The sequence below is a fragment of the Methyloversatilis sp. XJ19-49 genome (genome assembly GCF_024580145.1).
In the GTDB taxonomy this organism is placed as follows: domain Bacteria; phylum Pseudomonadota; class Gammaproteobacteria; order Burkholderiales; family Rhodocyclaceae; genus Methyloversatilis.
In genome coordinates, this window is record NZ_JANINI010000003.1 from 115344 (window position 1) to 171332 (window position 55989).

The 55989-nt window shown below is 66.4% G+C and carries 57 protein-coding genes (2 of these 57 running past the window's edge); 23 read left to right on the top strand and 34 right to left on the bottom strand.

The annotated features are described in order from the left end of the window. Positions 1–502, bottom strand: partial view of a quinolinate synthase NadA gene (nadA, locus tag NMQ16_RS04985; RefSeq protein ID WP_257079401.1) — the start only. 602 nt of this gene lie to the left of the window's left edge; only the first 502 of its 1104 coding nucleotides appear in the window; the start codon lies at positions 500–502; its stop codon lies beyond the left edge, outside the window. Between the two features lie 10 nt (positions 503–512). Continuing rightward, positions 513–962 (bottom strand): rhodanese-like domain-containing protein, encoded by a 450-nt coding sequence (locus tag NMQ16_RS04990; protein WP_257079402.1) that lies wholly within the window; start codon positions 960–962, stop codon positions 513–515. Positions 963–1288: 326 nt separating this feature from the next. Between NMQ16_RS04990 and glnA the strand changes: the two genes are divergently transcribed. The 10 genes from glnA (at position 1289) to NMQ16_RS05040 (ending at position 9945) form a co-directional block, all read left to right on the top strand. Further along, a complete protein-coding gene (glnA, locus tag NMQ16_RS04995; protein WP_257079403.1) occupies positions 1289–2701 on the top strand; it encodes a type I glutamate--ammonia ligase in 1413 nt (470 codons plus the stop codon). A 157-nt stretch (positions 2702–2858) separates the two neighbouring features. Further along, positions 2859–3338 (top strand): DUF4124 domain-containing protein, encoded by a 480-nt coding sequence (locus NMQ16_RS05000; protein ID WP_257079404.1) that lies wholly within the window; start codon positions 2859–2861, stop codon positions 3336–3338. A gap of 72 nt (positions 3339–3410) precedes the next feature. Further along, positions 3411–4514: a nitrogen regulation protein NR(II) gene (gene glnL / locus NMQ16_RS05005; protein ID WP_257079405.1), complete on the top strand. Its 1104-nt coding sequence runs from the start codon at positions 3411–3413 to the stop codon at positions 4512–4514. Beyond that, positions 4511–5926 carry a nitrogen regulation protein NR(I) gene (ntrC, locus tag NMQ16_RS05010; protein WP_257079406.1) on the top strand — a complete coding sequence of 472 codons (1416 nt, stop codon included), beginning with the start codon at positions 4511–4513 and terminating at the stop codon, positions 5924–5926. Before glnL ends, ntrC begins: the two co-directional genes overlap by 4 nt. A 56-nt stretch (positions 5927–5982) precedes the next feature. Next, a complete protein-coding gene (locus NMQ16_RS05015; RefSeq protein WP_257079407.1) occupies positions 5983–6786 on the top strand; it encodes a biotin--[acetyl-CoA-carboxylase] ligase in 804 nt (267 codons plus the stop codon). 1 nt (position 6787) lies between these two features. Then, positions 6788–7570 carry a type III pantothenate kinase gene (locus NMQ16_RS05020; protein ID WP_257079408.1) on the top strand — a complete coding sequence of 261 codons (783 nt, stop codon included), beginning with the start codon at positions 6788–6790 and terminating at the stop codon, positions 7568–7570. A gap of 57 nt (positions 7571–7627) precedes the next feature. Then, complete coding sequence (locus NMQ16_RS05025; RefSeq protein ID WP_257079409.1) at positions 7628–8314, top strand: SPOR domain-containing protein; 687 nt, start codon at positions 7628–7630, stop codon at positions 8312–8314. Beyond that, complete coding sequence (gene coaE / locus NMQ16_RS05030; protein WP_257079410.1) at positions 8311–8934, top strand: dephospho-CoA kinase; 624 nt, start codon at positions 8311–8313, stop codon at positions 8932–8934. The genes NMQ16_RS05025 and coaE overlap by 4 nt, the downstream gene beginning before the upstream one ends. A 61-nt stretch (positions 8935–8995) precedes the next feature. Further along, the gene (zapD, locus tag NMQ16_RS05035) at positions 8996–9751 is read left to right on the top strand and encodes a cell division protein ZapD (protein ID WP_257079411.1); all 756 of its coding nucleotides are present in this window, start codon (positions 8996–8998) and stop codon (positions 9749–9751) included. Positions 9752–9774: 23 nt separating this feature from the next. Continuing rightward, positions 9775–9945 (top strand): DNA gyrase inhibitor YacG, encoded by a 171-nt coding sequence (locus NMQ16_RS05040; RefSeq protein ID WP_069040461.1) that lies wholly within the window; start codon positions 9775–9777, stop codon positions 9943–9945. Between the two features lie 347 nt (positions 9946–10292). On the opposite strand, the gene NMQ16_RS05045 is transcribed toward NMQ16_RS05040, so the two are convergent. Beyond that, entirely contained in the window at positions 10293–10835 is a 543-nt protein-coding gene (locus tag NMQ16_RS05045; protein ID WP_257079412.1) for an energy transducer TonB, read from the bottom strand. Between the two features lie 74 nt (positions 10836–10909). Between NMQ16_RS05045 and NMQ16_RS05050 the strand changes: the two genes are divergently transcribed. Further along, the gene (locus NMQ16_RS05050; protein ID WP_257079413.1) at positions 10910–11986 is read left to right on the top strand and encodes an ankyrin repeat domain-containing protein; all 1077 of its coding nucleotides are present in this window, start codon (positions 10910–10912) and stop codon (positions 11984–11986) included. Here the strand turns inward: NMQ16_RS05050 and NMQ16_RS05055 are convergent. The 3 genes from NMQ16_RS05055 to pqqA form a co-directional block, all read right to left on the bottom strand. Beyond that, on the bottom strand, positions 11952–13715 hold the full coding sequence (locus NMQ16_RS05055; RefSeq protein WP_257079414.1) for a sulfate permease: 1764 nt from the start codon (positions 13713–13715) through the stop codon (positions 11952–11954). The genes NMQ16_RS05050 and NMQ16_RS05055 overlap by 35 nt on opposite strands. Then, entirely contained in the window at positions 13712–14581 is an 870-nt protein-coding gene (locus tag NMQ16_RS05060; RefSeq protein ID WP_257079415.1) for an MBL fold metallo-hydrolase, read from the bottom strand. The genes NMQ16_RS05055 and NMQ16_RS05060 overlap by 4 nt, the downstream gene beginning before the upstream one ends. A gap of 144 nt (positions 14582–14725) precedes the next feature. After that, positions 14726–14800 carry a pyrroloquinoline quinone precursor peptide PqqA gene (gene pqqA / locus NMQ16_RS19210; RefSeq protein ID WP_083224124.1) on the bottom strand — a complete coding sequence of 25 codons (75 nt, stop codon included), beginning with the start codon at positions 14798–14800 and terminating at the stop codon, positions 14726–14728. A gap of 211 nt (positions 14801–15011) precedes the next feature. Between pqqA and NMQ16_RS05070 the strand changes: the two genes are divergently transcribed. After that, complete coding sequence (locus tag NMQ16_RS05070) at positions 15012–16547, top strand: malonyl-CoA synthase (RefSeq protein ID WP_257079417.1); 1536 nt, start codon at positions 15012–15014, stop codon at positions 16545–16547. Next, a complete protein-coding gene (locus NMQ16_RS05075; protein ID WP_257079418.1) occupies positions 16544–16765 on the top strand; it encodes a cysteine-rich CWC family protein in 222 nt (73 codons plus the stop codon). Before NMQ16_RS05070 ends, NMQ16_RS05075 begins: the two co-directional genes overlap by 4 nt. A gap of 9 nt (positions 16766–16774) precedes the next feature. On the opposite strand, the gene lptA is transcribed toward NMQ16_RS05075, so the two are convergent. From lptA to NMQ16_RS05095, 4 genes are read right to left on the bottom strand one after another with little or no spacing between them, the layout of a single operon-like run. Next, positions 16775–17356, bottom strand: coding sequence for a lipopolysaccharide transport periplasmic protein LptA (lptA, locus tag NMQ16_RS05080; protein WP_257079420.1), 582 nt, complete (start codon positions 17354–17356; stop codon positions 16775–16777). Next, positions 17353–17928: an LPS export ABC transporter periplasmic protein LptC gene (gene lptC, locus NMQ16_RS05085; protein WP_257079422.1), complete on the bottom strand. Its 576-nt coding sequence runs from the start codon at positions 17926–17928 to the stop codon at positions 17353–17355. Before lptC ends, lptA begins: the two co-directional genes overlap by 4 nt. Continuing rightward, positions 17925–18455, bottom strand: a complete 531-nt coding sequence (locus NMQ16_RS05090; protein WP_257079423.1) for an HAD family hydrolase — start codon at positions 18453–18455, stop codon at positions 17925–17927. Before NMQ16_RS05090 ends, lptC begins: the two co-directional genes overlap by 4 nt. A gap of 2 nt (positions 18456–18457) precedes the next feature. After that, positions 18458–19447, bottom strand: coding sequence for an SIS domain-containing protein (locus tag NMQ16_RS05095; RefSeq protein WP_257079424.1), 990 nt, complete (start codon positions 19445–19447; stop codon positions 18458–18460). 152 nt (positions 19448–19599) lie between these two features. Here NMQ16_RS05095 and NMQ16_RS05100 point away from each other — a divergent pair, with 152 nt between their 5' ends. After that, the gene (locus tag NMQ16_RS05100) at positions 19600–21570 is read left to right on the top strand and encodes a monovalent cation:proton antiporter family protein (protein WP_257079629.1); all 1971 of its coding nucleotides are present in this window, start codon (positions 19600–19602) and stop codon (positions 21568–21570) included. 24 nt (positions 21571–21594) lie between these two features. Here NMQ16_RS05100 and NMQ16_RS05105 read toward each other — a convergent pair whose 3' ends face one another. After that, on the bottom strand, positions 21595–22287 hold the full coding sequence (locus NMQ16_RS05105; RefSeq protein WP_257079425.1) for a prepilin-type N-terminal cleavage/methylation domain-containing protein: 693 nt from the start codon (positions 22285–22287) through the stop codon (positions 21595–21597). 245 nt (positions 22288–22532) lie between these two features. On the opposite strand from NMQ16_RS05105, the gene NMQ16_RS05110 reads away from it, so the two are divergent. Beyond that, positions 22533–24269, top strand: a complete 1737-nt coding sequence (locus NMQ16_RS05110) for a sensor histidine kinase (RefSeq protein WP_257079427.1) — start codon at positions 22533–22535, stop codon at positions 24267–24269. A gap of 244 nt (positions 24270–24513) precedes the next feature. Here NMQ16_RS05110 and NMQ16_RS19215 read toward each other — a convergent pair whose 3' ends face one another. The 13 genes from NMQ16_RS19215 to NMQ16_RS19335 form a co-directional block, all read right to left on the bottom strand. Then, a complete protein-coding gene (locus tag NMQ16_RS19215) occupies positions 24514–25494 on the bottom strand; it encodes a DUF1499 domain-containing protein (protein WP_306441689.1) in 981 nt (326 codons plus the stop codon). Between the two features lie 54 nt (positions 25495–25548). Next, on the bottom strand, positions 25549–25959 hold the full coding sequence (locus NMQ16_RS05125; protein WP_257079428.1) for a DsrE family protein: 411 nt from the start codon (positions 25957–25959) through the stop codon (positions 25549–25551). A 171-nt stretch (positions 25960–26130) separates the two neighbouring features. Then, positions 26131–26727, bottom strand: a complete 597-nt coding sequence (gene bchJ / locus NMQ16_RS05130; protein WP_257079430.1) for a bacteriochlorophyll 4-vinyl reductase — start codon at positions 26725–26727, stop codon at positions 26131–26133. A gap of 13 nt (positions 26728–26740) precedes the next feature. Further along, entirely contained in the window at positions 26741–28447 is a 1707-nt protein-coding gene (bchE, locus tag NMQ16_RS05135) for a magnesium-protoporphyrin IX monomethyl ester anaerobic oxidative cyclase (protein WP_257079432.1), read from the bottom strand. Positions 28448–28639: 192 nt separating this feature from the next. Continuing rightward, complete coding sequence (locus NMQ16_RS05140) at positions 28640–29074, bottom strand: DUF3592 domain-containing protein (protein WP_257079434.1); 435 nt, start codon at positions 29072–29074, stop codon at positions 28640–28642. A gap of 210 nt (positions 29075–29284) precedes the next feature. After that, positions 29285–29782, bottom strand: a complete 498-nt coding sequence (locus tag NMQ16_RS05145; RefSeq protein ID WP_257079436.1) for a hypothetical protein — start codon at positions 29780–29782, stop codon at positions 29285–29287. Positions 29783–29932: 150 nt separating this feature from the next. Continuing rightward, positions 29933–30097 (bottom strand): hypothetical protein, encoded by a 165-nt coding sequence (locus tag NMQ16_RS05150; protein WP_257079438.1) that lies wholly within the window; start codon positions 30095–30097, stop codon positions 29933–29935. A 116-nt stretch (positions 30098–30213) separates the two neighbouring features. After that, entirely contained in the window at positions 30214–30450 is a 237-nt protein-coding gene (locus tag NMQ16_RS05155; RefSeq protein WP_257079440.1) for a hypothetical protein, read from the bottom strand. 767 nt (positions 30451–31217) lie between these two features. Beyond that, complete coding sequence (locus tag NMQ16_RS05160; protein WP_257079442.1) at positions 31218–31535, bottom strand: addiction module antidote protein; 318 nt, start codon at positions 31533–31535, stop codon at positions 31218–31220. After that, positions 31532–31753, bottom strand: coding sequence for a type II toxin-antitoxin system RelE/ParE family toxin (locus NMQ16_RS05165; RefSeq protein ID WP_257079444.1), 222 nt, complete (start codon positions 31751–31753; stop codon positions 31532–31534). The genes NMQ16_RS05160 and NMQ16_RS05165 overlap by 4 nt, the downstream gene beginning before the upstream one ends. Before the next feature lie 247 nt (positions 31754–32000). Beyond that, the gene (locus NMQ16_RS05170; RefSeq protein WP_257079446.1) at positions 32001–35318 is read right to left on the bottom strand and encodes a DEAD/DEAH box helicase; all 3318 of its coding nucleotides are present in this window, start codon (positions 35316–35318) and stop codon (positions 32001–32003) included. 81 nt (positions 35319–35399) lie between these two features. Next, the gene (locus NMQ16_RS05175) at positions 35400–36152 is read right to left on the bottom strand and encodes a DUF3379 domain-containing protein (RefSeq protein WP_257079448.1); all 753 of its coding nucleotides are present in this window, start codon (positions 36150–36152) and stop codon (positions 35400–35402) included. Beyond that, entirely contained in the window at positions 36149–36667 is a 519-nt protein-coding gene (locus NMQ16_RS19335; protein WP_257079450.1) for a sigma-70 family RNA polymerase sigma factor, read from the bottom strand. The genes NMQ16_RS05175 and NMQ16_RS19335 overlap by 4 nt, the downstream gene beginning before the upstream one ends. A 438-nt stretch (positions 36668–37105) precedes the next feature. Between NMQ16_RS19335 and crcB the strand changes: the two genes are divergently transcribed. From crcB to NMQ16_RS05195, 3 genes are all read left to right on the top strand, one after another. Further along, positions 37106–37483, top strand: coding sequence for a fluoride efflux transporter CrcB (crcB, locus tag NMQ16_RS05185; protein ID WP_257079452.1), 378 nt, complete (start codon positions 37106–37108; stop codon positions 37481–37483). Positions 37484–37977: 494 nt separating this feature from the next. Next, positions 37978–42087 (top strand): ATP-dependent RNA helicase HrpA, encoded by a 4110-nt coding sequence (hrpA, locus tag NMQ16_RS05190; protein WP_373566758.1) that lies wholly within the window; start codon positions 37978–37980, stop codon positions 42085–42087. Positions 42088–42493: 406 nt separating this feature from the next. Continuing rightward, positions 42494–42931, top strand: coding sequence for a nuclear transport factor 2 family protein (locus tag NMQ16_RS05195; protein WP_257079454.1), 438 nt, complete (start codon positions 42494–42496; stop codon positions 42929–42931). Between the two features lie 25 nt (positions 42932–42956). On the opposite strand, the gene NMQ16_RS05200 is transcribed toward NMQ16_RS05195, so the two are convergent. The 4 genes from NMQ16_RS05200 to NMQ16_RS05215 all read right to left on the bottom strand — a co-directional run bounded on the left by NMQ16_RS05200 (position 42957) and on the right by NMQ16_RS05215 (position 45007). Further along, a complete protein-coding gene (locus tag NMQ16_RS05200; protein WP_257079455.1) occupies positions 42957–43607 on the bottom strand; it encodes a BON domain-containing protein in 651 nt (216 codons plus the stop codon). Next, a complete protein-coding gene (locus NMQ16_RS05205) occupies positions 43607–44197 on the bottom strand; it encodes a phosphoheptose isomerase (protein ID WP_069038126.1) in 591 nt (196 codons plus the stop codon). The genes NMQ16_RS05200 and NMQ16_RS05205 overlap by 1 nt, the downstream gene beginning before the upstream one ends. An 86-nt stretch (positions 44198–44283) precedes the next feature. After that, a complete protein-coding gene (locus NMQ16_RS05210) occupies positions 44284–44661 on the bottom strand; it encodes an HIRAN domain-containing protein (protein WP_257079456.1) in 378 nt (125 codons plus the stop codon). Next, the gene (locus tag NMQ16_RS05215) at positions 44645–45007 is read right to left on the bottom strand and encodes a YraN family protein (protein WP_257079457.1); all 363 of its coding nucleotides are present in this window, start codon (positions 45005–45007) and stop codon (positions 44645–44647) included. The genes NMQ16_RS05210 and NMQ16_RS05215 overlap by 17 nt, the downstream gene beginning before the upstream one ends. Before the next feature lie 119 nt (positions 45008–45126). Here NMQ16_RS05215 and rsmI point away from each other — a divergent pair, with 119 nt between their 5' ends. The 4 genes from rsmI (at position 45127) to NMQ16_RS05235 (ending at position 48523) form a co-directional block, all read left to right on the top strand. Then, positions 45127–45972 carry a 16S rRNA (cytidine(1402)-2'-O)-methyltransferase gene (gene rsmI / locus NMQ16_RS05220; RefSeq protein WP_257079631.1) on the top strand — a complete coding sequence of 282 codons (846 nt, stop codon included), beginning with the start codon at positions 45127–45129 and terminating at the stop codon, positions 45970–45972. 258 nt (positions 45973–46230) lie between these two features. Continuing rightward, entirely contained in the window at positions 46231–47289 is a 1059-nt protein-coding gene (pyrC, locus tag NMQ16_RS05225) for a dihydroorotase (protein WP_257079458.1), read from the top strand. Positions 47290–47297: 8 nt separating this feature from the next. Next, positions 47298–47723: a hypothetical protein gene (locus NMQ16_RS05230; protein ID WP_257079459.1), complete on the top strand. Its 426-nt coding sequence runs from the start codon at positions 47298–47300 to the stop codon at positions 47721–47723. A 41-nt stretch (positions 47724–47764) separates the two neighbouring features. After that, entirely contained in the window at positions 47765–48523 is a 759-nt protein-coding gene (locus NMQ16_RS05235) for a DUF3025 domain-containing protein (protein WP_257079460.1), read from the top strand. 48 nt (positions 48524–48571) lie between these two features. On the opposite strand, the gene secA is transcribed toward NMQ16_RS05235, so the two are convergent. Next, positions 48572–51310: a preprotein translocase subunit SecA gene (gene secA / locus NMQ16_RS05240; protein WP_257079461.1), complete on the bottom strand. Its 2739-nt coding sequence runs from the start codon at positions 51308–51310 to the stop codon at positions 48572–48574. 129 nt (positions 51311–51439) lie between these two features. Beyond that, on the bottom strand, positions 51440–52408 hold the full coding sequence (locus NMQ16_RS05245) for a M23 family metallopeptidase (protein WP_257079462.1): 969 nt from the start codon (positions 52406–52408) through the stop codon (positions 51440–51442). A gap of 22 nt (positions 52409–52430) precedes the next feature. Between NMQ16_RS05245 and NMQ16_RS05250 the strand changes: the two genes are divergently transcribed. After that, positions 52431–52859, top strand: coding sequence for a DUF721 domain-containing protein (locus tag NMQ16_RS05250; protein WP_257079463.1), 429 nt, complete (start codon positions 52431–52433; stop codon positions 52857–52859). 15 nt (positions 52860–52874) lie between these two features. Here the strand turns inward: NMQ16_RS05250 and NMQ16_RS05255 are convergent, their stop codons facing one another. The 4 genes from NMQ16_RS05255 to ftsA all read right to left on the bottom strand — a co-directional run. Continuing rightward, positions 52875–53057, bottom strand: a complete 183-nt coding sequence (locus NMQ16_RS05255) for a hypothetical protein (protein ID WP_257079464.1) — start codon at positions 53055–53057, stop codon at positions 52875–52877. Between the two features lie 9 nt (positions 53058–53066). After that, positions 53067–54011: a UDP-3-O-acyl-N-acetylglucosamine deacetylase gene (gene lpxC / locus NMQ16_RS05260; protein WP_257079465.1), complete on the bottom strand. Its 945-nt coding sequence runs from the start codon at positions 54009–54011 to the stop codon at positions 53067–53069. Positions 54012–54126: 115 nt separating this feature from the next. Then, a complete protein-coding gene (gene ftsZ / locus NMQ16_RS05265; RefSeq protein WP_257079466.1) occupies positions 54127–55287 on the bottom strand; it encodes a cell division protein FtsZ in 1161 nt (386 codons plus the stop codon). 158 nt (positions 55288–55445) lie between these two features. Then, positions 55446–55989, bottom strand: partial view of a cell division protein FtsA gene (gene ftsA / locus NMQ16_RS05270; RefSeq protein WP_257079467.1) — the end only. The gene runs 686 nt beyond the window's last position; only the last 544 of its 1230 coding nucleotides appear in the window; the start codon falls outside the window, past its right edge; it ends in the stop codon at positions 55446–55448.

Below are 55989 nucleotides of genomic sequence, written 5' to 3' on the forward strand. Positions count from 1 at the left end.
GCGACCATTCGAGAATGCTGGCGGCGTTCGACGAGGTGCATACGATGCCGCCGTGCTCGCCGCAGAAGGCCTTCAGGTCGGCAGCCGAGTTGATGTATGTGACCGGCGTGATCAGCGCATCCGGGTCGCCGGTCATGTCGCGCAGTTCGCGCCAGCAGCGTTCCACCTTGGCCAGGCTGGCCATGTCGGCCATCGAACAGCCGGCCGCCAGGTCGGGCAGGATGGCGATCTGTTCCGGGCGCGACATGATGTCGGCCACTTCGGCCATGAAGTGTACGCCGCAGAACACGATGAATTCCGCATCGGTCTGACTGGCCAGCCGCGCCAGCTTCAACGAATCGCCGGTCAAGTCGGCGTGGCGATAGACATCGGCACGCTGATAGTGGTGACCGAGGATGACCGCGCGCGGGCCGAGCTTTTCGCGCGCAGCAAGGATGCGCGACTGCGCCTGATCGTCGGCCAGCGCGTTGAATCGGTCAAAGGTGATGTTGGCAACTTGCATCGTGTGTCCTTCAGGTCTGGCTCCACGGCAGGCCGGCCTTGCGCCAGCCACCCACGGTGTTGCGATGGCCGTTGGCGTCCATGTCTCCCTCGAATCCTTCGAGGATGTTGTAGGCGTTGCTGTAGCCCGCTTCCGCTGCGGCCGCAGCGGCGCCGGGCGAGCGTCCGCCGCTGCGGCACAGGAACATCACCAGCGCTTCGGGATCGACCTGGTGCTTGAGCTGGGTGATGAAATCCGGGTTGCGCTGGCCGGATGACTGGTTCCATTCGATCTGCACCGAATCCGGCACCTCGCCGACCCACTGCCACTCGGCCGCCGTGCGCACATCGACAATGCGCGCACCCGGCGCGAGCCTGAGCAATTCATGGGCTTCGGCCGGCGTCACGGCACCGGCGTAAGGCAGTTGGAGCTGTTGCGCACGTTCCCGTGCGAGACCGAGTATCTGTCCGAGTGTAGCCATGGCTGATGTTCAGGCGAATAAGAGTGGTCGAAGTATATCGTCCGCTGCAGCCGACACCCGAATGCACCAAAATAGTGCTTTCAAAAAACGGTGTGCAACAAGTCGGTGCGTTTTTCGGGCCTGCGGCCCGCGCCGCCGACGTCAATGCGGCCTGTGGCACAATCCCGGGGCGAAATCCGGTGCGTGGCACGCGATCTGCTTTATTCAGCGCTGCGACAGCCGCCGCAACTAAACTGTTGAGACGCGCCTCAGACTCGCCCAAAAAACAGGAATTACCCCGTTCAAGCCGACCGAGCAACATCCATACATCCATCGTAGGAGAAATCATGACGACCGCGAAGCAGGTACTCGACATCATCAAGGAGAAGGAGGTCAAGTTCGTTGATTTCCGTTTCACCGACACCCGTGGCAAGGAACAGCACGTGGGTGTGCCGGTCAGCGCCTTCGACGCCGACAAGTTCACCGAAGGCCACGCTTTTGATGGTTCGTCGATTGCCGGCTGGAAGGGTATCCAGGCTTCGGACATGCTGCTGATGCCGGATCCGGAAACCGCCTTCATCGACCCGTTCTTCGACGAAACCACGCTGGTCATCAGCTGTGACGTCGTCGAGCCGTCGGATGGCAAGGGCTACGACCGCGATCCGCGCTCGATCGCCAAGCGCGCCGAAGCCTTCCTGAAGTCGTCCGGCCTGGGCGATACCGCCTACTTCGGCCCGGAACCCGAATTCTTCATCTTCGACAGCGTCGAGTGGACCGTCGACATGTCGGGCTGCCGCGTGCAGATCTTCTCGGAAGAGGCTGCATGGTCGTCGGGCGAGAAGTTCGAAAGCGGCAACACCGGTCACCGTCCGAGCGTCAAGGGCGGCTATTTTCCGGTCCCGCCGGTTGATTCGCACAATGACATCCGTGCCGCCATGGTGCTGGCACTGGAAGCCGTCGGCATCCCGGTCGAAGTGCATCACCACGAAGTCGCGACCGCCGGCCAGAACGAAATCGGCACCAAGTTCAACACGCTGGTGCGCCGCGCCGACTGGACGCAGACGCTGAAGTACATCGTGCACAACGTCGCCCACAGCTACGGCAAGACGGCGACCTTCATGCCCAAGCCCATCGTCGGCGACAACGGTTCAGGCATGCACGTGCACCAGTCGATCTGGAAGGACGGCAAGAACCTGTTCGCCGGCAACGGCTACGCCGGCCTGTCGGAATTCGCGCTGTACTACATCGGCGGCATCATCAAGCATGCCAAGGCGCTGAATGCGATCACCAACCCGGGTACGAATTCGTACAAGCGTCTGGTGCCGCATTACGAAGCACCGGTCAAGCTGGCCTACTCGGCCCGCAACCGCTCGGCCTCGATCCGCATTCCGCACGTCGCGTCGGACAAGGCCCGCCGCATTGAAACGCGCTTCCCGGATCCGCTGGCCAATCCGTACCTGTGCTTCGCCGCGCTGATGATGGCGGGCCTGGATGGCGTGCAGAACAAGATCCACCCGGGCGAGCCGGCCGACAAGAATCTGTACGATCTGCCGCCGGAAGAGGACAAGCTGATCCCGACCGTGTGCGCCAGCCTCGACGAAGCCCTTGATGCGCTCGCCGCAGACCACGCCTTCCTGACCAAGGGCGGCGTGTTCTCGGAAGACTTCATCGCGGCCTACATCGAGCTGAAGATGACCGAAGTGAATCGCATCCGCATGACGACCCATCCGGTCGAATTCGAGATGTACTACAGCCTCTGATCGCCATCGATCAGCACATGCCGGCGTGGCGTCAGCCCGCGCGGCATGTGAAGCGTTGAAGAAAAGGACGGCAATTAGCCGTCCTTTTTCATTGTCACTGCGCAAGTGTGCGCCCTACACTCGCGCTGCTTCGACCCGAAACGCCCAGGTGATCCACATGCTACAAGGTCTGAACCGTATTCTGATTGCCGCGGCGAGCCTGCTTGTCGCAGCGCCCGCCACGTCAGAAATCTACAAGTGCGTCGACGCTGAGGGCCACACCACCTATACGAACGAGAAGTCGCGCGCCAGCGGATGCAAGGTGCTCGCCAGCGACGTGCCGGTCAGTTCGGTGCCCGGTCCGGCTGCAGCCACGCCCAAGCCGGCGGCCAATCCAGGTGGTTTCCCGAGCGTCAGCAACGACCAGCAGAAGGCGCGCGATTCCGAGCGCAGGCGCATCCTCGAAGCCGAACTTGCGACCGAAACCGGCAGTCTTGAAGAAGCGCGCAAGGCGCTGACCGAAGGCGAAGCGGTCCGTCTGGGAAACGAGCGCAACTATCAAAAGTATCTCGACCGGATACAGGGGCTCAAGGACAATGTCGCTCTGCATGAACGCAATGTCGATGCGCTGCGCAAGGAGCTGTCCAAGCTGCCCTGAGCGCAGGGCTCGCAACGGCCTGCCGACGGACCGGCGGGCAATTCTGGCGCGCTTCTTGCGTGGATCGCGGTCATGACTGCATCCAAGCCTGGCAGGTCTTCCCGCCACCCCTCCCGCGAATGGTCCGAACGTTTCAGCGGGCTGGAACTGCTCGCGAGCGCGGTGGCGCTGCTCGATGCCGAGCGGCACATCGTCTTCCTGAACCCGGCAGCGGAAAACCTGTTCGCAGCCAGCCTGGCCAAACTGCACGGCAAGCACTGCGACCGGCTGATCGGCCCGATGCACGGCCTGGATACCGCGCTCGACAACGCGCTTGCCAACAACTGGAGCTATACCGGTCACAACCTGTCGGTGGATAGACAGATCGGCGGATCGCTTCAGCTCGACTGCACGGTGTCGCCGGTGCATACGGAAAATGCCCGCATCCTGCTCGAGTTCCGCCCGATCGACCAGCAACTGCGCATCGCGCGCGAAGAACAGGTGCTGCAGCAGCAACAGGCCAACCGCGAGCTGATCCGCAATCTCGCGCACGAAATCAAGAATCCGCTCGGCGGCATCCGTGGTGCCGCACAACTGCTGGAACGCGAGCTCGACCGGCCCGAACTGCGTGAATATACGCAGGTCATCATCAACGAATCGGACCGGCTGCAGGACCTGATGAACCGTCTGCTGCATTCGCATCGCGCGATGCAGGTGACCACGGTCAGCATCCACGAAGTACTGGAACGCGTGCGCCTGCTGATCGCGTCGGAGTTTCCCGAGGTTGCGGTCGAGCGTGACTACGACACCAGCCTGCCCGATCTGACGGCCGATCGCGAACAGCTGATCCAGGTCGTGCTGAACATTGCGCGCAACGCCGCGCAGGCGATGAAGGGCCACGGCAGCATCCGGCTGCGCACCCGTGCCCACCGGCAGGCGACGCTGGTGAAGCGTCGGCACAAGCTGGCACTCGAATTGCAAGTGATCGACAACGGCCCGGGCATCCCGGAAGACCTGGTCGATCGCATCTTCTATCCGCTCGTGTCCGGCCGCGACGACGGCACCGGACTCGGGCTCACGCTGGCGCAGAGCTTCGTGCATCAGCACCACGGCACCATCGAGGTGCAGAGCCGGCCGGGCTACACCGTTTTCACAATACTGCTGCCGTTCAAGCAAGGCACTTCGGAGAAACCATGAATCCGGTCTGGATAGTCGATGATGACCGCTCGATACGCTGGGTGCTCGAAAAGGCGCTGGCGCGCGAGTCGATCCCGTATTCCGCCTTTTCCACCGCCCAGGAAGCGCTCGATGCGCTCGATTCCGGCGGCCAGCCGCAGGTGCTCGTGTCCGACATCCGCATGCCGGGCGAATCCGGCCTGTCGCTGCTGGAAAAGGTCAAGGCGCGCCACCCCAGCCTGCCGGTCATCATCATGACCGCCTATTCGGATCTGGACAGCGCGGTCGCCGCCTTCCAGGGCGGCGCGTTCGAATACCTGCCGAAACCGTTCGACGTCGATCACGCGATCGAACTGGTGCGCAGGGCCATCGAAGAGAGCATGCACCAGGCCAGTGCGCCGGCCGAAGCCGACATGGCACCGGAAATTCTCGGCAAGGCGGCGTCGATGCAGGACGTGTTCCGCGCCATCGGCCGCCTGGCGCAGAGCCACGCCACGGTGCTGATCAACGGCGAATCGGGCACCGGCAAGGAACTGGTGGCGCGCGCGCTGCACCGCCACAGCCCGCGCCGCGACGCGCCCTTCATCGCGATCAACACCGCCGCCATCCCGCGTGACCTGCTCGAATCCGAACTGTTCGGCCACGAGCGCGGTGCCTTCACCGGCGCCACCGCGATGCGCCGCGGCCGCTTCGAACAGGCCGATGGCGGCACCTTGTTCCTCGACGAAATCGGCGACATGCCGTCCGAGCTGCAGACGCGCCTGCTGCGCGTGCTGTCGGACGGCCACTTCTACCGCGTAGGCGGCCATTCGCCGATCAAATCGAACGTACGCGTGATTGCCGCCACCCACCAGAATCTGGAAGACCGGGTGAAGCAGGGCCTGTTCCGCGAAGACCTGTTCCACCGGCTCAACGTGATCCGGCTGCGCATCCCGCCGCTGCGCGAGCGGCGCGAGGACATCGTGCTGCTGGCCCAGCACTTCATGACGAAGAGCGCGCAGGAGCTGGGCGTCGATGCCAAGCGCCTGTCCGAGCCGGCGACCCGCTATCTGCAGGGGCTGGAATTTCCGGGCAATGTGCGCCAGCTGGAAAACCTCTGCCACTGGCTGACCGTGATGGCACCCGGGCAGGTGGTCGATGTCAAGGATCTGCCGGCCGAACTGCGCAGCCAGCCGGCGCGCGAAGCGGCGGGTGACTGGGGCGCGGCGCTGGCGTCCGAGGTCGATCGCCTGATCGCGCTCAAGCAGCCGGCGCTGTTCGATCATCTGGTGCAGGAATTCGAACGCACGCTGATCCGGCGTGCGCTGGCCAGCACCGGCGGCCGGCGCATCGAATCCGCACAGCTGCTGGGCATCGGCCGCAACACGATCACGCGCAAGATCCAGGAACTGAACATCGAAGGCGGACGCGAAGTCGAGACGGACCTCGAGTAGTCCGCGTGACACGATGGCGGGTGGCTGCATGCAGCCACCCGGCTACAATCCGCCGCATGACTGTCCTCGCCGAAACCGCCGTTGCGGACACCGCACTTGCCGACGCGCTGCGCCGGCGCGCCGGCGCCGTTCCCGAAAACTGGACAGTCGAGGTGTACGTTGCCTGTACCAGCACCAACAGCGTGCTGCTCGACCAGACCGGACGCGACACGCGCCTGCTCTTCGCGCTCGAACAGACCGCCGGCCGCGGGCGGCGCGGTCGCGCATGGACCGCCCGCCCGGGCGACAGCCTCACCTTTTCGCTGCGCCACACCTTTGCGCTGCGCGCCGACGCGCTGTCCGGACTGAGTCTGGCGGTCGGCGTCGCACTGGCCGATGCGCTGAGCGCGCGCGGCATCACCGACATCGCGCTCAAGTGGCCGAACGACCTGATGCGGGCCGACCGGAAACTGGGTGGCGTGCTGATAGAACTGTCATCGCCGCCGACCGGCGAAACGACCGCCGTCATCGGCGTCGGACTCAATCTCGCGCTGCCGCCGGCAGGCGACTACGCCCATGCACCGGCGGCGCTCTCCCCTGATGCCCCCGGCCGTGAAGTGTGGCTGGACGTCGGTGCAGCGCTGGCCGACGCGCTGGCGCGCATGCTGCCGCAGTTCGCGGCGCACGGTTTCGCCCCTTTCGCCGATCGCTGGAACCACTACAACCTGCACGCCGGCCGCGCGGTCACCGTGTCCGGCGATGACGCGCAGCTCAGCGGACGGTGTCTGGGTGCCGATCACGACGGCGCGCTGCGGCTCGACTGCGACGGCCGGGTCGAGCGTGTGCTCGCCGGTGACGTATCGCTGCGTACGGCGCCCTGACATGCAGTTGCTGATAGACGCCGGCAACAGCCGCATCAAGTGGGCCTGGTGCGAGCGCGGCCATCCCGGCAAGGTTTCGGCGCTCGATGTGTCTGCGCTCGATGCGGCGGTGCTGGCGCGCGCGTGGCAGGCGGCCACGACCGCGCACTACACCTGCGTGGCGGGCGATGTCGTCGATGCCGACATCCGGCGTGCGTTGTCGCCAGCCTGTGCGGCGCACCGCGTGTTCGCCCGGGCGACGGCCTGCGGCATTGCGAACCTGTACGAGCAGCCGGCCCAGCTGGGCGCCGATCGCTGGGCCGCGCTGATCGGCGCACGCGCGCTGCAGTCCGGGCCGCTCGTCGTCGCCACCGCCGGCACTGCGACCACCATCGATGCACTCGACGCCGACGACCGCTTCATCGGCGGCTACATCCTGCCCGGCCTGCGCCTGATGCTCGAGTCGTTGGCGCGTCACACCGCGGACCTGCCACACGCCGTCGGTGACGCGGCCGACTGGCCGCGCAACACCGACGATGCCATCCACAACGCGTGCACCGATGCCCAGGCGGCGCTGATCGAACGCGTGCGCGAACAGCTTGGCCCGCAGGCGACCGTGCTGCTGTCCGGCGGCGCGGCGGCTGCGATCGGACCGCGACTGCGCTGTGCGCACCGGCGGGTGGACGATCTCGTGCTGCACGGGCTGGCCCGGCTGGCGGCTGCGGACAACAGCCCGGATGTGATGAAATGCGAATCCAAGCGGGATCCGGTGAATGAAGCCCTGCGGCCGAAGTTTCCCGGATGACATCTTTCGAATGAAATCTCCCTTCTGCGGCATTGCGCCGCGCCACGGACATTGACGATGCGCCTCGTGTTCTTCCTGCTGCTGCTGGTCAATGTTGCGCTCTACCCCTTCGTGTCCGGCCTGATCGCCGGCAAGGACAACGGCAGCGAGCCGCTTCGCATGGCCAGCCAGATGAAACCGGACAGCATCCGCATCCTGGCATCCGATGGCGAAGCACCCGTCACCGAGGCCGTCGCCGCGCCGGATGCGGCTGCGGCAGTCACGGCCGACACCGACGCGCCGGCGCTCTGCCGGGCGTTCGACGGCCTGTCGCGTGAGCAGGTCGATGCGCTGACCGCGCGCATCGCCTCGCAGCAGCTCGCGCTGCAGCTGGCGGAAGCCGAACAGACCGAAACCACGGCCTGGTGGGTGCACATCCCCGACATGCAGACGCGCCAGCTGGCGGAACGCAAGCAGGCCGAACTGCGCGCGCTGGGCGTGCGTGAAATGCTCGTCATGGCCGACCCGGCCGATTCGCAGAAGCTGGCCGTGTCGCTCGGCCTGTTCAAGACCGAGGCGGCCGCGAAGGAATTGCTGGCCACGCTGAACGGGCAAGGCGTGCGCAGCGCGCGCATCGCGCCGCGCGAAGGCCGCGCCGGACGCTACCGGGTCGAGGTGCGCGGCACCGGGCCCGAACTGGCTGCCTTGTTCGACAGCGCCCCGCTGGCGCTCGACGAGACGGCCCAGCGGACCGACTGCCAATGACCTTCGTGGTCGGGCTGACCGGCGGCATCGGCAGCGGCAAGTCGGCGGTGGCCGAGCTGTTCGTGCAGCGCGGTGCCGCGCTGGTCGACACCGACGCCATCGCACACCAGCTTACGGGACGGCACGGCGCTGCCATCGCGCCGCTGCGCGAGGCGTTCGGCGATGCCTTCATCACGGCCGACGGCGCGCTCGACCGCGCCCGCATGCGTGCCCATGCGTTCGCCGAACCGGCGGTCCGGGCGCGGCTCGAAGCCCTGCTGCACCCGCTGATCCGCACCCGGGCCCGCGACGAGGTCGCCGCCAGTGCTGCGCCCTATGTCGTACTGGCGGTGCCGTTGCTGATCGAATCCGGCGACTGGAACAGCCGCTGCGACCGCGTACTGGTGGTCGATTGTCCGGTCGAATTGCAGCGCGAACGGGTGCGTGCGCGCAGCGCCCTCCCGGCCGACGAGATCGACCGCATCATCGCCGCGCAGGCGTCGCGCGAAGCCCGTCTCGCGGTGGCCGACGATGTCATCGACAACGCAGGCGAGCGCGCTGCGCTGGTGCCACAGGTCGATGTGCTCCATGCGCGCTACATGACGCTCGCGAAACGTGAAAAACCGGCGTCGGCGTTGTGACTCAAGGGGTTTTCCGTCAGAATCATGAGAATTTGCTTGAACAAGTCCCGGACAAGCCCCTGTGATTACATACGAATATCCTCTGAACGAGCGCATCCGCACGCTGCTGCGCCTGGAGGACCTGTTCGAACGCACGCAGCATTTCATGCGTGCCGAAGGCGCGCATGAACATCACGTTGCACTGGTCGGCCTGTTCGAGATTCTCGAAGTCGCGTCGCGTGCCGACCTGAAGGTCGACCTGGTGCAGGAACTGGAGCGGCAGCGCCAGACGCTGATGTCCTTCCGCAACAACCCCGACATTTCCGAAGAAGCCCTGTCCGGTGCGCTGTACGAGATAGAGCAGGCCAGCGCGGCGCTGCTGTCGATGGCCGGCAAGATCGGCCAGTACCTGCGCGAGAACGACTGGCTCATGAGCATCAAGAGCCGCACTGCGATCCCGGGCGGCCTGTGCGAATTCGACCTGCCGTCGTATCACTACTGGTGTCACCGTGATCCATCGCTGCGCCAGGCCGATCTGGTCGGCTGGCTGACGCCGATGCTGCCGATCCGCGACGGCCTGACCATCGTGCTGCGTCTGCTGCGCGCCAGCGGCCGGCCGGAGCGTCACATTGCGGGCAGCGGTGCGTTCCAGCAGATGATGGGCGGCAAGTCGGCGCAGATGCTGCGTCTGCGCGTGTCGATGGAAGAAGCGGTCACGCCGGAAATCAGTGCCAACAAGTACGCGCTCAACATCCGCTTCGTGGCGCCCGGCGGTCACGCCCGCCCGCGCGTGACCGAAACCGACGTCGGCTTCGAACTGACCTTCTGCAATCTGTGAGCACTCCGGGCACCGGCGGTCGCATCGTCACCTGTCCGCGCTGCGGCCAGCCCGCCGTCTATGCGCCGTCGAATCCGGCACGGCCGTTCTGCAGCCCGCGCTGCAAGAATTCCGATTTCGTCGCCTGGGCGAACGAGGAGTATCGCGTGCCCGATGCGTCGCCCGAACTGCCGCCGGACGAAGATATTTCATAGGTCGGTCTGGCCGAACGAATCCGGGTGCCTCGCCGCGATTGGCACCGGTCCTGTGGGAGCTGTGATCGGCACCGGCCCCCTGTGGGAGCGGCGGCCTCGCCGCGATCAGTGCTGCGATGGTCGCAGTGCAACGTGCACATGTGGGAGCGGCGGCCTCGCCGCGATCGTGCCGTGACCGTCGTTGTGCAGAGTGCGTATCGCGGCGAGGCCGCCGCTCCCACAGGGCCAGCTCCCACAGGGCCAGCTCCCACAGGGCCAGCTCCCACAGGGCCAGCTCCCACAGGGCCGTCGCTTCTGTTGTTGTCCTGGGCTGGCGGGTATCTTTGCCGTGTCGACTCGGCGCCGCGTCAATCCAGCCTGAACACCACCGGCAGCAGCATTTCGCGTGCGCCGCCAGCGTCGATGCGGCCGATCTGGCGTGCGGCGTCGAGCGCTGCCCGGTCCAGCAGTGCGTGACCGCTGCCGGCCAGCACGGCGGCGTCGATGACCCGGCCCGACACATCGAGCAGCAGGCGCAGCGTCACTTCCCCCTCCAGTTCCTGCTCGATCGCCTCCGGCGGGTAGAACACATGACGGTTCAGCTTCTGTTGCGCCTGCTCACGCGCCGCGGCGGTGGCCGTCGCGTCACGTGGTGCGTGGACGACCGCCGGCGGTCGCGGTGCCGGTGCCGGCTCCGTCCGTTCGCTGCGCGTGTCCTTCAGCAGCGGTTCAGCCGGCTCGGGCTCCGCTGCGCGCGGGACCGCTGCCGCAGGCGCGGTCTGCAGCCGGGCCTGCAGTGCCGGCGCCGGCGCGGCGCGCGGCGCTTCGGCCGTGCGTTCGGGCCACAGCAGGAACAGGGCGTGCGTCAGCGCGGACAGTGCAAGTGCGAAATGAAGTTTCAGGCGGGACAAACCGGCGGACGGGATCGTTAGACTGGCGACCTCTATTGTGCCCGACCCACCGGGCTGCCTTGACGGGGACGCACTTGATCCAGACTTTCCGATGTTTTGCCGCGCTGCTGCTGGCGCTCTGCCTGACCCCGCCCGCGTGGGCGCAACTGCCCGATCCGGCGCGCTTCGGTCGCGCGATGGAGATGGGCGACATCCGCTCGGCGACCCGCTGGCTGGACGAAGGCCTGCCGCCGGATTTCGAAGCCGACACGGTGGGCAGCGGCATGATGATCGCGGCCTGGGACGGCAACATCGAACTGATGCAGCTGTTTCTCGAACGCGGCGCCAATATCGATTACATCAGCCGCATCGGCGAACAGGCGATCGCGCTGGCGGCGTGGCGCGGCCATCAGAAGGCGGTTGAATGGCTGATCGAGCGCGGTGCGTCGCTCGACCCGCCGGACAAGACCTGGGGCGCGCTGCATTACGCCGCGTTCGCCGGTCACCGGCGCATCGCAGACCTGCTGATCGCGCGTGGCGCGAAACTCGACGCGCGCGCGCCTAATCTGTCGACGCCGTTGATGATGGCGGTGCGCGAAGGCCACGAAACCATCGTGCGCGCGCTGGTCGAGGCCGGCGCCAGCACGAATGCGGTGTCCGATCGCGGTGAAAATGCGCTGGCCTGGGCGCTGCGCTACAACCGTCTGAGCATCGCCGGGCTGGTCGCTCCCACGGAAGAGGTGGCGGCGGCCGTCAAGGCGCAGCCGGTGCCGGCTGTACCGCCACCGCCACCGCAGGCGTCCGTGCCGGCGCCGCCCGATGTGGCCGCCCTGCTGAAGAAGCTGCGCGAGGCCGAGGCGCGTGGCCAACCCACGGCCGCGCTGCGCAAGCAATTCCTCGCTGCGGTCGACAGCCATCGCAACAGCGCGACCCGGCAGACGGTGAAGGCCGCGCCCTCGGCGCTGGTCATTTCCGCCAAGCGAGGCAAGCCGGGCGCCGAGCGGGCCGAACTGGTGTCCGGCGCCGCGACGCCGGCTGCGCAGACGCTCGCGGCCGATGCCGGTGCGCTGGACATCCTGCGCGCCATCGAGGCGGCACAGGCGGCCGGCCAGCCGACCGAAGAACTGCGCAAGCGCTTCAGGGCAGCGGTCGAGAGGCTCCGGGCGCCGTGAGCGTCGTGACCGCTTCGTGATGTGACAGGAACACCCGGCCGCCGAGCTGCGCCAGCAGGTCGGTGCGCTCGAGCTTGTCCATCACCGGCCCCTTCACCTCCGACAGGTGCAGCAGCACGCCCATGTCGCGCAGCCGGTGTGCCACGCTTTCGAGCATTTCGAGCGCACTGGCGTCGATGTCATTCACCGCCGAGCACTGCAGCACCACGTGCTGCGCAGCGGGCTGGGCGGTGACCAGCGCTAGCATGCGGTCCTCGACCTGACGCGCATTCATGAAGTTCAGGCCTTCGTCCACCCGCAGCCCGATCAGCGACGGATCGGTTTCGACCCGATGACGTTCCACGTTCCGGTAGTGCTCGGTACCCGGCACGCGCCCGACCACCGCCATGTGCGGCCGGCTGGCGTGCCACAGCAGCGTGAGCAGCGTGAGCAGCACGCCGGCGCCGACTCCGGTTTCGACGCCAGCCAGCAAGGTGACGACCAACGTGGTGACCACCGCCGCGAAATCGGTGCGCGAACTGCGCCAGGTACGGTGTAGCGTGTCGGTGTCGACCAGCGTCATGATGGCCACGACGATGGTCGCCGCCAGCGTGGCCTGCGGCAGGTAGTGCAGCAGTGGCGTCAGCGCCAGCGCGGCCAGCGCGATGCCGACAGCGGTGAAGGCGCCGGCGGCGGGGGTCGCGGCGCCGGCGTCGAAATTCACCACCGAGCGCGAAAAGCCGCCGGTCACCGGGTAGCCGCCGGTGAAGGCGGCCGCGAGATTGGACGCGCCGAGACCGACCAGTTCCTGGTCCGGCTCGATGCGCAGCCGGCGCTTGGCGGCGAAGGTCTGCGCCACCGATACCGACTCGACGAAGCCGATGATGCTGATCAGCAGCGCCGGCAGCAGCAGTTGCGACAGCAGCGCGGGGTCGAAGGAGGGCAGGGTCAGCGGCGGCAGTCCGGCCGGTATGTCGCCGACCTTGCGCACGCCGATCTGGTCGAGCCGCAAGGCCCATACCAGCGCCGTACTGCCGAGTACGGCCACCACCGGGCCGGCCTTGGCGCAGGTGTCGGCTGCGCGGGCCGACAGGCCGAGCCGGATCAGCAGCGGCTTGAGCCGGCTGCGTGTCCAGTACAGGAAGATCAGCACGCCGGCGCCCAGTGCCGCGGTGGGCAGGTGGGTGTCGGGCAGGTTGGCGATCAGGCCGGGCAGCAGATCGGGCAGCGTGTCGCCACTGGCCTGTATGCCGAGCAGATGCTTGAGCTGGCTCAGCGCGATCAGCAGCGACGACGCGGTGACAAAGCCTGATACCACCGGGTGGCTGAGGAAGCTGGCCAGAAAGCCCAGCCTGAGTGCGCCCATCACGGTAAGCATGACACCGGACACGAAAGCCAGCGTCAGCGCGGCCTGAAGTCGTGCCGTCTCATCCACCAGGCCGAGCGAACCGACCGCCGCGGCGGTCATCAGCGACACGACGGCCACCGGTCCGACCGACAGCGCGTGGCTGCTGCCGAACAATGCGTAGGCGAACAGCGGCGCGATGCTGGCATACAGCCCGACCTGTGGCGGCAGCCCGGCCAGCTGCGCGTAGGCCAGGCTCTGCGGGATCAGCATCAGCGTGACGATGAGCGAGGCCAGCAGGTCGGCGCCGAAGGTCGGACGGTCATAGCGCGGCGCCCAGCCGAGCACCGGCAGCCAGCGCGCCCACGCGCCGGACGTCGAGACCGGATGCGTCGGCCGGCTCACAGCACGTCGAGCGGAATCTTGAGGTAACGCGTGCCGTTGTCTTCCGGCTCGGGCAGGTGGCCGGCGCGCATGTTGACCTGTACCGACGGCAGGATCAGCACCGGCATGTCGAGCGTGGCGTCGCGCGCCGTGCGCATGGCGACGAAATCGTCTTCGGCGATGCCGTCATGCACGTGGATGTTGTGCGCGCGTTGCTCGGCCACCGTGCTTTCCCACGCGGGGGAGCGGCCGCCCGGCGGGTAGTCGTGGCACATGAACAGCCGCGTGGCCGGCGGCAGGGACAGCAACCGGCGCACCGAGCGGTACAGCGTGCGCGCGTCGCCGCCGGGGAAGTCGCAGCGCGCGGTACCGTAGTCTGGCATGAATAGCGTGTCGCCGACGAACACCGCGTCCTCGATCACATAGCTCATGCAGGCCGGCGTGTGACCCGGCGTGTGCAGCGCGCGCGCGGTCAGCGAGCCGATGGTGAAACTGTCGCCGTCAGCGAACAGCCGGTCGAACTGGCGGCCGTCGCGCGCGAAGTCGTCGCCTGCGTTGAACAGGCTTCCGAACACCTTCTGCACAGTGACGATGTGGGCACCGATGCCCAGCTGTCCGCCGAGCTGTGCGCGCAGATGCGGCGCAGCCGACAGGTGGTCGGCGTGCACGTGGGTTTCCAGTATCCACTCGAGCCGGGCGCCCAGCTCGCGCACCCGCGCGATCAGGCGGTCGGCGGACTGTGTCGAGGTGCGGCCTGCCTTGGGATCGTAGTCGAGCACACTGTCGACGATGGCGCACGCCTGCGTGCTGCGGTCGAGCACGATGTAGCTCACCGTGCTGGTTGCTTCATCGAAGAAGGCTTCGATCTGCATCGAACTGCTGGACATGAATGCTCCCTTGAATCGGATGGGAACACCTTATATCGCTTGCTGCGCCGCGTCAGTAACTGCAGTCACCTTCGTATGCGGCGTCACCCATGAAAAACGGCGGGAGTGCCCGCCGTTTTTTTCCTGCCCGTACTGCCGCGCCGTTCAGCGGTTGGCGATGTACATCGTGATTTCAAAGCCAAAACGCAGATCGGTCGCCTTCGGGGTTTGCCAGTTCATGTCAGTCTCCTTGGTAAGTGCTGCGTACTGCATCAGGTCGTTCGCGCTGCATCGGCGTCTGCCATGCATGGATTGAATGATGGACCCGGCTGCGTTGGCGCACCTGATGATGCACACGAAAGAAGGCCCATGATTTTCATGATCGCGGCCGATTGACGCTGCCACCGGCCGGCCGCCATACTCCGCGCGCAAAATAACGGACCACCCGAACATGACGCAGGAAAACCTGTTCTGCGCACTGCGCGCAGCCTTCCCGGACGATGTCGATGCAATCGCCATCGAAACCGCCGATACGCCCGACCCGCTGTATTACACCTGGCGCGACCTCGAACGCGGCACGGCCGTGCTGGCCAACCTGATCGATTCGCTCGCGCTGCCGCCGGAAAGCCGCATCGCGGTGCAGACGGAAAAGAGCGTCGAGGCGTTGATGCTCTACCTCGCCGTGCTGCGCGCGGGCCATATCTATCTGCCGCTGAACACCGCCTATCAGGCGGGTGAGGTCGAGTACTTCATCGGCAACGCGGAACCGGCGGTGGTCGTGTGCACCGAGAAGAACGTCCGATGGGTGAGCGATCTCGCCGCGCGTCTGGGTACGCCGTATGTGTTCACGCTGGAAGACGACCGCAGCGGCAGTCTGCTCGACGCCGCCGCGCCGCACAGCGACCGCCACACGCCGGCGCTGCGCGCCGCCGATGATCTGGCGGCAATCCTGTATACCAGCGGCACGACCGGCCGCAGCAAGGGCGCCATGCTGACGCATGGCAACCTGCTGTCGAATGCCCAGGTGCTGAAGCAGGTGTGGGGCTGGCAAGCGGGCGATGTGCTGCTGCATGCGCTGCCGATCTTCCATGTGCATGGCCTGTTCGTCGCCTCGCACGGCGCGTTGCTCAATGGCAGCTGCATGATCTGGTTCAGCCGGTTCGATCCGCGTGCGGTGGCGGCGCGCCTGCCCGAAGCCACGGTATTCATGGGCGTGCCGACGCTGTACGTGCGTCTGCTGGCCGAACCCGGCTTCACGAAGGAGGCCTGCCGCAGCATGCGGCTGTTCATCAGCGGTTCGGCGCCGCTGCTGATCGAAACCTTCCGCGAATTCCGTCAGCGCACCGGTCACACGATACTGGAGCGTTACGGCATGAGCGAAACCGCGATGCTCACGTCCAACCCCTACCGGCCGGAAGACCAGCGCCGCGGTGGCACGGTCGGGCCGGCGCTGCCGGGGGTGAGCCTGCGGGTGCGCGATGACCGCGGACAATCGCTGCCGGCGGGCGACATCGGCGGCATCGAGGTGCGCGGGCCGAACGTGTTCAAGGGCTACTGGCGCATGCCGGAAAAGACTGCCGCCGAATTCACCGCCGATGGCTGGTTCATGACCGGCGACGTCGGCCATCTCAGCGAGGATGGCTACGTGACCATCGTCGGCCGCAGCAAGGACCTGATCATCAGCGGCGGCTACAACGTGTATCCGGCCGAGATCGAAAGTGTCATCAACGACATGCCGGGCGTGGCCGAATCGGCGGTGGTCGGTGTGCCGCACGCGGATTTCGGCGAGGCGGTGGTCGCCATCGTGGTCGCCAAGCCGGGCAGCACGCTCGACGCCGCCGCGATGACGGCACGGCTGAAGGCGCAGATCGCCAACTTCAAGGTGCCCAAGCGGCTGTTCATCGTGTCCGAACTGCCGCGCAACACGATGGGCAAGGTGCAGAAGAACCTGCTGCGCGACGCGCATCGCGCACTGTTCGCCGGATGAACGCGGCACCCGCTTGCGAGCCGGATCGCTGTCCGCGCTGCGGTGGCCATTTCACCTGCGGCGCAGCCGGACCGGCGCCCTGCGACTGCTTCACCTTGACGCTCGATCCCGGGCTGCTGGCCGACCTGCGCGAACGCTACGTCGGCTGCCTGTGTCTCGCCTGCCTGCGCGAAGTCACGGACGCGCAGACCGATGTGCCGGCGGCGGGCCCCGCCTGACGCACGGCGTCAGGGCCTGGGTGCCGCCTCGGGCGTCGCGGCCGGTGCGCTCTTGGGCTGGATGATGGCACGCACCCGTTTCGACTGGTCGCCACCCGACGGCACCGCCTTCGCGTCGCTCGAATTGGTCACCGTGTAGTTTTCGCTGATCGAGTTGTATTCGATGTACTGGCCGCGCACCTCGTCGCCGCCGCTCTTCACGTGAGCACGCACGTAGAAGCGGGTGATTTCGGTCTTGGCGTCGTGCTCGATGCGCTCCGCCTCGCCTTCCATCCACAGGTCCTGACCTTCGCGCTTCTGCCGGAAGCGCGCCAGACCGTTTTCGCCGCCGGTGGCCACGCCCTTCTGGTAGCCGGTCCCATCCTGCGTCACGACGACCTTGTTGGCCTTGATGGTCAGCGTGCCCTGCGTGAACACGACATTGCCTTCGAAGTTATGCGTTTTCGTGCGGTCGTCCACCGTCACCTTGTCGGCCTCGAGATTGACCGGCTTGTCGCGGTCGGCGCGCTCGGCGCGGGCGGTGGCGGGCAGGCCGGCTGCGAGCAGCAGGGCCAGGGTGGTCAATGCGGCAGTGATCTGACGCGAAATCATGGGCGGCGGGCTCTTTCTATGGTGGCTTTGACGCGCGATTCGAGTACGTACTTTTCCTTGATGCGGTCAGCGACCATGCCAACGCCGGTCGCCACCGACTTGCCCTGCGTCATGCGCACCGGCTGATCGGTGCGCGCGATTTCCTCTTCCGGATACACATACAGCAGGCTGGTCGCCAGCGTCATTTCGGCCCGGCCCGGACTGGCTTCGCGCAGCACGCGCACATTGTCGCGCAGGATGGCTTCCTTGCCATCCTTGGTCAGCAGGGCGCGTTCGGACGTGATGTGGGTCGGCGCCAGCTTGCCTTCGTAGCGCAGTGTCGGGTGGTCGAGTTCGGCCGAGTCGTCGTCCGGGTAGTGACGCATCTGCCGGGCGGTCAGCGTGTGCTGTATCGCGCCGGTCTCGTCGTAGCGGTACAGCGTGAAGTTGTCGATGATCACATCGGGGTCGTGACGCAGGCTGCCGCTCGACGGCTGGTCGTCGATGCGCGTCGTGCGCTCGAGCCAGATCGTCATGCCGGCGAGCGCGATCAGGATGAGCAGCGGCAGCGCCTGCTGGATGCGTCGGTTCAACGCAGGCAGTCCTGCAGCAGTACGTCGAGCGCGCCGCGTGCGTCGAGCAGGTATTCGCACACCTCGCGCACCGCGCCGCGGCCGCCGTCGGCTTCGGCGATCCAGCGCGCGTGCTGACGCACGAAGAAGTGGGCGTTGGCCGGCGCCGCCGAAAAGCCGCAGGCGCGCATCACCGGCAGGTCGACGATGTCATCGCCCATGTAGCCGCAGTGTTCCAGCGCAATGCCGCGTTCGGCCGCCAGTTCGCGCATCGCGTCGCGCTTGTTCTCGACGCCGAGCAGCGCGGTCGTGATGCCGAGATTGGCCGCGCGGTGGCGCACCGCCGCTGACGAGCGGCCGGAAATGATGACGATTTCGACGCCCGCGCCGGCCAGCATCTTCAGCCCGTGTCCGTCCAGCGTGTTGAAGCCCTTCATCAGGTCGCCGTCCGGACCGAACCAGATCGTGCCGTCGGTCATGACGCCGTCGACATCGAAACCCATCAGGCGGACCTTGCCCGCCACGTCGCGTACTGCGTTGCCGTCCATGTTCAGATCACCTTGGCCAGCATCAGGTCGTGCATCGTCAGCGCGCCGGCCAGTGCGCCGTGTTCGTCGGTCACCAGCAACTGGTTGACCCGGTTGCGTTCCATCACCTCGGCCGCTTCGGCGGCCAGCTTCGCCTCGCTGATCGAGCGCGGCTGACGGCTCATCACTGCTGCCACCGGCACCGTGCGCACGTCGCCCAGGCGGTCGATCGCACGCCGCAGGTCGCCGTCGGTGAATACCCCGGCCACGCTCCCTGCCGCATCCAGCACCACAGTCATGCCCATGCCGCCGCGCGTCACCTGCAGCAGCGCTTCGGTGACCGTGCTGTCGACCGCCACCGTCGGCACGTCGGCGCGCGCGCGCATCACGTCGCGCACATGGGTCAGCAGGCGCCGGCCGAGCGCACCGCCCGGGTGGCTGCGCGCGAAATCGTCCTCGCGGAAGCCGCGGGCGTCGAGCAGCGCGACCGCCAGCGCATCACCGAGCGCCAGCGCGCAGGTGGTGCTGGCGGTCGGGGCAAGATTCAGCGAGCAGGCTTCCATCGCAACGCCGGCGTCCAGATGCACGTCGGCCAGCCGGGCCAGCGTCGAATCAGGCTTGCCGGTCATCGCGATCGTACGGCCGCCCTGCCGGCGCACCAGCGGCACCACTGCCAGCAGCTCGGCGGTTTCACCTGAATTGGACAGCGCGATCAGCACGTCGTCGCGATGGATCATGCCGAGATCGCCGTGCAGCGCCTCGGCGGCATGGACGAAATAGGCCGGCGTGCCGGTGCTGGCCATCGTCGCGGCGATCTTGCGCGCGATGTGGCCCGACTTGCCCAGACCGCTGACGATGACGCGGCCGGTGCTGTCGAGCACCAGCCGCACCGCGCGGGCGAAGTCTTCGCCCAGGCGCCCGGACAGCGCGTCGAGCGCGCGGGCTTCGATGTCGAGCACGCGACGGGCCGCGGCGACGATGTCTTCGGTGACCGGCGGGGGACTGTGTGTCATGCGTCTGGCGGGGGAAGGTCCGGTTGATCCGGCAGGTGCCCGCAGCGCGGGCGTTCGGGTGGATCGGTTATGATCGACGTGGATTATAACAACCTGCCCACGGCCGGCGGCCGGCCATCCGCTCATGGCCCTGCCGCCCCTTCTTGCCCACCATGTCCGCACTCGAGCTGGTCCTGCTGTTGCTCGCCGCTTCGGTGCTGGTGGTCGGCCTTTTCCGCAGCATCGGACTGCCGCCCATACTGGGTTACCTGCTGGTCGGTGCACTGGCCGGCCCGCACGCGCTGGCGTTCATTCCGGATACCGAAGAGGCGCGCCAGTTCGCCGAATACGGCATCGTGTTCCTGATGTTTTCGATCGGGCTCGAATTCTCGCTGCCCAAGCTGTTTTCGATGAAGCGCGTGGTGTTCGGCCTGGGCGGCACGCAGGTCGCGCTTTCGGTGGTGGGCGTCGTCACCTTCGCCTGGCTGTTCGGGCTGAACCTCAAGGGCGCGATTGCCGTCGGCGCGGCCATCGCCATGTCGTCCACCGCGGTGCTGATCAAGCTGCTGGTCGAGCGTCTGGAACTCGATTCCGCGCACGGCCGGCAGGTGATCGGCGTGCTGCTGTTCCAGGATCTGGCCGTCGTGCCCTTCCTGGTGGTGATTCCGGTGCTGTCGCTCGGCGCCGAGGAAAGCATGGAGGCGCTGGCGCTGGCCGGCGTGAAGGCGGCCGTGGCGCTGACCCTCATCCTGTATCTGGGCCCGCGCCTGATGCAGCGCTGGTTCTTCGTCGTGGCGCAGCGCAAGTCGCCCGAGCTGTTCATGCTCAACGTGCTGCTGGTGACGCTGGGCATGGCGTTCGCGACCGAGCACGCCGGGCTGTCGCTGGCCCTCGGTGCCTTCCTGGCCGGCATGCTGATTTCGGAAACGCAGTACCGCTATCAGGTGGAAGAAGACATCAAGCCGTTCCGTGACGTGCTGCTCGGCCTGTTCTTCGTCACCATCGGCATGAAGCTCAATCTGGCGCTGGTGCTGTCGGAGCTGTTCTTCGTGCTGGTGACGGTGCTGTTCATCCTGATCGGCAAGTTCGTGGTCGCCGCGGCGGCGTCGCGCTTCTTCGGCTCGTCGCCCGGCACGGCGCTGCGCGTCGGTCTGTGGCTGTGCGCCGGCGGCGAATTCGGCTTCGTGCTGATGGCGCTGGCCGATGCCGCCAACCTGCTGCCCGACCGCATCCTGCAGATCGTGCTCGCGTCGCTGCTGCTGACCTTGCTCACCGCACCCATCCTCGCCCACTACGCCGACCGCATCGTGCTGCGGCTGGTGCCGTCGGAATGGCTGATGCGCTCGATGCAGCTGACGTCGATCGCCGCCCAGTCGCTGGCCACCGACGGTCACGCCATCGTCTGCGGCTACGGCCGCAACGGCCAGTACCTGGGGCGCTTCCTGGAAAACGAGGGCATTTCGTTCATCGCGCTCGACCTCGATCCGGAGCGGGTGCGCGAGGCGGCGGCGGCCGGTGAAACGGTGGTGTTCGGTGACGCCGGCAAGCGCGAAACGCTGATCGCGGCCGGGCTGACGCGGGCGTCCATCGTCGTCATCACGTTTGTCGACACCGAGGCGGCGCTGCGCGTGATCCATCTGGTCAATGAGCTGCATGCCGAAGTGCCGGTGGTCGTGCGCACCTTCGACGAGCGCGACTACGACAAGCTGTCGGCCGCCGGGGCCACCGAGGTGGTGCCGGAATCGCTCGAATCGTCACTGATGCTGGCCACCCACGCGCTGGTGCTGCTGGGCATTCCGCTGCATCGCGTGCTCAAGCGCATCCGCCAGTTCCGCGGCGACCGCTATCACCTGCTGCGCGGGCTGTACCGCGGTGCCGAACACCTGGCGGAGGAGGCGGCGACCGATCAGCAGCACACGCGCCTGCATTCGGTGCCGCTGGCGCCGGGCGCCTGGGCGATCGGACACCGCATCGATGAATTCCACTTCAACGACATCCGCGTCGAGGTGAGTGCGATCCGCCGGCGCGGCATCCGGGCGCTGGAGCCCAGTTCCGACCTGGCGTTCGAAAGCGGCGATGTGGTGGTGCTGCTGGGCGCGCCGGCCGAACTGGCTCAGGCCGAATCGCGCCTGCTCAAGGGCTGAGCGGCCATTCCTGCGAACCCGACGTCAGAACGCCACGCACACCGTGTAGCGATCGGCCGCGGTTTCGGCCGCGGCGTCGATGTTGGACGCGGTCGAGGTGGCCGACGGCGTGCCATTGACGTCGATCATTGCGCGCACGTTGCCGGTGTTGGTGACGCCGTCGTCCATGGTCGAATCGACCTGACGCGCGAGGCGGGCGGTGATGCCGGACGAACAGATGAAGAAGGCGCCGGTCATCGGCCGCGAATCCGGACCGCTGCCGGTGGCCGGCGTGATCGGCGAGGTGCTGGTGATGCCGATGGTGCCGTTGTCGGCATTGCGCGGCAGGTAGGCCGGGTCGCTTTCGACGGTCGGGCCGGTCAGCAGGTTGGCCAGCCGCAGGTGCTGCCACACCAGACGCGATTCGTCGGTCGCGGTGGTCGAGTTCCAGTTGCCGCCGATGCGACCGTTGCCCTGGGTTTCCGGCGTGCCCGGGGTGGTCGCCAGCGTGCCGGCCACGTGCTGCACCACGGCCGGATCGTCGCCCGGCATGAAGCGGAAGCGGTCCTGGTAGGCGTACACGGCGGTCGACATCGTGCGGAAGTCATTCACCAGACTTTTCGCCTTGGCGCTGTTGATCAGTTCCTGCCCCTTGAGCACGCCGCCCAGCAGCAGACCGATAATGACGAGCACGATGGCGATTTCGACCAGCGTGAACCCTTGTTGATTGGCTTTCATGTGAATCCTCCGTATGCGTCCCGACGATGCAGATTCCGTGCCCGAACGGACGATACCGGGAGTGTTTCCTTGATTGCGCTGATTTGGAAACGATTTTTTTCATTGGCGATGGTGGACGACCGTTCACAACCGGGGTGTTCCGGGGTGAATGCCATGCAATATGACCGGATCCGGACAGTTCTGTCACGATCCGGTCACCTTTCGCGGTGGCGCGCCCCGACCAATGAAAGCAGGGCGACACCGTGATGAGACGCCCTGCCGTGCCGCGCCGCACGCGTGTCAGGTGGCTGACGCGGGCTCAGCCCTGGCTGCTGCTGGGCGTGCTGACCAGCCTGCATCTGCTGCTGTGGCTGGACGACGACCTGCTGTTCGGCCGCGCGCTGCTGCTGCCCCACCTCGGCCTGCTGCTGCTGTGGCAACCCCTGCTGCGCGCGCAGTCCCGCATCGAATGGCCGGTGCTGGCGGCGCTGTGCGCGCTGGTCGGCGTATTCCTGTGGTTCTACGGGCCGCTGGCGCTCAGCCTGTGGCTGCTGCTGCTGGCCGGTCTGGTCGGCGGCAAGGTGTTCTTTTCGCGTTCGCGCGGGCCGCGCATCTACTACCTCGGCGCACTGGCCTACCTGATCACCGCGCTGCTGACGATCGCACTGCCGCGGGCGCTGCCGCCCGGCCTGCCGATGCCGTCCGGCATCGATGCGCTCGGACTGCAGATGGCGCCGCTCGCCTTGACCGTCATGCTGCTGGTGCCCGGCCGCGAGCGGGTCGACCGCGACCGCGAAGTGCTCGACTTCGTGTCCGGCACCTTCGTGCTGTTGCTGCTCGCCGTACTCGTGCTGGGCACGCTGGCGGCGATGCAGCTGGCCGGTGTCGATTACCTGCGCGCGCTGCTCGCCACGCTGGGCGTGCTGGCCAGCGCGCTGATGGTGATGGGCTGGGCGTGGAATCCGCGCGCCGGTTTCGGCGGCGTCAGCGTCGCCTTCACCCGCTACGTGCTGTCGCTGGCACTGCCTTATGAGCGCTGGCTGGAAAGTCTGGCGTTGCTGTCGCAGGAAGAAAGCCGGCCGGAGGAATTCGTCGCCCGCGCGGCCAACCGCCTGCTCGCCCTGCCGCTGATCAGCGGCGGAGAGTGGCGCACCCGCAGCGGTGCGAACGCCACGCCACCGCGTCGCTTCGGCGAGGTTGCCGCGCACCGGCAGGATTTCGAACACCCGCTGCTGGACCTGACGCTCTATACCGCGCGCCCGCTGTCCGGCGGCCTGCTGTGGCACTTCAACCTGCTGGTGCAGCTGCTCGGCCAGTTCTACCAGGCCCAGCTGCGCACCGAAGAACTGCGCCGCCTGTCCTATCTGTCGGCGATCCACGACACCGGTGCGCGTCTGACGCACGACGTGAAGAACCTGCTGCAGTCGCTCAACACCCTGTGTTTTGCCGCCCGCGAAGCCACTGACCCGGACAGCGCCGCCCGCGCCAACGCGCTGCTGGCGCGCCAGCTGCCGGTCATCAGCGCCCGGCTCGAAGCAACGCTGGACAAGCTGCGCCGCCCGCAGCCGGTCGACGGCGAATGGACGCCGGCCCCGGAATGGCTGCAGGCCACCGCGGCCCATTTCGCCGGGCAGGGCGTGACGGTCGAAGGCATGACCGAACCCGACCAGCGCTTGCCCGGCGCGCTGTACACGACAGTGGCGGAAAACCTGGTCGGCAACGCGCTGCAGAAGAGGCTTGCCGAACCGGGCATCGCCATCGTGCTGCGCCTCGGCGGTGACCGGCTGTCGGTCGAAGACAGCGGCAGCGCCATCGCCGCCGATCTGGCCGGAAACCTGCTGCAGGCACCGGTCGCCTCCGCCAGCGGCCTGGGTGTCGGGCTGTACCAGTCGGCACTGCTCGCCCGCGCCAGCGGCTTCCGCCTGCAGCTCGATCACAACCGCGAAGGCTGCGTCCGCTTCGTGCTGGCGCCGGAAGCGGAAAGCGAGCCTGCCCCGGGCTGAAGAGCGGGGCTGCGGAAGCGGCGATGGTTTTGTGGGAGCGGCGGCCAGTGAGTGGGAGGGGCCTATGGGAGCGGCGGCCAGTGGGAGCGGCGGCCAGTGGGAGCGGCGGCCAGTGGGAGCGGCGGCCAGTGGGAGCGGCGGCCTCGCCGCGATTGATGCCGCGATGATCGTTGATCAACGCGCCGATCGCGGCGAGGCCGCCGCTCCCACAGAGAGCTCCCACAGAGACCGCTCCCTTGGGCGCCTACTTCGCCTCGGCGAAGCCTTTCGCCAGCGTTTCCATGCGCGAGCGGTTCACGCCGAAATCGGAGTAACCCGTGCGCGCGCCGGAGCGGTAATGGATGACCGACGCACCGGCGTCGATGGCGAACTCTGCGGCATCGACGAAGCGAAAGATGCGCGAGCGGAATTCGGCGGCGATGAAGCCGGGCTCTTCGCGGGTAATGGTGGCGCGCGGCTGGGCGAGGATGACCTGCTTGAGTCGCGCCTGCGCGGCGGCGGCGTCGCCGCTGAAGGGAATCGGCGTCATCTTCGCCGCGCTGTCCGACTGGGTCGACACGCAGTTGGGCGAGTCGGGGCAGGGGGTCAGCATGCGCGGGGCGGCATCGGCGGCGAGGGCGGTGGCGGCGCAGGCAGCGAGGGCCAGCGCGGTGTCGCGGGTTTTCATGGTGTGCTCCTTGAGCCACGCCAGTACGTCGGCGGCATTGCGATCGGGCGGAAACACCGGGTAGAACACCTTGACGATGCGTGCGTCGTCGGTGATCAGGGTGAGCCGCCGGTAGAGCTCGAGGCCAGCGGCGGTGAAGGTGGGCAGGCGCAACGCGGCCTTGAGCTGCAGGCCGTCGTCGCTCAGCAGCGGAAAGGGCAGGTGCAGGCGCGCCGCCGCTTCCTGCTGGTAGTCGCCGTCCTGGCTGCTCAGCCCGAACACGCCGGCGCCCAGCGCGGCCAGTTCGGCATGGTGGTCGCGGAAGGCGCACGACTGCGGCGTGCAGCCGCGTGCGCCGGGTATCGCGTCCCAGCCGTCGGGCAGCGGCACATCCGGCCGGCCGGTCATCGGATAGACATAGATCACCTGCAGGCCGCGCAGCGTCGCGAGATCGGTTGTGCCGCCGTCGGTGCGCGGCAGCGCCAGCGCGGGCAGAGGCATCCCTTCGAGATGGGCAGCCGCGCCGTCGTCGAGCGGCACCGGCAGGTCGTCGGGCAGGGTGGTGAGCGATGTCGCCATATATATACGCAGGGTCCGTCCGGCACGCTCATCCGCAGCGCGTGTCCGAAGTGGCTACCAGGTGAGCGTGCGCGTGTTGTCGCGGAACAGCGCTTCGCCCACCCGCTCGGGGTCGTCGAGCAGCATGCCCTGCATCAGACTGGCTTCGGTTACGCCGTAATGACGCATGCAGACGCGGCACACCAGCACGACCGCGCCCTTGCCCATCAGGTCGCGCAGCAGCTTCTGCTGGGTGACGAAGTTGCGAAGGTTGCTGCTGCTGCCCATGCGCACGGCCTGATCGTTCAGGAACACCGTCAGCGCGTGGCCGCGCGCCATCTGGTCCCGCGCGAAGATGAGCCCGGTTTCCGAGCGCTGCGAGTTGTCGCTGGTCAGGTTGAGGAACAGCGACGGTCGATCCGCCGCTTGCGCCGCAGCGCAGACGATGAGTGCGAAAAAGGCGGTCAGGACGGACCTGAGTGACATGCGGGTTTCCTTCCGGGGCGTAGCGGGTAGCGGGATGGGGCGGGCGACATGATGGCACGTTGATGTGCCGTGCCCGGCGACTCGCATCTTTGCACAAGACGCGACCTTCGTTCGAACGCGTCGGGTACCGGGCGTTCAGTGCGGCGTGTCATCGGCAGTGCGCGGACGCGTCTACCAGTCGATCTCGAACATGCAGGCGGTCGCACCCATGGCTTCGCAGGCGGTTTCGCGCACCCGCGCGCGCGGATGCACGAGCACCCGGAACAGGTGCTCGAAGGTGGCGGCGTAGTAGTCGCAGGCGGGCGCGTCGAGTACCACGCCACGGCACAGCGGGTTGTCCTGCAGCGTCATCACGACCGGCTTGCCGGCGCGCGCGCTGAAGTGCCCGCTGCCGGCAAAGGTCCAGGCGTGGCGCCGGATCGCCGCCAGCAGCACGCGCGCCGCGAGCGGTGCCGGCAGGTGGCGCAGCAGCGCCTGTACCGGACGCGGAATGCGCCGGGCCAGCAGGTAGTCGGCGGTGCGCCGGCCGGCGTCGCGCGCCACCGCGCTTGCGTCGACCGGGCCGACGCTGGCGCGGAGCACCCTGTGCAGGCGCATCACCTCGGCTTCGTCCACCATCGATTGCGGCGGCTGCCCCAGATAGCGCAGCAGTCCGGCCCGGCCGAAGATCAGTGCCGTGAAGGCCTCGCCATTGCGCTGCTGCAGGGCTTCGGCCACGCGGGTGATGGCGTTCGGACCGATGCGGTTCGTTGCGTTCGACGCATTCATGGTCGGCAGCCGGTCAGACGGTGCTGGCGTGGGCCGCTTCGTTCGCCGCAGCGGTGCGGGCCGCGTGGGCGGCCAGTGCGCGGTCGGCTTCTTCGTCGCTCAGCTGGTCATGCCCGCCGCCGCACGCGGCGATCGCAGCCGCGGCCAGTTCTTCGCCCTTCTTGCGCCGCATTTCGATCTTCGGGCCGTGCATGGTGACCCAGCCTTCGTCGGCGGCGGCGATCGCCGCGCCATCCGGTCGGGCATGCACGCGCTCGTCGGCGAAGGCGAAGTCCACTTTCTTTTTGCTTTGCGGGCCCCAGTAGCCGACCCGGCCGAGATCGTAGAACGTGCGTTCGAAGCCGCTCTTCAGGAAGGCCTTCAGGCAGCCCAGCAGGTATTTGCGCCGCTGCTTGTCCTTCTCCCACGGGTACTGGAAGAAGGTCTTGTTCATGAAGAAGCGACGGTAGTTGTTCATCACCCGGTCGAGCAGCTCGGCGCGGTCCATGGCGTCGGGCTTCATGATCGGGGTGACGAAGTTGTACTTTTCGTAGTCGAACACCTCGACCTTGTCGCCCAGTTCCTGGAACAGATCCGAGAACGGCCACGGCGTGTACATCGCCCAGTTGGCCATGTCGGGGTTCCAGTCGCGCGCCATGCGGTAGGTTTCTTCCAGCGTTTCGGCGGTTTCGTTTTCCAGGCCGACGATGAACTGCGCCTCGGTCACGATGCCGGCTTCGCGCAGCAGCGCGATCGCCTTCTTGTTCTGCGCGATCGTCGTTTCCTTGTTGAAGCGGTCGAGCTTCAGCTGCGCCGCCGCCTCGGTGCCCAGGCTCACGTGCACCAGACCGGCCCTGCGGAACAGCGGCAGCAGCTTTTCGTCGCGCAGGATGTCGGTCACGCGCGTGTTGATGCCCCACAGCACGCCCAGGTCGCGTGCGATCAGTTCTTCGCAGAACTGGATGAACTTCTTGCGGTGGATCGTCGGTTCCTCGTCTGCCAGGATGAAGAAGCCGATGCCGTGGTTCTTCACCAGGTCTTCGATCTCGTCGACCACCTTCTTTGGATCGCGGATGCGGTAGTCGCGCCAGAACTTCCACTGGCTGCAGAAGCTGCAGGTGAAGGGGCAGCCGCGCGCGAAGTTCGGGATCGCCACGCGCACGCCCATCGGAATGTAGATGTACTTGTCCCATTCCAGAATGCCCCAGTCCGGCGTGATGCGGTCCAGGTCCTGGATCGGCGGCTCGGCCGGCGTGGCCACCACCTGCGCGTCGGCGTCGAGAAACGCCACGCCGCGCACGCTCACCGGGTCGCGCGCCCACTGGCCGTCATCAACCGCGCGCACCAGGTTCAGGAACACCTGCTCGCCTTCGCCGCGCACCACGCAATCGATCCACGGCGCTTCCTTCAGCACCTGCGGATACATGAAGGTGCCGTGAATGCCGCCCAGCACCGTCACCACCGACGGCTTCAGATCCTTGGCCAGCTTCAGCAGTTCTTCCGCCTTGTAGATCGACGGCGTGATCGCCGTGCAGCCGACGATGTCCGGATCCAGTTCGATCAGCCGCGCCCGCACCTGATCGTCCGTCAGGTGATGCGTCATCGCGTCGATGAAGGTCACCTCATCGTAGCCGCCGGCCTTCAGGTAACCGGTGAGGTAGGCGACCCAGGCCGGCGGCCAGTTGCCCGCAATCTCGGCGCCGCCGGAGTGGTAATTCGGGTGGATCAGGACGATGCGCATGACAGGTGCCCTCGTGACGTGATGTGTCACGCAAAGCGTACAAATCACCTGTCCGTAAAAATTGACACAAGACAAGGTTTGGGCGGAGGGGCAACCTGCCGGGCCTTGCGCCGGTCCTTCTGGAACGTCCCTGCCATGGACCGCCCGGGCCGGTCCATGGCAGGGAATGGTGCTCCGTCCCCATATCGTTGGTTATCTCTCAACGAACAGGCACTTGACGATCGCCCGACGCGGCTTCTTCGCGTCGTAAAGCACGTCCACCCGGTCGCCACGGGCCAGCGACAGCACATCACGCGTCTTGTGTATCGGCATCCATGTTCGAACCCGCGTGCCGACGGCTTCGAATTCGAACACCAACTGCCCGCGATCCTTCGCAATCATCAGGTCGGTGATCGTGCCGCTCACCGCCACCCCGCGCGCGAACAGATCGGCGACACGCTTGATGCGCCAGAGGAGCACGGCGACGAGCGTGACGGACACCCCGACCGGAAGCACCAGCGGCAAGGCCGCGGCGCCACCGTACAGGTGCGGGAAGCCGAAATGGATCGCCCAGGTGATCGGCATCGCCACCCATGACGCCAGCGCGGGCCAGTCGTTCCACATGATTCTGATCGGGCTGAAGTTCATGGTGTCGGGAGTTGCGGCTAACTCATTCGGGTCTGACCCCTATTCTCTATTAGCTCGGCGCATAGTTGATCGGCATGGGCGCGCTTGCGCAGCCGACAAGTGTCGACGCAAGAACGACAAAGGCAAGGATGCGTGCGAAGCCTGCTGCTTTTTTTCCTGTCGTGCCGACTGTTTTTTCAGACTCCCCATTGGTAAAAAATCGTTATCTGGTCAAGGCCTTTCGTCCTTTTTCTGCATGAACCTCTGCATCGCAGGAGAGAGGAAATAGTTGCATGAGGCCGCATAGACAAGCGCGGTGAACAAGAGCGCAAGGTTCCTCGGTGAATCGATGTAGGCAAACACGCCCACCGTGCTCAAGGCGCCAAAGGCCGCCGCGGAAACGTACGTGGCTATCCGGTTTCCAGTCAGAACCAGATACAGCGCGCCGAAGTTGATCAAGGCCGCGCCCGATGCGCTCACGGTCGGATTCCGCACGAATTCATCCAGATAGATGATCGACAGCAGGGCGCACAGGATGAGCAGCGTTCTCGGGAAGTGTTCGGCTTCGCGCGACATGATGTCTCGGGCATGGACGGGCGACGGGTGTACCGGGGATGGATGCCGGACGTCCGGGCAGCGTGACGGACCGGCCAAACGCCCCCTGAAATGCTCGCGCGAACGTTTTGCGGGCGGGTGATTACATCGGGCGGCGCGCAGTTCACCACGCATCCGTTCACTCCGGAATCAGCCTTTTGACGGGTTGCAGAAGCCGGGCGGATCACACCCGAGGTGCGCAATCGAACGGGATAAGCGCCCGACCGAAGCCGGATGGATGGACTCGCCACGGAGCAGGGCGCGTGTCCAGCGACAGGTCGGGCGTCAGCGCACGCCCTTTAGGGACTGACCATCGCCGCTGCGCGTGACCGGGCAGTTGACGACGATGTCGGTGACTTCGAGCGAAACCTCCTGCCTTTCTTCGGCGGCCAGAAGCGCCTCTTCCGACTTGAGTTCGCGTTTCGGCGCAGCCGTGTTCCACCGCACCATGACGACCCGCCACAAAGGGCTGTAGCTTCGATCCTGGCTTTCCGGGCCCACCGGATCGGGGGCCGACTGGAAAATGCTGATCTGTTCCTCGTCGGGGAACTTGTAGACGCGCTCGATCAGCGACTGCCCGGTGCGGAGTCGAGCGCAAAGGCCAGGCTGGGCACGTAGTTCGTGCCCGTCATTCTGGCCATGGCCAGATCGGACACGTCGGTCACGATGTACTCGACGATCCTGCCATCGACCCATGCCCGGCTGACCGGCAGCACGGTTTCGCTTCGACCCACGTCGAAGAACGGCAAAGCGCAGGCGGTCAGCAGGGAAAGGCAAACAGCGGTGAGGCACAAGAGGCGCATGGCGGTGGTCTCCGATGGCAATTCGCGTGGGTGGCCGATCGCACTGCGGGCCGATCATACGGGTGGCCTGCGGTCGCCCGATCCGGCCGAGCCGCTTTCCGACGCATGCATTCGGCTATGGAAGCCGCGGTATGTAATCCTTCTTACACATACGCCTTAACACACGGTTGACGGTGATTTCTTTCCGGAGGTGAAAGGTGGCAATCCCACCAGTCAACAGTAGAAATATGGTGGTTGGCCAAGAGCTCACATCGTTAAGGAATAGCATCACAAGGAAGAAGATTGAAAATACTGTAATGGCCGCTGAGACTGATGCATGATTTCGTGCAACCTCACCCGTTTCTAAATTTATCCACCCCTCAATGCTTTGCCAATTGTTTTGGCTTTTCAAGACTATCGCATAGGACGTGTCCGGCGTTATTGCGGGCCAGCCAGGAACCTTCACGCCACATTGACGCATCTTCGAATTCTGGAACCCAAAGAGGGTATGCCGATGAGTTCCATCACCAGCCTCGATACGAACTACATCAAAAACTCTGTCAAAGCGCGTGATCACTTCGTGCATGGGCAACGTCTAACTTTTTCGGGATGCGCTTCCGTATCAACGATTTGCGTGGAACGCTGCTGAATACTCAGTCCTTAAAACTCGCGCGAAAAACCTCACCTCACGCCGCCTGCATTATGACAAGGCCCTTCCCAACTTCAACTGAAATTTCCGGAAGAGCTGCTGCCGACGGCGCAGGGTTTTCCTCGCGGAAGCAAACAGATCACATTGCCTCCGCACGCAACTTCAGCCCCAGCGCCCGCGCCACCTTGAGCACGGTGCCGAAGCTCGGGTTGCCGTTTTCGCTCAGCGCTCTGTAAAGGCTTTCACGGCTCAGTCCGGTGTCCCGCGCGACCTGGCTCATGCCCTTGGCGCGGGCGAGATCGCCGAGCGCGCGCGCGATGCCTGAGATGTCGTCGGCCGCGTCTTCAAGCCAGGCGTCGAGGTAGGCCGCCATGTCTTCCGGTGTGCGGAGGTGATCCGCAACGTCATAGGGCGACGTGTTCGCCTTTGGCGGTGAGAGGGTCTTTTCTGTGGTCATGTTTCTTCTCCCCAGGTTCGGGCCAGACGGATCGTGCGTGCAATGTCGTTCTCCTGCGTCGACTTGTCGCCGCCGACCAGCAGCAGAAGCAGCACGTTGCCGCGCTGGGTGTAATACACACGGTAACCGGGTCCAACATCGATCTTCAGTTCGGACACGCCGTGCGTCAGATTGCGATGCGTGCCCGGGTTGCCGTGGATCAGCCTGTCGACGCACATCAGTATCCGCGCGCGACGGTCACGTCCTTGAGGCCATCGATCCAGTCGCGATACTCGTCGGTCTTTTCGACGCGCATGATCACACGAGAGAAGCGTAGCCGTTGGGCTACAGATGGGCAATTGAGGGATGGCGGTCTGGCGAAAGGGGCGACGCGACCGACGATCAGGTGAAGACAGCCGGATGGTCAGGTGCAAGGCCGCCGGCCGACATCGTCCGAAATGCCGATGTACTCGGGACGGGGCCGCCTCACTCCGCCAACGGCTCGAACAGTGCCGCCAGATCCGTCTCCCCGAACTTCTCCAGTGCCGCTTCGTCGTTGCCGAGGATGCCTTCGGCCAGGGCGGCCTTCTTTTCCTGCAGGGCGACAATGCGTTCTTCTATGCTGCCGGCGACGATGAGCTTGTAGACGAACACCGGCTTGTCCTGGCCGATGCGGTGGGCGCGGTCGCTGGCCTGGTTTTCGGCGGCGGGGTTCCACCAGGGGTCGTAGTGGATGACGGTGTCGGCGTGGGTGAGGTTGAGGCCGACGCCGCCGGCTTTCAGGCTGATCAGGAACACCGGCACGGTGCCTTCCTGGAAGCGGCGCACGACGGCTTCGCGGTGGGTGGTGTCGCCGGTCAGCATGACCGAGCCGATGCCGGCGTCGTCCAGTTCGGTCTTGATCAGATCGAGCATGGCGGTGAATTGCGAGAACACCAGCACCTTGCGGCCTTCGGCCAGCAGGTTTTCCAGCATGTCCATCAGGAGGTCGAGCTTGGCGCGTTCCTTCACGCGCAGCGCGGCGTCGGTCTTCAGCAGGCGCGGGTCGCAGCACACCTGACGCAGCTTGAGCAGCGCGTCGAGGATGACGATGCGGCTGCGCGCGAAGCCGCGGCTGGCGACTTCTTCGCGCACCCGCTTGTCCATCGCGACACGCACGGTTTCGTATAGGTCGCGCTGGCGGCCGGTCAGTTCGACCGTGCGCAGCACTTCGGTCTTGGGCGGCAGTTCCTTCGCGACGTCGTCCTTGCGCCGCCGCAGGATGAAGGGCGCTACGCGCCGCGCCAGCAGTTCGCGTCGGATGAGGTCGCCGTGCTTTTCGATCGGTGTGCGCCAGCTGCGCGTGAAATCCTTCGATTCGCCGAGAAAGCCGGGCAGCAGGAAGTCGAACTGCGCCCACAGCTCGCCCAGATGGTTTTCCATCGGCGTGCCGGTGAGGCACAGCCGATGACGTGCGCGCAGCAGGCGCACCGCCTTTGCCGCTTGGCTGCCGGTGTTCTTAACCGTCTGCGCCTCGTCGAGGATGAGCAGGTGGTAGTCGTGCGCGGCCAGCTTTTCGTGGTCCCGCCACAGCAGCGGGTAGGTGGTGAGGCACACGTCGTGCTGCGGGATCCGGTCGAACAGCGTGCTGCGGTCGGCGCCGTGCAGCTTGAGCACGCTCAGCTGCGGTGCGAAGCGCTCGGCTTCGCGCTGCCAGTTGAACACCAGCGAAGTCGGCAGCACGACCAGCGCCGGGCGGTCGAGCCGGCCGGCGAGCTTTTCGGTCAGCAGGTGGGCCAGCGCCTGGGCGGTCTTGCCCAGCCCCATGTCGTCGGCCAGGATGCCACCCAGATCGTGCGCCCGCAGATGCTGCAGCCAGGCCAGCCCTTCGCGCTGGTAGGGGCGCAGTTCGATGCCGAAGCCGGCAGGCTCGGCGACCGGCGCGATGCCCTTCATGCCGCGCAGCCGCTCGACCCATTGCTCCAGCGACTGGAAGCCGGCGCGCGTCCACTTCGCATCGAGCGCCTCGGTCAGGCGCGGGGCGTCCATGCGCGACACGCGCAGCGCGCCGTCGGTCGGGCTGTCGAACAGGTCGACCAGGGTGCGCGCCAGCGGCTTGATGCGCCCGGCCGGCACGATGATGCGCTCGCCTTCCGGCGTACTCAGTTCGGTCGCGTCTTCGTCGCGCATGCGGTCGAGCGCGACCGGGTCGAGCCAGCGGCCGTCGCGCTTGAACAGGGCGTACAGAAGCGGCGCCAGGTCGAGCCTGCGGCCGCCGACGTCGATGCCGAGCGACAGTTCGAGCCAGCCGTTCTCGTTTTCGTCGAGATCCGCGTACCACTCGTCGACCACCAGCACGCGGTGGCGGAAGTCGGGCGGGCAGTCGATCTGCCAGCCGGCGCGGGTCAGCACGCCGGCTTCGGCGGAAAAGAAGCGCGCCCAGGCGGCTTCGCTCTCCAGCCCGAGTGCGCCGACCGGCAGCGGGTCGAACATCTGCAGCCAGCGTGCCTGCAGCGGCGCGAAGCCGACCTCGCTCAACAGCGCGAGCGCGCGGCCTTCGGCCGCCAGGTCGCGCTTGACGCGCACCGCGCGCCCGCTGGGCAGGGTGGCGAGATCGGACGCATCGGTGGCGGCGAAGCGCGCCTGGCCGTAGTGCAGCGACACGGTGGCGAGGTCGTATAGCGTGTGGCCGAGCGCCTTGTCGTAGCGGCGATGTGGCTTCACATGCCACACGGCGAGGCTCTGCAGTTGCAGCACCGGGCGCAGCGGCTCGGTCAGCAGCGGCAGGTTGGCGGCGTCGCGACCAAGCGGCGACGGCAGGGCGGGCGCCACTTCGGCCAGTGCACCGGCGATCAGCGGCAGTTCGGCCGGCGACAGAAGCGGCAGTTCCAGTACCGCCATCAGCGCGGCGCGGTCGGGGTGCAGCACTTCGCCGGCCTGACCGCGTGCGGCGTCGACATACCACGGCGGTTCAGTCGGCAGAACCGTATCGGCCGGCGGCGTGCAGGCGAGCAGGGCGCGCACGCCGAGCTTTTCGGTCTGCCATTCGAGCTGGCCGGGGCGCGGCTCGCCGGCCGCCAGCAGATGGGCGGTGCCGTCGGCGCCGCTGTCCAGCACATAGGTGCGGCCGGTGTCGAGCGCACTGCGCAGCACGCCCAGCCCGTCGCTGCCACGCAGTTCGAACGGCACGAAGGTGCTGCTGTGGCGCTTGCGGATGGCGTCGCGCAGCACGCGGAACACCGGCAGATCGCTTTCGTGCACGAAAGAGGGCGGCTTGAGCAGCGCCTGCTCGTAGTTGAACCAGGGCTGGCCGTCGCCGCTGAAGGCGCCGTCGCGGGTCAGACGCGCCTTGAGCAGCCGGAACTCGGGCGCCTGCGCGCCGCGCAGCGCCACCAGAAAGATGATGGCGTCGCGCACCGGGTTGCTGCGCTTCTTCGTTTCGGTGCTGTTGTCCCGGGCCAGGCGCTGACCCAGGGTTTGCGCCCAGCGCAGGATTTCGGCGCGCGGCTTTTCGATCAGCTCGCCCTGCTGTTTCGCCGCCAGCAGCAGGCCGACCGCGTGCTTGCAGCGGTTGCCGACCGGGCAACTGCAGCGCGACGCCACTTCAAGCGTGCGTTCGCCGAAGTATTCGCGCCGTTCCAGCCGCACCGACACCTGATACGGCTGCGGCCGCGAGCCGCGCACCAGCGCGCGCAGCGTCGGGCCATTGACCTCGATGTCGCCCACCCGCGACACATAGCCGCTGCCGCGCACGATGGTCTCTTCCGAGAACAGTTCGCCGAGCATGCGGTCGTCGAGCTGCGAAAGCAGGCGGGTCAATTCCATTGCGAAACGGCGCGCACAAGGCGAAAAAAAACGGACGCAGGATTGTAAGCCCTGCGTCCGCCGCTCGCATTACAGTTGGGTTCAGGTGCGCGGCCGCTCGGCGCCTTCGCGCTGGGTCAGCGTGTCGGCGCGCCCCCAGCTGACGTGCCGGTGCAGCATGCCGGCCGCGGCACGGGCCTGTTCCTCGTCGCCGGCCACCACGGCAAACATGCCCTGGCCGCCCGGCTCGACATGCACGCCCATGCCGCCGTACGAGGCAGTCAGCACGCGCGCCTTCTTTGCCGTGTTCTGCGGCAGCAGCAGCAGGGTGGCCGGGCCCTTATCGGTGTCGAACACGATGTGCCAGCCGGTGCCGCCCGGCACCGGGCACAGCTTCACGTAGCGCACCGACGACAGCGGCACCCGCACTTCGGCGCCGAAGCTTTCGAACACCTGCGCCACGCGTTCCGGTTCGATCAACCGCGTGCTCATCAGCGCCTGCGGCTCGTGCATCACGTGGTCGACCGCCAGCGCGATGCGGTCGCGGTCGGGTGCGGCGTGCCAGTACTGCGCGCCCATGCCCAGGCTCAGCACCAGGCTGGCCGCCAGCGCCCACAGCTTGAACGGCGCGCGCGTCTGGCTGCGGCCGGCCACGATGATGCGTTCGGCCAGACCGTCGGGAACGTCGATGCTCACCGCCTGCTGCAGCGCGCGCTCCTGCGCATTGACCCGGCGCGAAAAGCTCTGGCAGCCGGCGCAGGCGATCAGGTGCTCTTCCGCCGCTTCGGTCAGACGGCGCGGATCGGCCATCTTTTCGCGCCGGAAGTCGATGCAGTTGAAGCCGTCGGCGCTCACGATTCGGCCCTCCGGCTGGCGCTGCCCGGTTGGGCGGTGAGCGTACTGCGCAGCGCCTGCCGGGCGCGGGTCAGCCGGGTCATGATGGCGCCTTCGGTGGTATCGAGCATGGTGGCGATTTCGGCACATGAAAATCCGCCGAGTGCCTGCAGCACCAGCGGTTCGCGCAAGGTCAGCGGCAGGCTGCCCAGCAGGTTTTCCATTTCAAACAGTTCCATCGGTTCGTGATCGGCGGCGATCTGCAGGTCTTCCAGTTCGACATCGACGTAATCGAACTGCTTTCGTTCGTACAGCCGGGCGTGCTCGCGCCGCACGATGGTGATCAGCCAGCTTTTCGTGGCGTTGGAATCCTTGATGTCGTCCCACGCCTTCCAGGCGCGGACAAACGTTTCCTGCACCAGGTCTTCGGCCACGAACTTGTCGCGGCACAGCCACCAGGCGAACCGGTAAAGGTCCGGGCTGAAGGCCCGTACCGCCTGTTCGAAGCTTTTGCGTTTGCTGAATCCGAGTATCACGACGTCGTCCGGGGATGAGCTGACAAGCCTACAGACCCGTGCAGGGAGCGCAACCTTACATCGTGTTTCAGGCAGGGTAGCCCGTCCTGGAGCGGGGGGCGGCGGCCCCGGTGGAAGCAGGCCCTGTGGAAGCAGTATCTGTAAGAGCAGTTTCTGTGGGAGCAGGCCATTTTTGGGGCAAGTCCAGTGAGAGCAGGACCTGTGGGAGCGGCGGCCTCGCCGCGATAGTGCCGTGACCAGCGTAGTGCAGAGTGCGTATCGCGGCGAGGCCGCCGCTCCCACGGGGGCCGCTCCCACAAAACCATCGCCGCTCTCCCGCAGGTCGGTACTGGTCGCAGCCCGCAAACCCGGCAGGCCATGCAGGTCCGGCCGTGGAGGGCTCCTGCAGGGACTTGCCTGTCTCTACAATGGCGCCTTCGATGATTCCGGCGGCGCGACATGCAGAATTTCCTTGCCGTGGGCGGCGGTGCGGCGCTCGGTGCCTGGCTGCGCTGGGGGCTGGGCCTGACGCTGAATCCACTGTTTGCCGGTTTCCCGCTCGGCACCTGGGTGGCCAATATGGTTGGCGGCTTGCTGATGGGCGTCGCGCTGGCGGTGTTCCAGGCGGTGCCGGATGTGCCACCGCACGTGAAGCTGCTGTGTACAACGGGGTTTCTCGGCGGACTGACCACCTTTTCGAGCTTTTCCGGAGAAGTGTTTTCGCTCTTCCAGCGTGGCGACACGATGTGGGCCTTCGTCGCCGTGGCCGCGCACGTGATCGGTTCGCTCGCCATGACCGCACTCGGTTGGTGGATGTGGAAGAACGTGGCGGGCTAGCCGTGTCGGGGGGGCGTCTGGTATGGGCGTGTCGAGGGTGACAGGCCGCTGTTGGGCATCGCTGCGCTCACCCCAACCTACGGGGGTGCGGGGCGGGGGATGTGGATGCTGGGCATCGCCTTTGGCTCCCCCCAACCTACAACCACAACGGCGTGAGGCGTCCGTAGGTTGGGGTGAGCGCAGCGATGCCCAACATCCAGCCCCCCGCAGCCGCCCCGTTCGTGTAAGCAGGCGCAGTCCGGTAGGTTGGGGGGAGCCAAGGGCGATGCCCACCACCCCCCGTAGGTTGGGGTGAGCGCAGCGATGCCCAACACCCATCCCCCGCAGCCGTCGCGTTCGTTGAAGTCAGCGCAGCGATTCCCAACCCCACCGATCCGAACCGCCCGCCCGGTGCACCTTTCAACGACAATGTCGCCCTTTCCGCCGAAGGCGGATCGCTGTCCCGACCGATGACTGTGCCGCGCCCCGATCTGAACGCCCTCCTCGAAAGCTGCATGAGCCGTGACGCGGCGGCGATCGGCCGTGCGTTGCGCGAACTGCCGCCGGGGCAGCGCACGCCCGACAAGTGGCCGGCAAAGCTGGCTGAACGCGTCGCGGCGTCGCAGGCGAAGGTCGCGGCGCGTCGTGCGTCGGCGCCCAGGATCGAGTACCCGGAAGAGCTGCCGGTGTCCGCGCGGCGCGACGAGATCGCCGCCGCGCTGGCCGCGCACCAGGTCATCATCGTGTGCGGCGAAACCGGCTCCGGCAAGACCACGCAACTGCCCAAGCTGTGCCTCGAACTGGGCCGCGGCGCGCGCGGGCTCATCGGCCACACGCAGCCGCGCCGCATCGCGGCGCGCGCCACCGCCGATCGCGTTGCCAAGGAACTGAACGTGTCGCTCGGCCGCGAAGTCGGTTTCGCGATCCGCTTCACCGACCGCACGTCGGAAGACAGCCGCATCAAGCTGATGACCGACGGCATATTGCTGGCGGAGACGCAGCGCGACCGCTGGCTGGCCGCCTACGACACGCTGATCATCGACGAGGCGCACGAGCGCAGCCTGAACATCGACTTCCTGCTCGGCTATCTGCGCGAGGTGCTGCCGCGCCGGCCCGACCTGAAAGTGATCGTCACCTCCGCCACGCTGGACGCCGAGCGCTTCGCCAACCACTTCGCGCACGGCGACACGCCGGCGCCGGTGATCGAGGTCAGCGGCCGGCTGTACCCGATCGAAATGCGCTGGCGGCCGTTCGAGGCGCAGAAGGACCGCGACCTGTATGACGCCGTATGCGATGCGGTGGACGAGGCGTTCTCGACCGGCCCGGGCGACGTGCTGGTGTTCATGCCGGGCGAGCGTGAAATCCGCGAAGGAACCGAGGCGCTGCGCAAGCACCACACGCGGCTGGCCGGCGTGAAGCCGGAAGTGCTGGCGCTGTACGCCCGCCAGTCGGCGCAGGAACAGGCACGCGTGTTCCAGGGCTCGAACGGCCGGCGCGTCATTCTCGCCACCAATGTGGCGGAAACCTCGCTCACCGTGCCGGGCATCCGCTACGTCATCGACACCGGTCTGGCGCGCGTCAAGCGCTACAGCTACCGCAACAAGGTCGAGCAGCTGCAGGTCGAGCCGATCGCGCAGTCGGCGGCCAAGCAGCGCGCCGGCCGCTGCGGCCGGGTGTCGAGCGGCGTGTGCTTCCGGCTGTACGACGAAGAGGATTTCAACCAGCGGCCGGCGCACACCGACCCGGAAATCCTGCGCTCGTCGCTGGCCGGCGTCATCCTGCGCATGAAGTCGCTGAGTCTGGCCGACGTCGAGGAATTCCCGTTCATCGACCGCCCGGCGCCGCGCGCCATCGCCGACGGCTATCAATTGCTGCAGGAACTGGGCGCGGTGGACGAGGCGCGCGATCTGACCACGCTCGGCCGCGAACTGGCCAAGCTGCCGGTCGACCCGCGCGTGGCGCGGATGATTCTGGCGGCGCGCGATCACGGCGCCCTGAAGGAAGTGCTGGTGATCACCGCCGGCCTGTCGGTGCAGGACCCGCGCGACCGGCCCGAAGAACGGGCCGGCGCCGCCGATCAGGCGCACGCGAAGTTCGCCGACGAGCGCAGCGAATTCCTGTGGTATCTGAAGGCCTGGGCGGCGTTCGACGAGGTGTGGCATCACCAGTCGCAATCGAAGCAGCGCGAGTGGTGCCGCGCCAACTTCCTGAACTGGATGCGCATGCGCGAGTGGCGCGACGTGCACACCCAGCTGCACACCTTGTGTGCCGAACACGAATGGAAGGAGAACGAGCAGCCGGCCGAACTCGACGCGCTGCACCGCGCGTTGCTGACCGGCCTGCTCGGCAATCTCGGACTGCGCATCGAGGACGCGCGCGCCGGCGAGCCGCCGTATCTCGGCGCGCGCGGCATCAAGTTCTGGCCGCATCCGGGCTCGGCGCTGGCGAAGAAGGGCGGCAAGTGGATCATGACCGCCGAACTGGTCGAAACCACGCGGCTGTTCGCGCGCTGCATCGCGCGCATCGAGCCGGAATGGGTGGAGGAGGTGGGCGCCCATCTGCTGCGCCGCTCGACCTACGAGCCGCACTGGTCGAAAAGCCGCGGCGAGACGGTCGCCTGGGAGCGCGGCGTCATCCACGGCATCACGCTGTATGCCAAGCGGGCGGTGCAGTACGGCAAGACCGATCCGGTGCTGGCGCGCGAACTGCTGATCCGCGAAGGACTGGTCAATGGCGACGTGACCGACATCGCGCTGAAGCAGATGAAATTCCTGCAGCACAACCTCGACCTTATCGCGCAGATCGAGCGGCTGGAAGAGAAGCAGCGGCGGCAGGACCTGCTGGTGGACGAATCGCTGATCCACGCCTTTTACGATTCAATCGTGCCCGCGGACGTGATCGACCTGCGCGGCTTCGAGCGCTGGCGCCGCGACGCCGAACGCGAAAACCCGAAGCTGCTGTATCTCACGCGCGAACAGCTGATGCGCCACGAGGCGGCCGGCGTCAGCAGCGAGCGCTTTCCGGCGAAGATGGATCTGCTGGGTCAGCGGCTGAAACTCGAATACCGGCACGAGCCGAGTGCCGCCGACGACGGCGTCACGCTGACGGTGCCGCTGACGCTGCTGAACCAGATTCCGGCGGCCAGGCTCGACTGGCTGGTGCCCGGCCTGATCGAAGAGAAGGTGCTGCAGCTGGCCAAGACCATCCCGCCGAAGCTGCGCCACCGGCTGCAGCCGGTAGCGGGTTTCGTCGCCGATTTCATCGCGCAGGAACACGACCAGGCCGAACCGCTGGTGAAGGCGCTGGCGCGCGCGATCGAACTGAAGGTGAGCCTGAAGCTGCCGTCCGATGCCATCCGCGCGGAAAACCTGCCGGCGCATCTGATGATGAATGTGCGCGTGGTCGACGAGCACGGCCGGGTGCTCGGCCAGTCGCGCAATCTGGCCGAACTGCGCACTCGGCTGAAGGACGAGGTGGCGCGTCGCTTCGAGTCGGCACGCATCGCGCTGCCGCCGGCCGCATCCGTGGCCGATGCGTCGCGAGTGTTGGCCAGTGAGCTTGCCAGTGCGCAGGCAAACGCACCGGCCGCGGCGCACAACGACGCGGTGACCGCGAAGGCGGCGACGGCGCGCGGCAGCATGGCCGACGCATTGTCTGCGCTGGGCGCGCGCGACGTCGTGGCCAAGGCGCCGGTACCGCAGCCGACGAGGAAGGGCCGCGCTGCAGCCGAACCGGCCGCCCCGGCGGTCGCCGAGCAGACCGCCGGCGACGAACGCTACCGCGCATGGACCTTCGGGCCGCTGCCCGAACTGATGGAAGTCGAAGTGGCCGGTCGCCGGGTGATCGGGTTTCCGGCGCTGCAGGACGAAGGCGAGTCGGTCAGCCTGCGCGTGCTCGACACGCCGGAGGCCGCACTCGAAGTGCACCGGCGCGGCCTGCGCCGGCTGTTCGCGCTCGAGCTGCGCGATCAGGTGAAGTACATCGAAAAGAGCCTGCCCGGCCTGCGCGACATGGCGATGCAGTACATGAACCTGGGCACCGAACCGGAACTGCGCGCCCAGCTGGTGGCCGCCACGATGGACCGCTGCTGCATGATGGAACCCTGGCCGCAGGATGCCGCGAGCTTCGCCGCGCGTCGGGACGAAGCCCGGCCGCGCATTTCGCTGGTGGCGCAGGAAATCGGCCGCCTCGCCGGCCGCGTGCTGACCGAATACGCCGCACTGAACAAGAAGCTCATCGCGCTGAAGGCGCATCCGGACGCCGGCGCCGACATGCGCGCCCAGCTCGATGCGCTGGTCGGCAAGCACTTCATCGAACGTACGCCATTCGAGCGGCTGACCCACTACCCGCGCTATCTGAAGGCGATCGCCCTGCGCATCGACAAGCTGCGCACCGACCCGGAACGCGACGCCCGCGCGCTTGCCGACTGGCAGTCGCTGGCCACACTGTGGGACCGCGAACGCATCTTGCGTGCCCGTGCCGGCGTGGCCGATCCCTTCATCGATGAATTCCGCTGGCTGCTCGAAGAGCTGCGCGTGAATCTGTTCGCCCAGGAACTGCGCACCCCGGTACCGGTGTCGGTGAAGCGGCTGCAGAAGATATGGGAGTCGCGCGCGCGGGCGTGACCGGCCTTCCCAGCGGCAGCCCCTGTGAGCGGCGGCTATGGGAGTGGCATCTTTGGGAGTGGCACCTGTGGGAGCGGCCCCTGTGGGAGCGGCGGCCTCGCCGCGATCAGTGCCGCGATGGTCGCTGTGCAACGTGCGTATCGCGGCGAGGCCGCCGCTCCCACAGCCCTCCGGTCGGTTGTCGCCGCGGTTGTCGAGCAGCGATCTTTTTGTGGGCGTGGCGGCCTGTGGGAGCGGCCCCTGTGGGGGCGGCGGTCCCGCCGCGATCTTCACTTCGATCAGCGACCATCGCCGCACGATCGCGGCGGTCCCGCCGCTCCCACAAGGGCCGCCCATACCCACAAATGCACCCCACGGTCACTCTCTGCAAGAATGGCCGATGGGAAAGATTCCGGAATGACACGACATGTCTGCTGACACCGAACTGCGACTGCGCACGCTGATCACGGCGTTCGAATCCTTGACGCCGGACACCGTGGACGCGCTCGCGGCGCTGTATGCGGCCGACGCGCGCTTCCGCGATCCGTTCAACGACGTACGCGGTCGGGCTGCCGTGGTGCGCATCTTCAGCCACATGTTCGAGCAGGTCGGCGCGCCGCGCTTCGAGGTGCACTCGGCGATGAGCGAAGGCGATGCCGCGTGGCTGGACTGGACGATGCACTTGACGATGCGCGGGCAGGCGCTGCAGATCGTGGGCGCGACGCGGTTGCGCTTCGACGACGCGGGGTGCGTCGTCGAGCATCGCGATTACTGGGATGCCGCGCAGGAGCTGTACGAAAAGCTGCCGGTGATCGGCGGCGCGATGCGCTGGCTGCGCCGCAGGCTTGCGGTGCCGGGCCTCTGACGACGCCCGGCGACCGGCGGTGCGCCTACTTGCGGGCGCCTGCCTGATCCAGCCGGCGTGCTTCTTCCGGGCTGACGATCTCGATGATCGCGACCACCTTGGCGACGCCACCAGTGGCGGCAGCGACCTGCTTGGCGGCGTTCGCTTCGGCTTCGGTCAGCAGGCCCATCAGGTAGACCTTGCTGCCTTCGGTCACCACCTTGACGTGGTTGGCCGATACGCGCTGCGAATCGAGAATGCGCGCCTTCACCTTAGAGGTGATGACCGCATCGCTCGAACGCTGGGTCAGCGACGACACGCCGGCGATTTCGGTCTCGTTGCTGATGCCGCGCACGTTCGGCACGCTGCCGGCGATGGCGCCCGCTTCGGCGCGCGTGGCTTCGTCGGCCACCTGGCCGGTCAGCAGCACATTGCGGTTGTAGCTGGTGACGCTGATGTTGGCGCGATTGCCGAGCTTTTCGCGCAGGCGCGAATCGGCACGCAATTCGATGCCTTCGTCTTCGACCTGGGTGCCGCTGGTGCGCCGGTCGAGTGCCGACAGCACAGCGCCGCCTGCACCGGCCGCAACGACCGGGAAGCAGCCCTGGAGCATCGGTACGCAGGCCGCGGCAAGTGCGGCAATCAGCAGCGGTCGCGCCAGTTTGGCGCGGGAGGTCTTGATCGGTAAGTGGGTCATCATTCGGTTCCTAGAAGCATGCAATCAATGCCGTCACACAGGCAATGCAGGGTGAGCAGGTGAACTTCCTGAATGCGTGCCGTACGCTCGGCCGGCACGCAGAGGTGGATGTCGCGTTCGGTCAGCATTTCGGCGATGCGGCCGCCGCCGCGGCCGGTGAGTGCCACCACGTGCATTTCGCGCTCGTGCGCAGCGCGGATGGCCTCGATCACGTTGCCCGAGTTGCCCGAGGTGGACAGTGCAAGCAGCACGTCATTCGGTTGGCCCAGCGCACGCACCTGTTTGGCGAACACCTGTTCGTAGCCGTAATCGTTGGCGATGGCGGTCAGGATGGAGGTGTCGACGGTCAGCGCGATGGCGGCCAGCTCGGGTCGTTCGCGTTCATAGCGACCAACCAGTTCGGCCGCGAAATGCTGCGCGTCGGCCGCTGAACCGCCGTTGCCGCAGGCCAGAATCTTGCCGGTGGCCATCAGGCTGGACACCATCAGTTCGATGGCATCGCCTATCGGTGCCGCCAGCAACTCGACCGACGAAAGCTTGGTTTGCGCGCTGTCGAAGAAATGCTCGGAGATGCGTGAAACCAGGTTCATGAGGAAACGGGGCAGGGTGAAGCGCGGAGTTTATCAATATCCCCCGTGTTGCCCCGTTTTCTTACAGCCGGAAACGAAGCCGCCCTTCATCGTGCGGGCGCCAGTTCGACATAGACTTCGATGCGCACGCGCCGCCACGGGTCCGGGTCGTCGGACAGCCGGCCGATGCGCGCGCTCAGCCGCTGTCCGGCGTCCATTTCGGCGGCCGCCTCGAAATTGTCGGCGCGCGGCAGGTAGCCCAGCATGTGGCCGCGCCACAGCACGCGGATGGCGTGCCGGTCATGGCGGTTGCCGGGTTCGCGTTCAAGTGTCAGCGCATCGCCTTCGCGCAGGCCCTGGCGCACCGCGTACAGCTGGTGAAACTGTGCGCCGGCCAGTGGCGAGCGCTGCGCCAGCAGGCGAAGGCTCTGTGCGCACGAGACGTCGGCGGCGAGCAGGGTCAGTGCGCTACAGGCCGAACGCATCGCGTATCCATTCGATCTGCCTGCCGTCCAGACCCGACAGCGCCACCACATCGAAGCGTGCCGGTCGCCGGCGCGCACGCTGGCCCTGTTCGGCAAGGTAGTGCTGGGCGGCGCGGATCAGCCGCGCCTGCTTGGTCGGGCCGACACTGGCCGCGGCGCCGCCGAAGCGGGCATCGCGACGCAGGCGCACTTCGACGAACACGAGGCTGTCGCCGTGTTCGCACACCAGATCGAGTTCGCCGTCCGGCCAGCGCAGGTTGCGGCCGATCACCCGCAGGCCGTGCGCTTCGAGATGACGTGCAGCGAGCGCTTCGGCCGCTGCGCCGTGCGCGGCGCGCACCGTCATGCCGGCTTGTGGCGGACCGCTGCCACGCTCAGAATGGCGGCCCGCCCGCAGGAAAGCACCCGATGACCGATGCCGTGACGCCCCATGATGACCTCGCGCTAGAATTTACGACATCGGCATTGTATGTCGTCGGCACGCCGATCGGCCATCTGGGCGAACTGTCGGCGCGCGCCATCGCGGCGCTGCGTGCCGCCGACCTGATCGCCTGCGAGGACACGCGGGAAACGTCGCGCCTCGCCCGTCACCTCGGCCTGAACGCGCAACTGGTGGCGGTGCATGAACACAACGAGCGCAGCGGCGCCGAGCGCCTGATCGCGGCGCTGCGCGATGGCCGTCGTGTGGCGCTGGTGTCCGATGCAGGCACGCCGGCGGTGTCCGACCCCGGTGCGCGGGTAGTGCGCGCGGTGCAGGACGCCGGCTTTCGCGTAATACCGATCAGCGGCCCGAGTGCCGTCGTGGTGGCGCTGTCGGCCAGCGGTCTGCGCGACGCACAGTTCCGATTCGTCGGTTTCCTGCCGGTCAAGTCGGCGGCGCGGCGCAAGGTGCTGGAATCGCTGCGCGGGCAGGATTGCGCGCTGGTGTTCTACGAAGCGCCGCACCGCATCGTCGAATGCGTCGACGATATCGCCGCGGTGATCCAGCCGGAGCGCGAACTGGTGATCGCCCGCGAACTGACCAAGCTGTTCGAGCAGATCGTGCGCCTGCCGGTATCGGAGGCTGCCGCCTGGCTGGCGGCAGACCCCAACCGCCAGCGCGGCGAATTCGTGCTGCTGCTCGCGGCCGCGCAGCCCGAAGAAGGTCTGGATGCGTCGGCGCGCCGCGCGCTGGACCTGCTGCTCGACGAACTGCCGCCGAGCCGCGCCGTGAAGGTGGCCCAGGCCATCACCGGCGCACCGCGCAAGCTGCTGTACGACCACGCGATGACGCACGGCACGGATGCGCTGCAGGACGAGGATGCGGGATAATCAACCGATAGGTCGCGCCGCATGGGGGCTCTGTGGGAGCGGTCCCTGTGGAACCGGCCCCTGTGGGAGCGGCGGCCTCGCCGCGATAGCGCCGTGAGCATCGCTGTGCGGAGTGCGTATCGCGGCGGCCCCACCGCTCCCACAGGTGAGCGACCCACAGGCGTCGCCCTGCCGATGAAGCGTCCGCGGGCAGGGCAAGCCGGCAAGACATACTGAACGCGTATCGCGACCCACATCGCAGAAAGAACAGGAACGCTCTTGAACAGACTGACGCTCACCCGCCCCGACGACTGGCATCTGCACCTGCGCGACGGCGCTGCGCTCAAGGCGGTGCTGCCTGATACGGCGCGCCGTTTCGGGCGCGCCATCGTCATGCCCAACCTGCGTCCGCCGGTCACCACGGTGGCGCTGGCGGCGGCCTATCGCGACCGCATCATGGCGGCGCATGCCGTCACGCCTGGCCTGCCGCCCTTCGAGCCGTTGATGGTGCTTTACCTGACCGACAACACGCCGGCCGACGAGATCGGCCGCGCCTGCGACAGCGGCTTCGTGCACGCGGTGAAGCTCTACCCGGCCGGGGCCACCACCAATTCCGACTCCGGCGTGACCGACGTGGCGCGTTGCGACGCGGCGCTGGCACGCATGGCCGAGCGCGGCCTGCCGCTCCTGATCCACGGCGAAGTGACCGACGCCGAGGTGGATGTGTTCGATCGCGAGGCGGTGTTCATCGAGCGCGTGCTGCGTCCGCTGCTGGCGCGCCACCCGACGCTGCGCGTGGTGTTCGAACACATCACGACCAGGGACGCAGCGGAGTTCGTGGCGGCGGGCGGCGACAACATTGCCGCCACCATTACGGCCCATCATCTGCTGATGAACCGCAATGCGATCTTCGCCGGCGGCGTGCGGCCGCATCACTATTGCCTGCCGGTATTGAAGCGCGAGGTGCATCGCGTTGCGCTGGTGGCCGCCGCGACATCCGGCAACCGCCGCTTCTTTCTCGGCACCGACTCGGCGCCGCATGCGAAAGGCACGAAGGAGACAGCGTGCGGCTGTGCCGGCTGCTACACCTCACATGCCGGCATCGAACTGTATGCCGAAGCCTTCGATGCCGCGGGCGCGCTGGACCGGCTCGAGGCCTTCGCCAGCTTCAATGGCCCGGACTGGTACGGTCTGCCGCGCAATACGTCGCGCATCACGCTGCTGCGCGAGTCGTGGGAGGTCAAGGCGGAGCAGGAATTTGCCGATGGTGATGTGCTGGTGCCATTGCGCGCGGGAGAGCGTGTCGCGTGGCGCATCGAACCTGAAAAGGTTGAATGAGTGATCCCATGACACGACTGACCTTGCTGATGCTGCCGCTCGCCGTCCTGCTGGCCGGATGCGATATCGAGAACGCCGCCTTCATGATCGAGAACAAGGATCACGCCCTGACGCTCAATCGTGAGAAGCCCTATTTCTGGAGTGGCGAATACAAGCTGGCCATCATCGTGTCGCGCATGCCGACCTGCCAGCGCCGTTACGTGATGAAGCCGGCGCGATTGACCGCCGCCAATGTCAGCGTGTTCGACGGTGGCGAGCCGAACCGCTACCTGCTGCGTCAGGGCAGCCGCTGGTATGCCGTCAACACCACCGACTGCGCTTTCGCGGTGGTCGAAAAGCCGGCCGAAGTGCCGGGGGCGATCGGTGTGTTCCGCCGCAAGGATGACGCGCTCACCTTCGTCAAGAGCACGACGGCCGAGGCGGAGCAGCGCTGAGCCTTGCTGCTGCATGGCCGGCCGGTCCGCTGCATGCAGGCGTGCGAACGCTGCTGGATGCGCTGCTGCCTGATCTGACGGCACCCGCCGCCGCCTGGCTGGACGCGCAGGCAGAACGCATCGGCCGCCCGCGAACAGGCACCGGACACGCGCTGACGTTCCGCGCATCGCCACCCGACGATCAGCCGTACGAGGCAAGAATCGCCGGCAGCGGCTGCGTGTCGACGCGCGATCACAACTGGCATGACACCTTCAATGCGCTTGTGTGGCTGACCTTTCCGCTGACGAAGGCGGCGATGAACCGGTGCCATGTCGGGCATCTCCTGCATGCTTCGGACGGGGCGGGGACGCGCGGACCGGTGCGCGATGCGCTGACCCAGTTCGATGAGGACGGGCTGGTACTGGTATCTGACGACAGCAGCCTGCTGGAGGCCATCCGCCATCACCGCTGGCGCGAGGCGATGTTCGATCAGCGGCCTGCGCTCGAATCCGCCCGGGTATTCGTGATCGGTCATGCGCTGCTCGACAAGGCGCGCGTGCCGCACGTCGGGCTGTGCGCACGCTCACTGCTCGTGTGCAGCAGCGAACTGGGCTGCGAAGCGGCGGCCGTGTCTGCCGCGCAGGTCGACGCCTGGCTTGCGGCGCGGATGGCGCGGGGTGACTGGCCCCGTTCGCCGCGCGACCTGCAGCCGCTGCCGGTGCTCGGTCTGCCCGGCATGACGACGGACAATACCTGCGCCACCTACTTCGACGACACGCGCCAGTTCAGATCCGTGCCACGCTGGCGGACTGCTCAATGAAAAAGGGCGACCCCTCGGGTCGCCCTCTCGACTTCTGATCGCCGTCGTTCAGACCAGCTTGCCGTGGCACTGCTTGTACTTCTTGCCCGATCCGCAGTGGCAGGGGTCGTTGCGACCGATCTTCGGACCGGCTGTCGCCGGCGTCGCCGCCGCGTTGCCACCGGCTGGCGGCGCCATCGGATCGACGCCTTCGCCCGCCAGCGACGGATCGAATTCCGCGTGCGTGTAGCGCACGTTTTCGAGATCGGGTGCCACCGGTTCGCTTTCCTGGATCTGCTCCGGTGAGCGGATTTCGACGTTCATCAGCACGCGCGTGACGTCGGCGCGCACCGAATCGAGCAGGCCTTCGAACAGCTCGAACGCTTCGCGCTTGTATTCCTGCTTCGGATTCTTCTGCGCGTAGCCGCGCAGATGGATGCCCTGACGCAGGTGGTCGAGTGCGGCGAGGTGTTCGCGCCAGTGACTGTCCAGGCTTTGCAGCATCACGTTGTGCTCGAACTGGCCGAACGATTCAGCGCCGACGAGCGCGACCTTCACTGCGTACAGGTCGTCCGACATGCCGGTGATGCGCTTGAGCAGGTCGTCATCGGCCAGATTCGGTTCGGCAGCCAGCCATTCGGCCAGCGGCGCATCAATGCGGTACTCGGACAGGAAGGCCGACGTGGCACCCGGCAGGTCCCATTGCTCTTCGACCGTCTCCGCCGGAAGGTACTGGCGGAAAGTGGCTTCGAGCACGCTGTGGCGCATGGCGGTGATCGTTTCGGCGATGTTGCCGGTTTCCAGCAGCGCGTTGCGTTGTTCGTAGATGACGCGGCGCTGGTCATTGGCCACGTCGTCGTACTCGAGCAACTGCTTGCGGATGTCGAAGTTGCGCTGTTCGACCTTGCGCTGCGCGGATTCGAGCGAACGGTTGACCATGGCATGTTCGATCGCCTCGCCTTCCGGCATCTTCAGCCGGATCATGATGGCGTTCAGGCGCTCGCCGCCGAAGATGCGCATCAGCGAATCTTCCAGCGACAGGTAGAAGCGCGACGAACCCGGGTCACCCTGACGACCGGATCGGCCGCGCAGCTGGTTGTCGATGCGGCGTGACTCATGGCGTTCGGTGCCGATGATGTGCAGACCGCCGGCCGAAATGACCTTCTGGTGCAGCGAAGTCCATTCGGTGCGCAGCTTTTCTATGCGCGAAGCGCGATCGGCGTCGTCGATGCTGCTGTCCGCCTGCAGCGCCTGGATGGACTTCTCGACGTTGCCGCCGAGCACGATGTCCGTGCCGCGACCCGCCATGTTGGTCGCGATCGTGATCACGCCCGGACTGCCGGCCTGCGCAATGATCTCGGCTTCGCGTTCGTGCTGCTTTGCGTTGAGCACCTGGTGCGGCAGCTTGTCCTTGCTCAGAAGGCCGGACAGCAATTCCGAACTTTCGATCGAGGTCGTGCCGACCAGCACCGGCTGGCCACGCTCGTGGCAATCCTTGATGTCGGCAATCACGGCCGCATACTTTTCCGGTGCCGTGCGATACACCAGATCGTTCATGTCCTTGCGGATCATCGGACGATGCGTCGGAATCACGACCGTTTCCAGACCGTAGATCTGATGGAATTCGTAGGCTTCGGTGTCTGCCGTGCCGGTCATGCCGGCCAGCTTGCCGTACATGCGGAAGTAGTTCTGGAAGGTGATCGACGCCAGTGTCTGGTTCTCGGACTGGATCTGTACGCCTTCCTTCGCTTCGACAGCCTGGTGCAGGCCGTCCGACCAGCGGCGGCCCGGCATCAGGCGGCCGGTGAATTCATCGACGATGATGATTTCGCCGTTCTGCACCACGTACTGCTGATCCCGGAAATACAGGTTGTGCGCGCGCAGGCTGGCGTACAGAAAGTGCACCAGCGTGATGTTGGCCGGCTCGTACAGGCTCCTGCCGGCTTCGAGCAGGCCCTCGCTGCTGAGGATTTCTTCGGCATGTTCGTGACCGGCTTCGGTCAGCAGCACCGTGTGTGCCTTTTCGTCGACCCAGTAGTCGCCCGGGCCGTCTTCCGTTTCGCAGCGCTTCAGCCGCGGTGCCACGACATTGAGGCGCAGGTAGAGGTCGGTGTGGTCGTCGGCCTGTCCGGAAATGATCAGCGGCGTACGCGCCTCGTCGATCAGGATGGAATCGACCTCGTCGACGATGGCGTAGTTCAGCCCGCGCTGGACCCGTTCATCCAGCGAATACACCATGTTGTCGCGCAGGTAGTCGAAACCGAATTCGTTGTTCGTGCCGTAGGTGATGTCGGACGCGTAGGCAACACGCTTCTTGTCGGTCTGCATGCGCGACAGGTTCACGCCTGTGGTCATGCCCAGAAAACCGTAGAGGCGTCCCATCATTTCGGCATCGCGGCTGGCGAGGTAGTCATTCACCGTCACGACATGCACGCCCTTGCCGGACAGCGCATTCAGATATACCGCCAGCGTCGCGGTCAGCGTCTTGCCTTCACCGGTACGCATTTCCGCGATGCGGCCGCTGTGCAGCATGATGCCGCCCAGAAGCTGGACGTCGAAATGGCGCAGGCCCAGCACGCGCTTGCTCGCTTCACGCACGACCGCGAAAGCTTCCGGCAGGATGTCATCGAGTGTCTTGCCGTCGGCGAGTTGCTGTCTGAGGCTGACGGTCTTGCCCGCCAGTGCTTCATCGCTCAAGCCCGACAATTCGGATTCGAGTGCATTGATCCGATTGACGACCGAGCGGAACTTGCGCAGCAACCGATCGTTGCGGCTGCCGAAAATCTTGGTGAACAGGGAAGCAATCATCGAAGACTGGGGCCCGTTTCGGGCAAACCGAAGGCGGAAAAGGGTGCGATTCTAGCATGCGGCCGCGCGGCCTCCAGCCGGGGCTGCTGTACGTGCGCACGCGGGGGAGGCGGGCGCCGCAGGGCGCGCTCAGTGCCTGTGGCTGCCTGCTTTTGCCTGCTGCAGACCGGCCGGCTGGGCTTTGCGCGCCAGCTCGAGGAAGCGGTTGGGGTTCTGTGCCACGTCCTTCACCCGGACCTCGAAATGCAGGTGCGGACCGGTGGAGCGCCCGGTACTGCCGACTTCCGCGATCTTCTGCCCGCGTTTGACGATCATGCCGGCACTGACCGTGAGCTTGCTCGCGTGTGCGTAGCGCGTGCTCAGGTCGCGTCCATGGTCGATTTCGACCATGTTGCCGTACTGCGGATGGTAGGACGCAGAGGTGACCACGCCGGCCGCGGCGGCGATGATGGGCGTACCGACGTCCGCAACGAAATCGACGCCCTCATGCATGGCGCGCGAACCATTGAAGGGATCGATGCGCCAGCCGAAGCCCGACGCGTTCCAGGCGCCGCCGATCACAGGCAGCGTGGAGGGCACGAGGGAGAGGCTGGCCTGATCCAGCAGCAGTTCGGACTCGATCACTCCAAGGTAGTCGTCCTGCTGCGACAGCAGATCGGCAAAGTGCTTCATCTGTGCTTCGAGTTCGATCGCAGACAGTGCATTTTCGTTCACCAGCGGACCGCCCTGGCCGGGCGGTGGCGATGTGCGCACCGGCTCTGGCGCCTTGACGCCGGCAAACTTTGCAAGTCTGGAACCGAGTGTATCGAGCTGGATCAGCTGGGCCTGCATCTGCCCCAACTTGACTGCCATGGTGTTCAGATTCTCGCGCACGAACTGTTCGCTACGCTGGATTTCCTCGTTGCGGGCAGTCGCGATCATGTCGTCGATCAGCGGCAGCTTCCATTCGCTGGCGTGCTTGAGAGTGATGAAGGAGAAGGCCGAAGCGAGGGAAAAAACCAGCACCGTGAAGGCAACGAGCGCACTGACGAGGTGCCAGGGCTGGACCGTGATGGCCTTTGCTGTTGTCAGGCGACTGGAAACAAGAATAATCTGCACGCTCGCTCCCGAGTTCTTGTCTATGTCAGCCCGCCGTCTGCACGATCACCTTACAACGCAGGACAGCCTGGCTCAACTTGCCCTGCACGCCAGAACCATCGGGCGCGTGCAGCGGGCTTATGAAAAATTCCTGCCACCGGAACTGGCGAACATCAGCCGCGTATTGAACGTGAAGCAGGGAGTGGTGGTTGTCAGTGCGCCTTCGGGTGCCGTTGCCAACCGACTCAGGCAAGTGTTACCGAGCGTACTGACAGCCCTCCGGGAAAGTTGCAGCGAGGTTACCGAAGTCAGGGTCAAGGTGCAAGCCCATGAAGGACAACAGCTTCCGGCGCGCGCACCCCGTCGTGAGGTCAGTCAGCAGGCGCGCGCGAAGCTGGCCGAAGGCAACGCCGTGCTTGCGCCGGACAGCGAGCTGCGCCGTGCATTGCAGAAGCTGATCGACGGGAACTGATGCGGAGAACGGACCCTAGATAATCAGGACCCGTTCGAGTACGAACAGCGCGCCGATCAGCAGTGCCGCGATGATCGAATACTTCAGCAGCAGCCCGGCCAGTGTCAGGTAGCGCCTGTTGCGCGTGATGACATAGGTGATGAAGCAGGCTGCGATCGAAATGATCAGCAGGATGCCGATCAGGCGCAGGATGAGCACAGGCGGGACTCAGGCGAAGGCCGGCAGCGACGGGCCGTTGTCCGGCAGTGGCATGAACTGGTTCGACACGGCAGCGGGAGCAGGGCGCGAGGCCGCGAAATCCGCCCATTCCCAGGCGTCCTGACGCGCCAGCAGTGCATGCAGCAACTGATTGTTCAACGCGTGTCCCGACTTGTGCGCGCTGAAGGCAGCCAGCAGCGGGTGGCCGATGATGTACAGGTCGCCGATCGCGTCGAGCACCTTGTGCTTCACGAACTCGTCGGCGTAGCGGAGGCCGTCGCTGTTCAGCACCCGGTACTCATCCATCACGATCGCGTTGTCGAGACTGCCCCCCTGTGCAAGACCATTCTGGCGCAGATACTCGACTTCGTGCATGAAGCCGAAGGTGCGCGCGCGTGCCACGTCATTGACATAGGACTGGTGCGCGAAATCGATCTTGACCTTGGTGCCGGTACGTTCGATCGCCGGATGCCGGAACTCGATCGAAAATTCGAGGCTGAACCCCTCATAGGGTTCGAGCTTCGCCCACTTGTCGCCGTCTTTGACTTCGATGGTATCGAGTACGCGGATGAATTTCTTCGGTGCGGCCTGCTCGACCACGCCGGCCTGCTGGATCAGGTAGACGAAGGTGGATGCCGAACCATCCATGATGGGTAACTCGGAGGCGTCGACGTCGACGAACAGATTGTCCACGCCGAGGCCGGCGAGCGCCGACATCAGGTGCTCGACGGTCGATATCGTCGCGCCGCCGCTGCTCAGGCAGGACGCGAGGCGCGTGTCGCCCACCGCGCGTGCATCGGCGCGTATTTCAACCGGCGGTTCAAGGTCGGTGCGGCGAAAGACGATGCCCGTGTCGACGGGCGCCGGGCGCAGGTCGAGGTTCACCTTCAGTCCCGAATGCAGACCTACGCCTGTCGCGTGGCTGATTGAGCGGATCGTGCGTTGCCTGATCATGGCGTGTGGGGATGACCGATTCGAAAACCGGATTTTATCCCAGCTCGGTGTAATACCCGTGTAACACGACGTTTCCGGGCTGCAGCAAGGCTGAGCCCGGACTGAAGTCGTCGGTTCAGTCTGCCTGCTTGCGCAGGAAGGCCGGGATGTCGAGCGTTTCGACGCCGTTGGCGCGCATCGCTTCGACCGCACTGGATGCCGTGCGGCCGCCGCGCCCGCGCATCACGGCCGGGATGTCGAGGTGCGAGTAATCGGTGCCGTTGCCGGATGCCATGACCATGTCGTCGGTGCCGGTGCGGATGATGGTCATCGGCGGCTTGCTGCTCATCGCGCGCGGTGCGCCGAGCCCGGTTGCCACGACGGTGACGCGCAGGCGGTCATCCATCGTTTCGTCGAACACGGTGCCGAAGATCACGTGCGCACCTTCGGCCGCGAAGGCGCGCACGGTTTCCATCGCGTCCTTCACTTCCTTCATCTTCAGCGAGCGGCTGGCGGTGATGTTGACCAGCACGCCACGGGCACCCGACAGCTCGACGCCTTCGAGCAGCGGGCTGGCGACGGCCTGTTCGGCGGCGATGCGCGCGCGGTCCATGCCGGCCGCTTCGGCCGAACCCATCATGGCGCGACCCATTTCGCCCATCACGGTGCGCACGTCCTGGAAGTCGACGTTCACCAGACCCGGAATGTTGATGATTTCGGCGATGCCGCCGACGGCGTTGCGCAGCACGTTGTCGGCCGCCTTGAAACCATCTTCGAGACTGGCGTCCTCGCCGAGCACTTCCATCAGTTTCTCGTTCAGCACGACGATCAGCGAATCGACATTCTTCGCCAGTTCGTCGATGCCGGTTTCGGCCGCACGCATGCGGTTCTCGTAATCGAAGGGCTTGGTCACGACAGCGACCGTCAGGATGCCCATTTCCTTCGCGACTTCGGCCACGATCGGCGCCGCGCCGGTGCCTGTGCCGCCGCCCATGCCGGCGGTGATGAACACCATTTCGGCGCCACGCAGCTGGTCGGCGATGTATTCGCGGTATTCGTCGGCCGCACTGCGGCCCACTTCCGGCTTGGCGCCTGCGCCGCGGCCGTTCTTGCCGAGCTGGATCTTGATCGGGGCGAGGCTGCGGTTCAGTGCCATGCCGTCGGTGTTGGCGGCAATGAATTCAACGCCATTCACACCTTCCCGGATCATGTGGTCGACCGCATTGCCGCCTGCTCCGCCGACGCCGATGACCTTGATCACTGCCCCCACGGGTTCCTTGTCGAGAATCTCGAACATACCGCCTCCTGTCTATACAAAGATGCCTCGAAGCCCGAGGGCTCGCGAGCAGCGAAAAGCCGTATACTTGTGGTGAACCACTACATTTAGTGATTTTTAACAAGTATACGACTAAACTTAGTGCAACGCATGACGTAGATGCCGTTTGAGTCGCATTTTCAGAAATTTCTTTCGAACCATGAGCGCATGTTCGCCAGCACCTGGCGAACGTTGCGTCCGTCGCGTGCAACCTGTCCGCGGCGGCGCTGTGAAGCCCCTTCCATGACCAGCCCGATCGCCGTCGCGTAACGCGGATGGCGCACGACGTCGGCGAGGTTTCCGCTGTACTCGGGCACCCCGATGCGAGCCGGCAGGTGGAACACGTCTTCGGCCAGATCCGCCATGCCGCGCATGGTCGCGCTGCCGCCGGTCAGCACGATGCCGGATGACAGCAGTTCCTCGTAGCCGCTTCGCCGCAGCTCGGCCTGCACCAGTTCGAACAACTCGGATACGCGCGGCTCGATCACGTCGGCGAGCGCCTGTCGCGACATGCGGCGCGGGCCGCGATCGCCGATGCCCGGCACCTCGATCATGTCCTCCGCGTCGGCCAGTGCAGACATCGCGACGCCGAAGTGCAGCTTGATGTCTTCGGCTTCGGCCGTCGGGGTGCGCATCGCCATCGCGATGTCGTTGGTGATCTGGTCGCCGGCGATCGGGATGACC

Excerpts from the sequence above, each read along its gene's own strand:
- NMQ16_RS04990 (WP_257079402.1), bottom strand. The coding sequence starts at position 962 with ATGGCTACACTCGGACAGATACTCGGTCTCGCACGGGAACGTGCGCAA.
- glnA (WP_257079403.1), top strand. The coding sequence starts at position 1,289 with ATGACGACCGCGAAGCAGGTACTCGACATCATCAAGGAGAAGGAGGTC.
- NMQ16_RS05000 (WP_257079404.1), top strand. The coding sequence starts at position 2,859 with ATGCTACAAGGTCTGAACCGTATTCTGATTGCCGCGGCGAGCCTGCTT.
- glnL (WP_257079405.1), top strand. The coding sequence starts at position 3,411 with ATGACTGCATCCAAGCCTGGCAGGTCTTCCCGCCACCCCTCCCGCGAA.
- ntrC (WP_257079406.1), top strand. The coding sequence starts at position 4,511 with ATGAATCCGGTCTGGATAGTCGATGATGACCGCTCGATACGCTGGGTG.
- NMQ16_RS05015 (WP_257079407.1), top strand. The coding sequence starts at position 5,983 with ATGACTGTCCTCGCCGAAACCGCCGTTGCGGACACCGCACTTGCCGAC.
- NMQ16_RS05020 (WP_257079408.1), top strand. The coding sequence starts at position 6,788 with ATGCAGTTGCTGATAGACGCCGGCAACAGCCGCATCAAGTGGGCCTGG.
- NMQ16_RS05025 (WP_257079409.1), top strand. The coding sequence starts at position 7,628 with ATGCGCCTCGTGTTCTTCCTGCTGCTGCTGGTCAATGTTGCGCTCTAC.
- coaE (WP_257079410.1), top strand. The coding sequence starts at position 8,311 with ATGACCTTCGTGGTCGGGCTGACCGGCGGCATCGGCAGCGGCAAGTCG.
- NMQ16_RS05060 (WP_257079415.1), bottom strand. The coding sequence starts at position 14,581 with ATGTCCAGCAGTTCGATGCAGATCGAAGCCTTCTTCGATGAAGCAACC.
- NMQ16_RS05070 (WP_257079417.1), top strand. The coding sequence starts at position 15,012 with ATGACGCAGGAAAACCTGTTCTGCGCACTGCGCGCAGCCTTCCCGGAC.
- NMQ16_RS05075 (WP_257079418.1), top strand. The coding sequence starts at position 16,544 with ATGAACGCGGCACCCGCTTGCGAGCCGGATCGCTGTCCGCGCTGCGGT.
- lptA (WP_257079420.1), bottom strand. The coding sequence starts at position 17,356 with ATGATTTCGCGTCAGATCACTGCCGCATTGACCACCCTGGCCCTGCTG.
- NMQ16_RS05090 (WP_257079423.1), bottom strand. The coding sequence starts at position 18,455 with ATGGACGGCAACGCAGTACGCGACGTGGCGGGCAAGGTCCGCCTGATG.
- NMQ16_RS05095 (WP_257079424.1), bottom strand. The coding sequence starts at position 19,447 with ATGACACACAGTCCCCCGCCGGTCACCGAAGACATCGTCGCCGCGGCC.
- NMQ16_RS05100 (WP_257079629.1), top strand. The coding sequence starts at position 19,600 with ATGTCCGCACTCGAGCTGGTCCTGCTGTTGCTCGCCGCTTCGGTGCTG.
- NMQ16_RS05105 (WP_257079425.1), bottom strand. The coding sequence starts at position 22,287 with ATGAAAGCCAATCAACAAGGGTTCACGCTGGTCGAAATCGCCATCGTG.
- NMQ16_RS05110 (WP_257079427.1), top strand. The coding sequence starts at position 22,533 with ATGAGACGCCCTGCCGTGCCGCGCCGCACGCGTGTCAGGTGGCTGACG.
- NMQ16_RS19215 (WP_306441689.1), bottom strand. The coding sequence starts at position 25,494 with ATGGCGACATCGCTCACCACCCTGCCCGACGACCTGCCGGTGCCGCTC.
- NMQ16_RS05125 (WP_257079428.1), bottom strand. The coding sequence starts at position 25,959 with ATGTCACTCAGGTCCGTCCTGACCGCCTTTTTCGCACTCATCGTCTGC.
- bchJ (WP_257079430.1), bottom strand. The coding sequence starts at position 26,727 with ATGAATGCGTCGAACGCAACGAACCGCATCGGTCCGAACGCCATCACC.
- bchE (WP_257079432.1), bottom strand. The coding sequence starts at position 28,447 with ATGCGCATCGTCCTGATCCACCCGAATTACCACTCCGGCGGCGCCGAG.
- NMQ16_RS05140 (WP_257079434.1), bottom strand. The coding sequence starts at position 29,074 with ATGAACTTCAGCCCGATCAGAATCATGTGGAACGACTGGCCCGCGCTG.
- NMQ16_RS05145 (WP_257079436.1), bottom strand. The coding sequence starts at position 29,782 with ATGCGTGGTGAACTGCGCGCCGCCCGATGTAATCACCCGCCCGCAAAA.
- NMQ16_RS05150 (WP_257079438.1), bottom strand. The coding sequence starts at position 30,097 with ATGGTGCGGTGGAACACGGCTGCGCCGAAACGCGAACTCAAGTCGGAA.
- NMQ16_RS05155 (WP_257079440.1), bottom strand. The coding sequence starts at position 30,450 with ATGCGCCTCTTGTGCCTCACCGCTGTTTGCCTTTCCCTGCTGACCGCC.
- NMQ16_RS05160 (WP_257079442.1), bottom strand. The coding sequence starts at position 31,535 with ATGACCACAGAAAAGACCCTCTCACCGCCAAAGGCGAACACGTCGCCC.
- NMQ16_RS05165 (WP_257079444.1), bottom strand. The coding sequence starts at position 31,753 with ATGTGCGTCGACAGGCTGATCCACGGCAACCCGGGCACGCATCGCAAT.
- NMQ16_RS05170 (WP_257079446.1), bottom strand. The coding sequence starts at position 35,318 with ATGGAATTGACCCGCCTGCTTTCGCAGCTCGACGACCGCATGCTCGGC.
- crcB (WP_257079452.1), top strand. The coding sequence starts at position 37,106 with ATGCAGAATTTCCTTGCCGTGGGCGGCGGTGCGGCGCTCGGTGCCTGG.
- hrpA (WP_373566758.1), top strand. The coding sequence starts at position 37,978 with ATGAGCCGTGACGCGGCGGCGATCGGCCGTGCGTTGCGCGAACTGCCG.
- NMQ16_RS05195 (WP_257079454.1), top strand. The coding sequence starts at position 42,494 with ATGTCTGCTGACACCGAACTGCGACTGCGCACGCTGATCACGGCGTTC.
- NMQ16_RS05200 (WP_257079455.1), bottom strand. The coding sequence starts at position 43,607 with ATGACCCACTTACCGATCAAGACCTCCCGCGCCAAACTGGCGCGACCG.
- NMQ16_RS05205 (WP_069038126.1), bottom strand. The coding sequence starts at position 44,197 with ATGAACCTGGTTTCACGCATCTCCGAGCATTTCTTCGACAGCGCGCAA.
- NMQ16_RS05210 (WP_257079456.1), bottom strand. The coding sequence starts at position 44,661 with ATGCGTTCGGCCTGTAGCGCACTGACCCTGCTCGCCGCCGACGTCTCG.
- NMQ16_RS05215 (WP_257079457.1), bottom strand. The coding sequence starts at position 45,007 with ATGACGGTGCGCGCCGCGCACGGCGCAGCGGCCGAAGCGCTCGCTGCA.
- NMQ16_RS05230 (WP_257079459.1), top strand. The coding sequence starts at position 47,298 with ATGACACGACTGACCTTGCTGATGCTGCCGCTCGCCGTCCTGCTGGCC.
- secA (WP_257079461.1), bottom strand. The coding sequence starts at position 51,310 with ATGATTGCTTCCCTGTTCACCAAGATTTTCGGCAGCCGCAACGATCGG.
- NMQ16_RS05250 (WP_257079463.1), top strand. The coding sequence starts at position 52,431 with ATGTCAGCCCGCCGTCTGCACGATCACCTTACAACGCAGGACAGCCTG.
- lpxC (WP_257079465.1), bottom strand. The coding sequence starts at position 54,011 with ATGATCAGGCAACGCACGATCCGCTCAATCAGCCACGCGACAGGCGTA.
- ftsZ (WP_257079466.1), bottom strand. The coding sequence starts at position 55,287 with ATGTTCGAGATTCTCGACAAGGAACCCGTGGGGGCAGTGATCAAGGTC.